This window comes from Achromobacter veterisilvae (genome assembly GCF_900496975.1).
In the GTDB taxonomy this organism is placed as follows: domain Bacteria; phylum Pseudomonadota; class Gammaproteobacteria; order Burkholderiales; family Burkholderiaceae_B; genus Achromobacter; species Achromobacter veterisilvae.
Genome location: NZ_UFQC01000042.1, coordinates 1 through 56,654 on the forward strand (window position 1 = coordinate 1; position 56,654 = coordinate 56,654).

At 68.7% G+C, this 56,654-nt stretch carries 50 protein-coding genes and 1 pseudogene; 33 read left to right on the forward strand and 18 right to left on the reverse strand.

Going from position 1 to position 56,654, the window contains the following annotated elements; genetic code table 11:
• The 6 genes from gspK to AVE30378_RS27055 all read right to left on the reverse strand — a co-directional run.
• On the reverse strand, window positions 1–498 hold a 498-nt coding region (gene gspK / locus AVE30378_RS27030; RefSeq protein ID WP_165360318.1), incomplete at its 3' end, for a type II secretion system minor pseudopilin GspK.
• Window positions 499–509: 11 nt separating this feature from the next.
• Entirely contained in the window at window positions 510–1,112 is a 603-nt protein-coding gene (locus tag AVE30378_RS27035; RefSeq protein WP_129245426.1) for a prepilin-type N-terminal cleavage/methylation domain-containing protein, read from the reverse strand.
• 2 nt (window positions 1,113–1,114) lie between these two features.
• Window positions 1,115–1,516: a type II secretion system minor pseudopilin GspI gene (gene gspI / locus AVE30378_RS27040; protein ID WP_129245428.1), complete on the reverse strand. Its 402-nt coding sequence runs from the start codon at window positions 1,514–1,516 to the stop codon at window positions 1,115–1,117.
• A complete protein-coding gene (gene gspH / locus AVE30378_RS27045) occupies window positions 1,503–1,991 on the reverse strand; it encodes a type II secretion system minor pseudopilin GspH (protein WP_129245430.1) in 489 nt (162 codons plus the stop codon). Before gspH ends, gspI begins: the two co-directional genes overlap by 14 nt.
• On the reverse strand, window positions 1,963–2,391 hold the full coding sequence (gspG, locus tag AVE30378_RS27050) for a type II secretion system major pseudopilin GspG (RefSeq protein ID WP_129245432.1): 429 nt from the start codon (window positions 2,389–2,391) through the stop codon (window positions 1,963–1,965). The genes gspH and gspG overlap by 29 nt, the downstream gene beginning before the upstream one ends.
• Before the next feature lie 84 nt (window positions 2,392–2,475).
• Complete coding sequence (locus tag AVE30378_RS27055) at window positions 2,476–2,913, reverse strand: type II secretion system protein N (protein WP_129245434.1); 438 nt, start codon at window positions 2,911–2,913, stop codon at window positions 2,476–2,478.
• A gap of 351 nt (window positions 2,914–3,264) precedes the next feature.
• Between AVE30378_RS27055 and AVE30378_RS27060 the strand changes: the two genes are divergently transcribed.
• From AVE30378_RS27060 to AVE30378_RS27065, 3 genes are read left to right on the forward strand one after another with little or no spacing between them, the layout of a single operon-like run.
• Window positions 3,265–5,250: an alkaline phosphatase family protein gene (locus AVE30378_RS27060; RefSeq protein WP_129245436.1), complete on the forward strand. Its 1,986-nt coding sequence runs from the start codon at window positions 3,265–3,267 to the stop codon at window positions 5,248–5,250.
• A 20-nt stretch (window positions 5,251–5,270) separates the two neighbouring features.
• On the forward strand, window positions 5,271–5,435 hold the full coding sequence (locus tag AVE30378_RS32655; protein WP_165360316.1) for a hypothetical protein: 165 nt from the start codon (window positions 5,271–5,273) through the stop codon (window positions 5,433–5,435).
• Between the two features lie 35 nt (window positions 5,436–5,470).
• A complete protein-coding gene (locus AVE30378_RS27065; RefSeq protein ID WP_129245438.1) occupies window positions 5,471–7,642 on the forward strand; it encodes a phosphocholine-specific phospholipase C in 2,172 nt (723 codons plus the stop codon).
• A gap of 6 nt (window positions 7,643–7,648) precedes the next feature.
• Here AVE30378_RS27065 and AVE30378_RS27070 read toward each other — a convergent pair whose 3' ends face one another.
• Window positions 7,649–8,551 carry a LysR family transcriptional regulator gene (locus AVE30378_RS27070; protein WP_129245441.1) on the reverse strand — a complete coding sequence of 301 codons (903 nt, stop codon included), beginning with the start codon at window positions 8,549–8,551 and terminating at the stop codon, window positions 7,649–7,651.
• A 105-nt stretch (window positions 8,552–8,656) separates the two neighbouring features.
• Between AVE30378_RS27070 and ggt the strand changes: the two genes are divergently transcribed.
• From ggt to AVE30378_RS27100, 6 genes are all read left to right on the forward strand, one after another.
• Window positions 8,657–10,285, forward strand: a complete 1,629-nt coding sequence (gene ggt, locus AVE30378_RS27075) for a gamma-glutamyltransferase (RefSeq protein ID WP_129245443.1) — start codon at window positions 8,657–8,659, stop codon at window positions 10,283–10,285.
• Window positions 10,286–10,319: 34 nt separating this feature from the next.
• A complete protein-coding gene (locus AVE30378_RS27080) occupies window positions 10,320–11,831 on the forward strand; it encodes an ABC transporter substrate-binding protein (protein WP_129245445.1) in 1,512 nt (503 codons plus the stop codon).
• Window positions 11,832–11,957: 126 nt separating this feature from the next.
• Entirely contained in the window at window positions 11,958–12,902 is a 945-nt protein-coding gene (locus tag AVE30378_RS27085) for an ABC transporter permease (protein ID WP_129245446.1), read from the forward strand.
• On the forward strand, window positions 12,899–13,777 hold the full coding sequence (gene nikC, locus AVE30378_RS27090; RefSeq protein ID WP_129245448.1) for a nickel transporter permease: 879 nt from the start codon (window positions 12,899–12,901) through the stop codon (window positions 13,775–13,777). Before AVE30378_RS27085 ends, nikC begins: the two co-directional genes overlap by 4 nt.
• Window positions 13,778–13,791: 14 nt before the next feature.
• A complete protein-coding gene (locus AVE30378_RS27095; RefSeq protein WP_129245450.1) occupies window positions 13,792–15,642 on the forward strand; it encodes a dipeptide ABC transporter ATP-binding protein in 1,851 nt (616 codons plus the stop codon).
• A 185-nt stretch (window positions 15,643–15,827) separates the two neighbouring features.
• The gene (locus AVE30378_RS27100) at window positions 15,828–16,232 is read left to right on the forward strand and encodes a VOC family protein (protein ID WP_129245452.1); all 405 of its coding nucleotides are present in this window, start codon (window positions 15,828–15,830) and stop codon (window positions 16,230–16,232) included.
• Window positions 16,233–16,426: 194 nt separating this feature from the next.
• Here AVE30378_RS27100 and AVE30378_RS27105 read toward each other — a convergent pair whose 3' ends face one another.
• Window positions 16,427–17,071 carry a LysE family translocator gene (locus AVE30378_RS27105; protein WP_129245454.1) on the reverse strand — a complete coding sequence of 215 codons (645 nt, stop codon included), beginning with the start codon at window positions 17,069–17,071 and terminating at the stop codon, window positions 16,427–16,429.
• A 131-nt stretch (window positions 17,072–17,202) separates the two neighbouring features.
• Here AVE30378_RS27105 and AVE30378_RS27110 point away from each other — a divergent pair, with 131 nt between their 5' ends.
• From AVE30378_RS27110 to AVE30378_RS27195, 18 genes and pseudogenes are all read left to right on the forward strand, one after another.
• On the forward strand, window positions 17,203–17,739 hold the full coding sequence (locus AVE30378_RS27110; protein ID WP_129245456.1) for a YaeQ family protein: 537 nt from the start codon (window positions 17,203–17,205) through the stop codon (window positions 17,737–17,739).
• Window positions 17,740–17,846: 107 nt separating this feature from the next.
• The gene (locus AVE30378_RS27115) at window positions 17,847–18,443 is read left to right on the forward strand and encodes a TetR/AcrR family transcriptional regulator (RefSeq protein ID WP_129245458.1); all 597 of its coding nucleotides are present in this window, start codon (window positions 17,847–17,849) and stop codon (window positions 18,441–18,443) included.
• 120 nt (window positions 18,444–18,563) lie between these two features.
• A complete protein-coding gene (locus AVE30378_RS27120) occupies window positions 18,564–19,262 on the forward strand; it encodes an SDR family oxidoreductase (protein ID WP_129245461.1) in 699 nt (232 codons plus the stop codon).
• Window positions 19,262–20,676, forward strand: a pseudogene (locus tag AVE30378_RS27125) (MFS transporter). Before AVE30378_RS27120 ends, AVE30378_RS27125 begins: the two are co-directional and overlap by 1 nt.
• A 173-nt stretch (window positions 20,677–20,849) precedes the next feature.
• Window positions 20,850–22,565: a sensor domain-containing diguanylate cyclase gene (locus AVE30378_RS27130; RefSeq protein ID WP_129245463.1), complete on the forward strand. Its 1,716-nt coding sequence runs from the start codon at window positions 20,850–20,852 to the stop codon at window positions 22,563–22,565.
• A 62-nt stretch (window positions 22,566–22,627) separates the two neighbouring features.
• The gene (locus AVE30378_RS27135; RefSeq protein ID WP_129245465.1) at window positions 22,628–23,425 is read left to right on the forward strand and encodes a GntR family transcriptional regulator; all 798 of its coding nucleotides are present in this window, start codon (window positions 22,628–22,630) and stop codon (window positions 23,423–23,425) included.
• A 29-nt stretch (window positions 23,426–23,454) separates the two neighbouring features.
• Complete coding sequence (locus tag AVE30378_RS27140; protein WP_129245467.1) at window positions 23,455–24,660, forward strand: ABC transporter substrate-binding protein; 1,206 nt, start codon at window positions 23,455–23,457, stop codon at window positions 24,658–24,660.
• 8 nt (window positions 24,661–24,668) lie between these two features.
• On the forward strand, window positions 24,669–25,541 hold the full coding sequence (locus AVE30378_RS27145) for a branched-chain amino acid ABC transporter permease (protein WP_129245469.1): 873 nt from the start codon (window positions 24,669–24,671) through the stop codon (window positions 25,539–25,541).
• 2 nt (window positions 25,542–25,543) lie between these two features.
• Complete coding sequence (locus tag AVE30378_RS27150; RefSeq protein ID WP_129245471.1) at window positions 25,544–26,515, forward strand: branched-chain amino acid ABC transporter permease; 972 nt, start codon at window positions 25,544–25,546, stop codon at window positions 26,513–26,515.
• A complete protein-coding gene (locus AVE30378_RS27155; protein ID WP_129245473.1) occupies window positions 26,508–27,263 on the forward strand; it encodes an ABC transporter ATP-binding protein in 756 nt (251 codons plus the stop codon). The genes AVE30378_RS27150 and AVE30378_RS27155 overlap by 8 nt, the downstream gene beginning before the upstream one ends.
• A complete protein-coding gene (locus AVE30378_RS27160; protein WP_129245475.1) occupies window positions 27,260–27,970 on the forward strand; it encodes an ABC transporter ATP-binding protein in 711 nt (236 codons plus the stop codon). The genes AVE30378_RS27155 and AVE30378_RS27160 overlap by 4 nt, the downstream gene beginning before the upstream one ends.
• A 2-nt stretch (window positions 27,971–27,972) precedes the next feature.
• Window positions 27,973–29,241: a 3-isopropylmalate dehydratase large subunit gene (locus AVE30378_RS27165; RefSeq protein ID WP_129245477.1), complete on the forward strand. Its 1,269-nt coding sequence runs from the start codon at window positions 27,973–27,975 to the stop codon at window positions 29,239–29,241.
• On the forward strand, window positions 29,238–29,735 hold the full coding sequence (locus tag AVE30378_RS27170; RefSeq protein WP_129245479.1) for a LeuD/DmdB family oxidoreductase small subunit: 498 nt from the start codon (window positions 29,238–29,240) through the stop codon (window positions 29,733–29,735). The genes AVE30378_RS27165 and AVE30378_RS27170 overlap by 4 nt, the downstream gene beginning before the upstream one ends.
• Before the next feature lie 10 nt (window positions 29,736–29,745).
• Window positions 29,746–31,416: a hydantoinase B/oxoprolinase family protein gene (locus AVE30378_RS27175; protein WP_129245481.1), complete on the forward strand. Its 1,671-nt coding sequence runs from the start codon at window positions 29,746–29,748 to the stop codon at window positions 31,414–31,416.
• Window positions 31,413–33,461, forward strand: coding sequence for a hydantoinase/oxoprolinase family protein (locus tag AVE30378_RS27180; protein WP_129245483.1), 2,049 nt, complete (start codon window positions 31,413–31,415; stop codon window positions 33,459–33,461). Before AVE30378_RS27175 ends, AVE30378_RS27180 begins: the two co-directional genes overlap by 4 nt.
• Before the next feature lie 9 nt (window positions 33,462–33,470).
• Entirely contained in the window at window positions 33,471–34,079 is a 609-nt protein-coding gene (locus AVE30378_RS27185; RefSeq protein WP_129245484.1) for a cysteine hydrolase family protein, read from the forward strand.
• 50 nt (window positions 34,080–34,129) lie between these two features.
• Window positions 34,130–35,479 carry an FAD-dependent oxidoreductase gene (locus tag AVE30378_RS27190; protein ID WP_129245514.1) on the forward strand — a complete coding sequence of 450 codons (1,350 nt, stop codon included), beginning with the start codon at window positions 34,130–34,132 and terminating at the stop codon, window positions 35,477–35,479.
• Between the two features lie 10 nt (window positions 35,480–35,489).
• Complete coding sequence (locus AVE30378_RS27195) at window positions 35,490–36,353, forward strand: isocitrate lyase/PEP mutase family protein (RefSeq protein WP_129245486.1); 864 nt, start codon at window positions 35,490–35,492, stop codon at window positions 36,351–36,353.
• A 46-nt stretch (window positions 36,354–36,399) separates the two neighbouring features.
• On the opposite strand, the gene AVE30378_RS27200 is transcribed toward AVE30378_RS27195, so the two are convergent.
• The 3 genes from AVE30378_RS27200 to AVE30378_RS27210 form a co-directional block, all read right to left on the reverse strand.
• A complete protein-coding gene (locus AVE30378_RS27200) occupies window positions 36,400–36,873 on the reverse strand; it encodes an SRPBCC family protein (RefSeq protein ID WP_129245488.1) in 474 nt (157 codons plus the stop codon).
• On the reverse strand, window positions 36,870–37,214 hold the full coding sequence (locus AVE30378_RS27205; protein ID WP_129245490.1) for an ArsR/SmtB family transcription factor: 345 nt from the start codon (window positions 37,212–37,214) through the stop codon (window positions 36,870–36,872). Before AVE30378_RS27205 ends, AVE30378_RS27200 begins: the two co-directional genes overlap by 4 nt.
• A gap of 75 nt (window positions 37,215–37,289) precedes the next feature.
• Window positions 37,290–37,916: a chorismate--pyruvate lyase family protein gene (locus AVE30378_RS27210; protein WP_129245492.1), complete on the reverse strand. Its 627-nt coding sequence runs from the start codon at window positions 37,914–37,916 to the stop codon at window positions 37,290–37,292.
• 155 nt (window positions 37,917–38,071) lie between these two features.
• Between AVE30378_RS27210 and AVE30378_RS27215 the strand changes: the two genes are divergently transcribed.
• On the forward strand, window positions 38,072–38,803 hold the full coding sequence (locus AVE30378_RS27215; RefSeq protein WP_129245494.1) for a pseudouridine synthase: 732 nt from the start codon (window positions 38,072–38,074) through the stop codon (window positions 38,801–38,803).
• Between the two features lie 86 nt (window positions 38,804–38,889).
• Here AVE30378_RS27215 and AVE30378_RS27220 read toward each other — a convergent pair whose 3' ends face one another.
• Window positions 38,890–39,795 (reverse strand): LysR family transcriptional regulator, encoded by a 906-nt coding sequence (locus AVE30378_RS27220; RefSeq protein WP_129245516.1) that lies wholly within the window; start codon window positions 39,793–39,795, stop codon window positions 38,890–38,892.
• Window positions 39,796–40,086: 291 nt separating this feature from the next.
• On the opposite strand from AVE30378_RS27220, the gene AVE30378_RS27225 reads away from it, so the two are divergent.
• From AVE30378_RS27225 to adeC, 3 genes are read left to right on the forward strand one after another with little or no spacing between them, the layout of a single operon-like run.
• Window positions 40,087–41,286 carry an efflux RND transporter periplasmic adaptor subunit gene (locus AVE30378_RS27225; RefSeq protein ID WP_422393663.1) on the forward strand — a complete coding sequence of 400 codons (1,200 nt, stop codon included), beginning with the start codon at window positions 40,087–40,089 and terminating at the stop codon, window positions 41,284–41,286.
• A 14-nt stretch (window positions 41,287–41,300) separates the two neighbouring features.
• Window positions 41,301–44,483, forward strand: coding sequence for an efflux RND transporter permease subunit (locus AVE30378_RS27230; RefSeq protein ID WP_129245496.1), 3,183 nt, complete (start codon window positions 41,301–41,303; stop codon window positions 44,481–44,483).
• The gene (gene adeC / locus AVE30378_RS27235) at window positions 44,480–45,943 is read left to right on the forward strand and encodes an AdeC/AdeK/OprM family multidrug efflux complex outer membrane factor (RefSeq protein WP_129245498.1); all 1,464 of its coding nucleotides are present in this window, start codon (window positions 44,480–44,482) and stop codon (window positions 45,941–45,943) included. Before AVE30378_RS27230 ends, adeC begins: the two co-directional genes overlap by 4 nt.
• 87 nt (window positions 45,944–46,030) lie before the next feature.
• Here adeC and AVE30378_RS27240 read toward each other — a convergent pair whose 3' ends face one another.
• The 6 genes from AVE30378_RS27240 to AVE30378_RS27265 all read right to left on the reverse strand — a co-directional run bounded on the left by AVE30378_RS27240 (window position 46,031) and on the right by AVE30378_RS27265 (window position 52,899).
• Entirely contained in the window at window positions 46,031–46,282 is a 252-nt protein-coding gene (locus AVE30378_RS27240; RefSeq protein WP_129245500.1) for a GlsB/YeaQ/YmgE family stress response membrane protein, read from the reverse strand.
• A gap of 101 nt (window positions 46,283–46,383) precedes the next feature.
• Entirely contained in the window at window positions 46,384–46,998 is a 615-nt protein-coding gene (locus tag AVE30378_RS27245; protein WP_129245502.1) for an SCO family protein, read from the reverse strand.
• 183 nt (window positions 46,999–47,181) lie between these two features.
• Window positions 47,182–49,248: a M3 family metallopeptidase gene (locus tag AVE30378_RS27250; RefSeq protein WP_129245504.1), complete on the reverse strand. Its 2,067-nt coding sequence runs from the start codon at window positions 49,246–49,248 to the stop codon at window positions 47,182–47,184.
• Between the two features lie 363 nt (window positions 49,249–49,611).
• Window positions 49,612–50,466, reverse strand: coding sequence for a bifunctional methylenetetrahydrofolate dehydrogenase/methenyltetrahydrofolate cyclohydrolase FolD (gene folD, locus AVE30378_RS27255; protein ID WP_129245506.1), 855 nt, complete (start codon window positions 50,464–50,466; stop codon window positions 49,612–49,614).
• A 55-nt stretch (window positions 50,467–50,521) separates the two neighbouring features.
• Window positions 50,522–51,148 (reverse strand): response regulator transcription factor, encoded by a 627-nt coding sequence (locus AVE30378_RS27260; RefSeq protein ID WP_129245508.1) that lies wholly within the window; start codon window positions 51,146–51,148, stop codon window positions 50,522–50,524.
• Window positions 51,145–52,899 (reverse strand): PAS domain-containing sensor histidine kinase, encoded by a 1,755-nt coding sequence (locus tag AVE30378_RS27265; RefSeq protein ID WP_129245510.1) that lies wholly within the window; start codon window positions 52,897–52,899, stop codon window positions 51,145–51,147. The genes AVE30378_RS27260 and AVE30378_RS27265 overlap by 4 nt, the downstream gene beginning before the upstream one ends.
• 349 nt (window positions 52,900–53,248) lie before the next feature.
• On the opposite strand from AVE30378_RS27265, the gene aceE reads away from it, so the two are divergent.
• Together aceE and AVE30378_RS27275 are read left to right on the forward strand one after the other, a co-directional pair.
• Window positions 53,249–55,957 (forward strand): pyruvate dehydrogenase (acetyl-transferring), homodimeric type, encoded by a 2,709-nt coding sequence (gene aceE / locus AVE30378_RS27270; RefSeq protein WP_129245512.1) that lies wholly within the window; start codon window positions 53,249–53,251, stop codon window positions 55,955–55,957.
• 12 nt (window positions 55,958–55,969) lie between these two features.
• The coding region (locus tag AVE30378_RS27275; RefSeq protein WP_341868048.1) for a biotin/lipoyl-containing protein at window positions 55,970–56,654 on the forward strand (685 nt) is incomplete at its 3' end.

Here is a 56,654-nt window from a genome sequence, read left to right on the forward strand (position 1 = left end):
GGCCTCGGGCCGGCCCCGCGGCGCGTCGGCCGGCGGCGCCGGCGGTTGCGCGGCCGCCATGATGTCGACCAGGCGCGCGGCCAGCGCGTCGGGCAGTTGCAGCGTGTTCAGCAAGCGGCGCAGCACCTGTTCCTGCCCGGGCTGCGGCACGCCGTTGGCGGCCAGGTTGTAGAGATTGTATTTGCCCTGTTCGTCCTGGATGCGACCGGAGAACACGGCGACGCGGTCGTCCCCGGGCCGTTCGATGCGCGTTTCCAGGACGGGGGTGGCCCAGACCTGGTCGCCGCGCGTGGTGGGCTCGCGCCGGGCGTGGTCCCGCAAGACCAGGCGGGCCCAGTCGATGCCGCCGGCCAGCATGGCGCGCGCCTGCGCGCGGGCCAGCTCGTTTTCCACGCGCCGGGTGCTGGCGGTCTGCCGCTGGAACAGGCTGGCGCTCAGCGCCGCCACGATGGCCACGATGATGAGGGCGCTGATGACAGCCGCGCCGCGTTCGCGCATGCCGGCCGCGTTCACGGCAGCTCCAGGATGCGGCTGAAGCGCTGCGGCAGGGCTCCGCCGCGTTCCACTGCGATCTCCAATCCGGTGGGCGAGTCCGCGAGGCCGGCGTCGGCGTCGACCCAGCCGGCGCCCGGCACCCAGGCGCGCAGTGCCAGGGACGTCACGCCGGGCAGGAGCAGCACGCCCCCATCCGGGGCGGGCAGGGGGCTGCGCGCCGCCGACGGCCCGCCGGCGCGCCAGAGGCCGTCCTTGCGCACCTGCCAGTGCACGCGCTGCCACAGTCCGTTGCCGTCCGGGTCCGTGCGCAGCACCTCGAGCGTCTGGCCGCCCGCGGCGCGGCGCAGCAGGCGCAGGCCGCCGGTGTAGGCCAGGACGTCCTGGCCGGCCGGCTCGAAGGCCGGCCCGGTGTAGGAAAGCTCCACGTCACGGGCGACCTGGCCCAGCGCGCGGACGATGGCGTCGGTGTCCTCGGCCTGTTCCTCGATCCGGTCGCGGGCATTGGACACGCTGGCCAGGCCGCGCCAGGCCATGAGGCTGACGAGCGCCATCAGCGCCAGGGCCACCAGCACCTCTATCAGCGTGAAGCCGGCTTGCGAGCGGACGGGGCGGCGCATGGCTATCGCACGCCCGACAGAAGGCCGTCGAGCTGCAGCAGGACGGCATCGGGACGCGGCGCGGACGCGTCGCGCACCCGCACCGAGACTTGGCGGAAGCTGCGGTTCATCGAATTCGTGAATTCCAGGTCGCATTGCAGCGCCCGGCCGCCTTGTCCGCAGGGCAGGGTCCGCGCGCCCGCGCGCGGCAGGACCTGTTCCAGGCGAAGCTGGGCCAGCGCGTTCTGCGCGGCCAGCAGCGCCAGCGTCTTGTCCTGGAGGCCGCGGCTGTTCGCCGCCATGAGGCCGGTCGCGCGCAGCGCCGCGCCCATCGCGACGGCGATGATGGCCAGGGCCACCAGCACTTCGATGAGCGTGAAGCCGCGCTCGCGGCCGGCGCGGCGGAGCGGTTCAGCGGATGCCATAGCGTCCCGCGGCGTCGCGTTGCAGGATCACGCGGGCGTCCCCGGCAAGCAGCGTGAGCGTGATGGGCGCGGCGACCCATTCCGTGTTGAAGACCAGCGGACGGTCGGGGTCGAGCCGCAGTGCCACCGGGCCCGCCGACCAGGCTTGCGGGCGCAGCACGCCGTCCCGTTCCATCGTGTCCACGGGCAGTGCCTCGTCCTCCTCGGCGCCGAGGTCCGGCAGGCGGCCCCGGCGTTCGAACGACCAGCCCTGTCCGCTGGGCAGCCAGCGGATCGGACGGCCGTCGCTGCGGGCCTCGCTCTGGGCCACGGTAAAGGCGTCGGCCAGGCGCTGGGCGTCTGCGCGCAGGCGGTTTTCGCCCCTGCCCACGGACAGGCTCACCATGCTGGCCGCGATGCCCACGATGACCAGAACGACCAGGACTTCGACCAGCGTGAAGCCGCGCTCAGAGTTCCCAGGAGCCGATGTCGGCATCGCCGTTCTCCCCGCCGGGCTTGTTGTCGGCGCCGAACGAGAACACATCGGTATCGCCTTTGACGCCGGGGCTGAGATATTGGTAGGGATGGCCCCAGGGATCGTTGGGCAGCTTGTCCAGATAGCCGCGCCAGTTGGAAGCGCCCTCGGGTTTTTCCACCAGCGCGCGCAGGCCCTGGGCGGTGGCGGGATAGCGGCCGTTGTCCAGGCGGTAGAGCTTGAGCGCCTGCATGATGCCGGCGATGTCCTGCCGCGCGGCGACCTGGCGCGCCTGGTCGGGACGATCCAGCACGCGGGGGACGATCAGCGCCGCAAGAATCCCCATGATCACGATCACCACCATGATCTCGATGAGGGTGAAACCTTGCTGGCGGGCAAGCCCGCGCGGTAACTGACGCACTTTGCGACTCCGGTCTTCAGTAGAAGCGGAGGATTGTGGTCATGAAATATGACAGCAATAGGGGCGCGGGGCGTTCATTGCGCTTCAGCCCGCGCGCGCGATGCCGGCGGGCGCGGGCGGCGGCGCGGGAGCGGGCAGGCGGCTGCCGCGGCCCGCCTGTTCGACGGTCACCGCGTCCGCGGCGATCTCGCGCAATACGATGCCCGGCGCCACCTCGTCGCCGACGCGCCAGGCCAGGGACGGGCCGCCGTCGACGCTGAGGACGGCCGCGCCGCCCGGGCCGGCGGCGATCACGCCCTGAACGGCGATCTGCGTGCGCATGGCTTCGTCCTTGCCGAACCAGACGGCCACGGGTCCGTTGTCGGCGGCGCGCGGCGCCGCCGCGCCGGACACCGCCGGAGGCAGGGGGCCGGGGCGCGGCGCAAGCAGAATGGACCCCCAGGCGCCCACGCCGGCGGCCAGGGCCAGGATGGCAAGAACACGCAGCGCGGCGGGCAGGGCGGAGGGTAATGAGAGCGGCATGGAGTGTGGTGCGGGGGGGGAAGCGGTGGACTATAGCGGGGGTTCATGACAGCACTGTGGTGTCTGACACCCTGGGAAGACCGTCGAGCAGGGACGGCCATCGCACAAGGGTGTCAGACACCTGCCCGGGAACGTGCCCATGCAGGTTATGCAGGTGCCTGACACCCCTACGAGCCGGCCGCGGGTTTGCTTCGGCGTTCCCGGGTGTCTGGCACCGGACCCACCCGCCCCACGCAAAAAAAATCCTGATCCGTCGATCAGCCTTTCTCTTTCTCGCTTCACGGGCCGTTCACTTTCGGCGGCCACCATGTGCTCCAACGCAAAACCTGTTCATGAAGCGAGAAGACAAGCATGCAAGTATCGGATTGGAGAAGATGGTGCGCCGCGCTGCTGGCGACCGGCGCGCTGGCGGGCTGTGGCGGGGATGACGGCGACAGCGCGCCGCCGGCCGCCGCGCCGGACCAGGCGCGCGCCGACAAGGTGCTGTTCATCGGCGTGGACGGCCTGACCTACGATGCGATGCGCCGCGGGGTGGCCGACAATTCCCTTCCCAACATCGGACAACTGACCGTCACGCGCGCCTGGACGGGCGGCGTGACGGGCGCCGCGACCCAGCAGCCCACGCTGCCCGCGCCCGGCTGGGCGACGCTGTTGACGGGCCAATGGGCCGACCGGCACGGCGTGCGCTTCACGGTACAAGGCGAGGCGCTGAAAACGCCCACGCTGTTCCAGCGCGTCAAGTCGGCGCGGCCCGAGGCGCGGACCGCGGCGGCCTTCAATTCGTCCGTGCTGGCCGGGCTGGTCGGCGGCGACCGCGACGCGGGCTATCTTCAGGCGCTGACCGATTGCGCGGGCGGCGACGATTGCGTGGCCGGGCAGGCGCGCGACCGCATCACGGAAGGCTATGACGTGGTGGTGGCGCAGTTCGGCGCGCCCGAGCGCATCGCGTCGGAGCAAGGCTTCGGCGGCGCCTACGACGAATCCATCCGCCGCGCGGACGCGGCCGTCGGCGCGCTGGCCCGGCAGATCGCCGACCGCAAGGCGGACCACCCGGGCGAGGACTGGCTGGTGGTCGTGGCGTCCAGTCATGGCCTGGGCCAGACCGGCGCCAGCGACGGCCGGCCGTTTTCGTCCAATAAGACGATCCTGCTGGCGGCGAACCAGCCGGCGCTCCTGGGCGGCAGCGCCGACGACGCGTCGTTCGACGGGCTGTGGGACAACAATTGGTACGCGCTGCCCAGCGCGGCCGACGTGACGCCGACCCTGCTGGCGCATCTGGGCGCGCTGCCGGCCGCGGCCGGCTACGACATGGCGGGCGCGTCGCTGGACGGATCGCTGGCCCTGCGCAATGTCTCGGCGCGCACGTCCACGGACAACAAGAGCGTGACGCTGCGCTGGGTGCGCGTGGGCGAACCCGCCGGCGATATCGCGATCAGCCGGGACGGCGCGGAGATCGCGCGCGTGCCGGGCACGGCCGCCGAGTACGTCGACGAAAACCTGTCGTTCGATACGGAAGGCGTGCATGCGCTGAACTACAGCATGTCCATGGGCAGTGCCGTCAGCGCCGTGCGCGCCACGGTGGCCTACACCAAGCCCCTGCCGCTGCTGGCCTCGCTGCGCACCGGCCTGACGATGCTGTTCCCGTTCGAAGGCAACGTCACGGACGTGGCCGCGGGCGGCGGCGCCATCGCGCCGTACGACGGGGTCCAGGCGCCGGCCTACGCCGACGCGGGCGTGTTCGGAAAGATGTTCAAGAACGACCGCGGGGCGGACCCGATGGGCGCCTTCAAGCTGGACTACCCGGCGGGCATGCTGGATGCGGCGCAGGCCTTCACCATCGCCTTCTGGTACCAGTCCGACGGCACGGCCAGCGACCGTTCCATCGTGGGCAACAAGGACTACAACTCCGGCGGCAACCCCGGCATCACCATCGCGCAGTGGGCGGGCCCGGTGCTGTATTTCAACCTGGCGGGCGGCGGAACGCGGGTCGACATCAATAACGTCAAGTTCACGCCGAACAAGCCGGTCTACATCGCGATGACGGTCGACAAGACGGCCAAGACCCTGACCGCCTCGGTCTACGACAGCGAGCTGGGCTATTCGAGCAGCACGATAGGCACGGGCGCGGTCGATCTCGGCAAGGTGGCCGGCAACTTCGGGCCGCACCTGGGCCTGAACGAAGACGGCCTGGGCACCTACGGCATCTGCTGCGCCGGCACCAAGGGCCCGTACACGATGTATTTCGACGACCTGGCCTTCTGGTCGCGCGCCCTGACGGACGATGAAGTGAAGTCGCTGGCCCTGTCCGGCAAGTCCGTTTCCGAATTGTTCCCCTGATGTCCCAAGGATAGAAAACGATGAGCATGTCCATGATCCTGCGCGGATTCCTGCGCCTGGGCGCGGTGCTGATGCTGAGCGCCACGCTGGCCGCCTGCGGCGGCGACGACGGCGACGGCGACGGCGGCCAGTCCGGCACGCCGCCGCCCGCGCCCGCCAAACCCGAACTGCGTTGCGCGCCGTGAGCCGCGCTTTCCCCGAATCCATAGGAATAGCATCCGTGAAGTCCGATAAAGACCAGGTCCACGCCGGCAAGCGCCGGTTCCTGCGCAACGCCGCCGCCTCGACCGCGGGGCTGACCGCGCTGTCGATGTTCCCGCCGGCCATCCGCCGCGCGCTGGCCATTCCCGCCAACAACCGCAGCGGCACCATCAACGACGTCGAGCACGTGGTCATCCTGATGCAGGAGAACCGCTCGTTCGATATGTACTTCGGCACGTTCAAGGGCGTGCGCGGCTTCGGCGACCGCATCACCATCCCGCTGCCCGACGGCCGCTCGGTCTGGGAGCAGAGCAACGGCACGCGCGTGGTGATGCCCTACCATCTGGACAGCACCCAGGGCAACGCGCAGCGCGTGGCCGGCACGCCGCACGACTACGTGGACGCGCAGATGGCGTGGGACGGCGGCCGCATGGAGCAATGGCCGCGCTACAAGCAGAACCAGTCCATGGGCTACTACCGCCAGAACGAGGTGGAATTCCAGTTCGCCCTGGCCGAAGCCTTCACGCTGTGCGACGCCTACCACTGTTCCACGCACGGCGGCACCAACACCAACCGCCTGTTCCACTGGACCGGCACCAACGATCCGCTGGCGCTGGGCAACGGCCCGTCCACCCGCAACCAGTGGGACAGCCTGGGCGCGTCGTCCACCGGCTGGACCTGGAAGACCTATCCCGAGCGCCTGCAGGAAGCGGGCGTCGCCTGGAAGGTCTACCAGAACCTGCCCGAGAACTTCGGCGACAATCCGCTGGCCGGATTCCGGCAGTACCGCCGCGCCAACGAACTGGCCGGCAACGGCGCCAACGGCTCGCCGTATCCGGCCTGGACGCCGGCCACGGACGCCGCCAACCCGCTCTACAAGGGCACGGCCAACACCATGCCCGACGGCGGCTTCCTGCAGGCGCTGCGCGACGACGTCGTCAACGGCGCCTTGCCGCAGGTGTCGTGGATCGTGGCGCCCGCCACCTATTCCGAGCACCCCGGCCCGTCCAGCCCCATCCAGGGCGCCTGGTACATTCAGGAAACGCTGGACGCCCTGACCGCCAACCCGGAGGTCTGGAGCAAGACCGTGCTGCTCATCAACTTCGACGAGAACGACGGCTATTTCGACCACGTTCCGCCGCCGGCCGCGCCGTCGCTGAATCCGGACGGGTCGATGGCCGGCGCGTCCACGGTGAACACCGACCTGGATCGCCACACGCGCGCCTCCGCCCAGGATGCCGCGGACAACCGCGTCTACGGCCCGGGCCCGCGCGTGCCCATGTATGTCGTGTCGCCGTGGAGCCGCGGCGGCTGGGTCAACTCCCAGGCTTTCGACCACACCTCGGTGCTGCGTTTCCTGGAAGCGCGCTTCGGCGTGGCCGAGGACAACATCAGTCCGTGGCGCCGCGCGGTGCTGGGCGACCTGACCTCGGCCTTCAACTTCGCCACGCCCAACGATGAACAGTTGCCGGACCTGAACCTGCTGACCCGCGCGGGCGCGGACCAGGTGCGCGCCGACCAGCAGGCGCTGACCGCCGTGCCGCTGCCGGACCCGTCCACCCAGGCCCGGCCGGTGCAGGAGAAGGGCGTGCGCTACTCCCGCGCCTTGCCCTACGAACTGCACACCAGCGGCCGCGCCCAGCCCGGCACGGGCGCCATGCGCCTGGTGTTCGCCAACACGGGCAAGCAGGCGGCGGTGTTCCACGTCTATGACCGCCTGCACCTGGACCGCCTGCCGCGCCGCTATACGGTGGAACCCGACAAGCAGCTCGAAGGCAGTTGGGACGCCGCGGCCGACGGCGGCAAGTACGACCTGTGGGTGCTGGGCCCCAACGGCTACCACCGGCACTTCGCGGGCGACCTGGCGCTGGCGCGCACGGCGGGGCTGGATGCGGAGATCCGCGTCTGCTACGACATCGCCAACGGCGACCTCTACGTCAGCTTCATCAATGGCGGCGACGCGCCTTGCACCTTCGCGGCCGCGCCCAACGCCTACTACGCCAACCATGAACGCTGGACGTTCACCGTGCCCGCGGGCGGGCAGGTCGAGCAGCACTGGGCCTTGTCGGGCAGCGGCGGCTGGTACGACTTCACGGTGAGCCTGCAGGAAGATCCCGCCTACGCGCGCCGCTACGCCGGCCGGGTGGAGACCGGCAAGGCCTCGGTGACGGATCCGGCGATGGCGCTGTAGCGCGCTTCAGGGGGCGGTCTGCGCGCCGCGCTCGCGGAACGCCGCGGCGCAGGCCGCGCAGATTGCCGCCGTAATGGCCTGGCGGGCGTGCTCGCGCCGCTCCAGCATGCCGATGGAGCGCGAGAGCGGCCCCAGGTCGCGCGGCAGGCAGAGGATCCGCAGTTCGGGGCTCTGCTGCCAGTTGGAGCCGTGGATCAGCGGCAGCAGGGTCACGCCCACCTCCTGGCGCACCAGTTCCACCAGCGTCTCGATGGCGTTGAGTTCCAGGAATTCGTTCAGCGGCACCGCCAGGCGCCGCAGCAGCCGGTCGATCTGCAGGCCGGTGCGCTGGGTGCGGTCGAAGCGCAGGAAGGGGTTGGATGCCAGCACCTGGCGCGCATTCTCGCCGGGCGCCGAGCGCGGCGCGATGACCGCCATCTCTTCTTCATATAGCGCGGTCCAGCGGGTGCTGGCCATTTTCCGGCCGGCCTCCACCAGAAAGGCCGCGTCCAGCTCGCCGTCCTCCACCTTGCCGGCCAACTCGCTGGCCTTGCCCGACAGGATGCGCACGTCCAGCTTGGGGTGCAGCTTCTTCATGCCCGACACGACCTTGGACAGGGTGCCCATGCACGACACGATGCCGCCCACCGACACCGAACCGGCCAGTTCGCCGGGGACGGTGCGCGGCAGCCGCATGCGGTCGTATAAATCCAGCAAATGCTTGATTTCCGGTAGCAATTCCCGGCCGGCTGCGTTAAGAATGGCAAGACGGCCGCTGCGGTCGAACAGTTCCCGGCCCAGCTCCGCCTCCAGCGCGCGCATCTGGAAGCTGACGGCCGCCTGGGTCAGGGCCACTTGCTCGGCGGCTTCGGAAAAGGAGCCGTGGTGCGCGACCGCCAGGAAAGTTCGCAGGAAGCGGATCGTACTCATAAAAAAATCTTTTATGACGGAACAAAAAATCAAATTGATTTAATTAGATCACAAGAGTACTTTCGCCTGGGTCTATGAACACCAACCCGTTATGAGACTAGCCACATGAAATCCTTCGACTGGGGCAACCCGTATCCTTCCGTCCGCATTCCGCTGTTCGCCCGCAACGTGGTCTCCACGTCGCACCCGCTCGCGGCCCAGGCGGGATTGCGCATGCTGCTCAAGGGCGGCAACGCCGTGGACGCCGCCATCGCCGCGGCCGCCACGATCGTCCTGGTCGAACCCGTGTCCTGCGGCCTGGGCGGCGACTGCTTCGCCATCGTCTGGGACGGCAAGGAACTGCACGGACTGAACTCTTCCGGCGTGGCGCCGGCCGCCTGGAACGTCGAATATTTCAAGCGCAAGTACGGCGTGGGCGACAACGGCCTGGCCGTCCAGCCCAAGCGCGGCTGGGACGCCGTGACGGTGCCGGGCGTGGTGGCCGGCTGGGCCGCGCTGCACGAAAAGCTGGGCAAGCTGCCCTTCGAACAGTTGTTCGAACCCGCCATCGAGATCGCCGAGCGCGGCTATGCCGTGCCGCCGGTGGTGGCGCACAAGTGGGCCGCCGCGGCCGAGGAACTGAAGTCGCAGCCGGGCTACGCCCAGGCCTTCCTGCCCGAGGGCCGCGCGCCCAAGGTCGGCGAACACTTCCGCTTCCCCGACGCCGCCAACACGCTGCGCCGCATCGCCGAATCCAAGGGCCGCGACTTCTATGAAGGCGAGCTGGCCGAGCGCATCGCCGCCTTCAGCAAGGAATGCGGCGGCGCGATGACGCTGGAAGACCTGCGCAACTACCGTCCGGACTGGGTCAAGCCCATTTCCAAGTCGTACCGCGGCTACGAGCTGCACGAGATCCCGCCGAACGGGCAGGGCATCGCCGCGCTGATCGCGCTGGGCATCGTCGAGCGCTTCGACATGGCCGACATCCCGGTGGATTCGGTGCAATCGCAGCATATCCAGATCGAAGCCATGAAGCTGGCCTTCGCCGACCTGTACAAGTACGTGGCCGACCCGCGCTCCATGCAGGTCACGCCCGAGCAGATGCTGTCGGACGCCTACCTGGACAGCCGCGCCAAGCTGATCCGCCTGGACCAGGCCACCCATTTCGAGGCCGGCCGCCCGCACGCCGGCGGCACCATCTACCTGACCGCCGCCGATGAAAACGGCATGATGATCTCGTTCATCCAGTCCAACTACATGGGCTTCGGCTCGGGCGTGGTCGTGCCGGGCACCGGCATCAGCATGCAGAACCGCGGCGTGGGCTTCTCGATGGACCCGAAGTCGGCCAACGTGGTCGAAGGCGGCAAGCGCCCGTTCCACACCATCATCCCCGGCTTCCTGACCCGGGGCGGCAAGCCGGTCATGAGCTTCGGCGTGATGGGCGGCGACATGCAGCCCCAGGGCCACATGCAGACCGTGATCCGCATGCTCGACTACCACCAGAACCCCCAGGCCGCCTGCTGCGCCCCGCGCTGGAAGGTCAATCGCGACTTTACGCTCGATATCGAGACCAATATGAAGGCTTCCACCGTTGCGGGCCTGAAAGACCTCGGGCATGCTTTGAAGTCCGTCGACGATCCCTACATGGATTTCGGGGCGGGCCAGTTCATCTGGCGCATGTCCGAGAGCGACAACGAACTTGGCTACGTCGCCGCCAGCGACAGCCGGCGCGACGGCCAGGCGGTCGGTTTCTAAACGCAAGCTCGCAAGCAACAAGGGGAACAACACAATGAAACGCTTGACCTTGACCTTCGGCGCCAGCCTGCTGGCGCTGACCGCAGGCGTCGCCAGCGCCCAGAACATCCGGATCGGCCTGCAGGAAGATCCGGACGTGCTGGATCCGCACCGGGCGCGCACCTACGTGGGCCGCATCGTGTTCACGTCGCTGTGCGACAAGCTGGTGGACATCGATCCCAAGCTGCACTTCGTGCCGCAGCTCGCCACCTCGTGGTCATTCAGCCCCGACAACAAGGTGCTGACCTTCAAGCTGCGCGAAGACGCGCTGTTCCATGACGGCGCCAAGTTCGACGCCGCGGCCGCCAAGGCCAACCTGGAACGCGCCATGACCCTGCCGGACAGCCTGCGCAAGGGCGAGCTGGCCTCGGTGGAGAAGGTTGATGCCCCGGACGCCGCGACGCTGGTGCTGACGCTGAAGAAACCGGACGCGACCCTGCTGGCGCAACTGTCCGACCGCGCGGGCATGATGCTGTCGCCCAAGACCTTCACCGACGACGTGGCCGCCGTGGGCCGCAAGCCCGTCTGCTCGGGCCCGTACAAGTTCGTCGAACGCATCCAGAACGACCGCATCGTGCTGGAAAAATTCGACCAATACTACGACGCCAAGGATTTCGCCTTCAAGCGCGTGACCTTCCTGCCGATCCCGGACACCACCGTGCGCCTGTCCAACCTGCGCGCGGGCGACCTGGACATGCTGGAACGCCTGAATCCCTCCGACGTGCCGCAGGTCAAGGGCGACGCCGGCCTGGCCTTCGCGCCGGTGGCGGGGCTGGGTTTCCAGCAGTTCATGTTCAACGTGGCCAACGGCAAGCGCGCCGAAGACAATCCGTTCAAGAACAAGCTGGTGCGCCAGGCGTTCCAGTACGCCATCGACCGCAACGCCATCAGCGACGTGGCGGGCGGCGGCATCTTCGAGCCGGCCCAGCAGCCGTTCCCGCCCGCCAGCCCCTACCACAGCGACAAGTTCCCGCCGACCAAGCGCGACGTCGCCAAGGCGAAGGCGCTGCTCAAGCAGGCGGGCTTCGACCGGGTGAAGGCCGAGGTCATGTTCGGCAACAACACCACGACCTCGTCGATCGCGGAAATCGTCCAGGCCATGGCCTCCGAGGCGGGCTTCGACTTGTCGCTGCGCCCTACGGAATACGCGGCGCTGCAGAAGGAATCGGCCGGCGGCAACTTCCAGGTCGTGATGCTGGGGTGGTCGGGCCGGGTCGATCCGGACGGCAACATCCACGCCTTCGTCACCTGCAAGGGCGCGCTGAACGACGGCCACTACTGCAACCCGGAAGTGGACAAGCTGCTGAACGAGGCGCGCACCGTGCCGGACGAAGCCAAGCGCAAGGCCATCTACGACCAGGCGCAGGCCATCATCCAGGACGAACTGCCCGGGGTGTATAACTATTACCAGCCCTGGCCCTTCGCGCTGGCCAAGAAGGTCAAGGGCTTCACGCCCTACCCGGACGGCATGATCCGCCTGAAGGGCGTGACGTACGCGCAGAAGTGACCACGGGGCGGCTGCTTCCGGCCGCCCCCGCCGGACGCGCTTTGCGCGTCCGGTTATTCTTTGCGGCGGCCGCGACGCGGCTAGTCCGGCCGATGCCTTCCGCCGCTCCTGTTTCACGGTTTCCATATGCTTAAACTCATCTTGCGCCGCGTGATCGTCGCGATACCGACATTGATACTGGTGTCGATGATCGTCTTCATGCTGCAAAAAATCCTGCCCGGCGATCCGGTGCTGACGCTGGCCGGCGAAGAGCGCGATCCGGCCGTCCTGGACTACCTGCGCGACAAATACCGGCTGAACGATCCGCTGCCCGTGCAGTACGCCGCGTGGGCCGGCCAGGTCCTGCAAGGCGACCTGGGCAAGTCGCTGCGCACCGACGTCCCCGTCACCACGCTGATCGGCCAGAAGCTGCCGGTCACGCTGCAACTGGCCGCCATGGCCATGTTCTTCGCGCTGCTGGTCGGCATCCCCATGGGCATATTGGCCGCCGTGCGCAAGGGCAAGCCGGTCGAGATGGGCGCGAACATCGCCGCGCTGTCCGGCATGTCCATACCGAACTTCTGGCTCGGCATCATCCTGATCATGGTGGTGTCGGTGCAGTGGAAGCTGCTGCCGGCGTCGGGCTATGTGTCGCCGTCCGAGGATTTCTGGCTGTCGATCAAGACCATGCTGATGCCCTCCCTGGTGCTGTCCACGGCGATCGCGGCCTACCTGATGCGCCACACCCGTTCGGCCATGCTGGAGGCCCTGTCGGCCGACTACGTGCGCACCGCGCGCGCCAAGGGCGTATCGCCGCGCCAGGTGGTGCTGCGCCACGCCTTGCGCAATGCGCTGATGCCCATCGTCACGCTGGTGACCCTGTTGTTCGGCGAACTCCTGGCGGGCGCCGTGCTGACCGAGCAGGTCTTCACAATCCCCGGGTTCGGCAAGCTGGTGGTGGACGCTGTCTTCACGCGCGACTACGCGGTGGTGCAGGGCGTGGTGCTGTGCGTCGCGGTGGGCTTCATCCTGATGAACCTGCTGGCCGACATCCTGTACATCCTGGTCAATCCCCGCCTGAGGCACTCATGAGCGCACTTCCTGCAACGGCCGCTGCCGTCACGCCGCCCCGCAGCCGCAATCGCGCCTGGGCCAAATTCAAACGCAACCGCATCGCCATGCTGGGCCTGGGGATCGTGCTGCTGTTCGTCCTGCTGGCCATCCTGGCGCCGCTGATCGCCAGCCACGATCCCTTCCAGACCAGCTTCACCACGATCCGCAAGGCGCCGTCGGCGTCCTACTGGCTGGGCACGGACGAACTGGGCCGCGACATCTTCAGCCGCATGGTCTACGGCGCCCGGGCTTCCCTGATGGCCGGCCTGGTGTCCGTCCTGATCGCCCTGGTGGTGGGCGTGCCCTTCGGACTGGCCGCCGGCTATTTCGGCGGCTGGACCGACAGCATCATTTCGCGCGCCACCGAGGCGCTGCTGGCCATTCCCTTCCTGATCCTGGCCATCGCGCTGGCCGCGTTCCTCGGCCCCAGCCTGACCAACGCCATGATCGCCATCGGCGTGTCCGCCGCGCCCAAGTTCATCCGCCTGACGCGGGGCCAGGTGCTGGCGGTCAAGAACGAGGACTACGTGCAGAGCGCAAGGGCGCTGGGCGCCTCCGACCTGCGCATCATCGGCCGGCACGTGTTTCCCAACGTCATGCCGCCGCTGATCGTGCAGGCCACCATCACCATCGCGACGGCCATCATCGCCGAGGCCAGCCTGTCCTTCCTGGGCCTGGGGCTGCAGCCGCCCAATCCGTCGTGGGGCTCGATGCTGAACACCGCCAAGAACTTCATGACCCAGGCGCCCTGGATGTCCATCTTCCCCGGATCGGCCATTTTCCTCGTGGTGCTGGGCTTCAATCTGCTGGGCGACGGGCTGCGCGACGCGCTCGATCCGCGTCAGGACAAATAATCGATATGGCAACAATGGATCCCAAACGCGTCGTCCAGGTCAACGACCTGACCGTGCGCTTCAAGACTCCCGAGCGCACGGTGGAAGCGGTGCGCAACGTCTCCTTCCACGTCGACCGCGGCGAAACCCTGGCCATCGTGGGCGAGTCCGGATCGGGCAAGTCCGTGACCTCGCTGGCGCTGATGCGCCTGGTGGAATACGGCGGCGGCAGGATCGTCAACGGCGGCATGCTGCTGCGCCGGCGCAACGGCGATGTCCTGGACCTGGGGAACGCCCCGGATTCCCTGCTGCAACGCGTGCGCGGCGCGGACGTGGCGATGATCTTCCAGGAGCCGATGACCTCGCTGAACCCCAGCTTCACGGCCGGCAACCAGATCGCCGAGGCCCTGCAACTGCACCAGGGGCTGGACGCCGCCGCCGCGCGCGCCGAGACGCTGCGCATGCTGGAACGCGTGCGCATCCCCGAGGCCCGGGCCATCCTGGACCGCTACCCGCACCAACTGTCGGGCGGCATGCGCCAGCGCGTCATGATCGCCATGGCGCTTTCCTGCAAACCGCAGTTGCTGATCGCCGACGAACCGACCACGGCCCTGGACGTCACCATCCAGGCCCAGATCCTGCAACTGATCCGCCAGTTGCAGGAAGAAATGGACATGGGCGTGATCTTCATCACGCACGACATGGGCGTGGTGGCTGAGGTCGCCGACCGCGTGCTGGTCATGTACCGGGGCGACAAGGTGGAAGAGGGCGGCTCGGACGAGATTTTCGCGCGTCCGCAGCATGCCTATACGCGCGCCCTGCTGTCGGCCGTGCCGCGGCTGGGCGCCATGCACGGCACCGACGAGCCCGCGCCGTTCCCGCTGCTGCGTGTCGACGAGGCCGCGGCGCAGCCGGCCGCTCCCCCGCCGGCCGCCTCCACCGTGCGCCGCGAGAACGGCCCGGTGCTGAAAGTGCGCGACCTGACCACCAGCTTCGACATCACCGGCGGCATCCTGGGCCGGGTGCAGAAGCGCGTGCACGCGGTCGAAAAGGTCAGCTTCGACCTCTATCCGGGCGAAACCCTGTCGCTGGTGGGCGAGTCGGGCTGCGGCAAGACCACCACCGGCCGTTCGCTGCTGCAACTGGTCAAGAGCCAGGGTGGCACGATCGAGTTCGACGGCAAGAACATCGGCGCCCTGCGCGGCAGCGCCATGCAGACGCTGCGCCGGCACATCCAGTTCATCTTCCAGGATCCGTTCGCCTCGCTGGATCCGCGCATGACGGTGGGCTATTCCATCATGGAACCCCTGCTGATCCACGGCGTGGCGCGCGGCAAGGCGGCGCAGGAGCGCGTGCGCTGGCTGATGGACAAGTGCGGGCTGCTGCCCGAAATGATCGACCGCTATCCGCACGAATTCTCCGGCGGCCAGCGCCAGCGCATCTGCATCGCGCGCGCCCTGGCGCTGAACCCCAAGGTGGTGATCGCCGACGAATCCGTGTCGGCCCTGGACGTGTCGATCCAGGCGCAGATCGTGAACCTGCTGCTGGACTTGCAGCGCGAGCTGGGCGTGTCGTTCCTGTTCATCTCGCACGACATGGCGGTGGTCGAGCGCGTGAGCCACCGGGTGGCGGTGATGTACCTGGGCCAGATCGTCGAGATCGGGCCGCGCCGGGCGATCTTCGAGAACCCGCAGCATCCCTACACGAAGAAGCTCATGGCGGCGGTGCCCATCGCCGATCCGCAGCGCCGCCATCGCGAGCGTTCGCTGCTGATCGACGAAATTCCCAGCCCGGTGCGCAAGGTCGGCGACGATCCCCTGGTCCAGCCCCTGGTCGCCGTGGGCGACGGCCACTTCGTGGCGCGGCATTCCATCGGCGTGTATTGAGCGGCGGTGTCGGATATCCAGCCTGGCCAGGCTAGGCCAGGCCAGGCCAGGCAGGTGTCTGACACCCGTACGAGATGGCGGTACGAATGGAAGAGGCCTTCCCGGGTGTCTGACACCCGAATCCCGACCCCGGCCGCGGCAAGAGGGACTCACCGGCACGGTCCCTCACCACCAGGAGCTGAATCGTGTTTTCCCACGTTTTCGTCAGCGTCACCGACTTCGAACGCGCGCTGGATTTCTACAGCGCGGTCATGGATTGCCTCAAGGTCGAACTGCGGTTCTGCGACCGGCAGCGGCCTTGGGCCGGCTGGCACAGCGGCGGCGGGCGGCGCCCTTACTTCGTGATCTGCCGGCCTTACGATGGCTTGCCGCAACATCCCGGCAACGGCCAGATGGTCGCCTTCATGGCCGAATCGAGAGAGGCCGTTCGCCGGACGTACCAGGCTGCGTTGGCCCGCGGCGGCCGCTGCGAGGGCCCCCCGGGGCTCAGGCCCGAGTACCACGCGAACTACTACGGCGCGTATTTCCGCGATCCCGACGGCAACAAGCTCTGCGTTGCCTGCCATGAGGCGCCTGGCGAGCAAGCCTGACCGGGGCGGTCTGTCTGTCCAGTGTCTGACCGCTGGGCGCCAGTCTCAGGCATCCGTCGCGAGTGCGCGGCCTGGTGCTGATTTCGCCGACAGTCGCTGGCGCGCCCGAAGCGGCGTACTCCCCGGATCTGATCGGACGTTGCGTGTAAGGCTCTGGCGGCCTTGCAAGGGCCGGCCGCAGCCGGTTCCCGGCCTCAGCGCCTCTCCAGCGCCAGCTTCAACCCGAACGCAATGAAGACGGCGCCCGTCATGCGGTCCAGGCCGCGCATGACGGCGGGCCGCGACAGCCAGCGCGCCAGCGGGCGCGTCGCGGCCACCAGCAGCGCGAACCACAGCACGCCCAGCAGGGCGTGGATCGCGGCCAGCAGCAGGCTGAAGCGCAGCACGTCCGCGCCAGCGGGAATGAACTGGGGCAGGAAGGTGATGTAGAAAATCCCGACCTTGGGATTGAGGACGTTGGTCAGGCAGCCGCGGACGAACCAGCCCGCGGCGTTGGCCGTGGCGGCGGGCGGCAGCGCCTGGACTGCACCGGCGGAAGACTTGCCGCGGCGCCTGCCGCCCCACAACAGTTTCACGCCCAGATAGAACAGGTAGAACGCCGCGCAGATGCGCAGGGCGTCGTAGGCGACCGTCGACACCAGCAGCAGCGACCCCAGCCCGAACGCGGCGACGGCGCCCCAGACCAGGCAGCCGGCGCAGATGCCCAGTCCCGCCATGAGGGCCCGGCGGCCGCCCTCGACGGCGGCGGTGCGCAGCACCAGGGCGCTGTCCATGCCTGGGGTGACGGTCAGGATGGCGGCGGCCAGGGTGAAGGCGAGCAGGGCGGCGGTGGGAGTCATGGGCGGGGCAGGATCCGGGCTGCCGGCCAGTGTAGCGCCGGCGCGCCCGGGCGCAAACCGGCCGGATCCGGGCCTGGCAGGCGGTATCATGGCGGCCTTCAGTCATTCGCTTTATTCAACGGATTCTCGCCATGGCCCTGCGCGCCACCATCTACAAGGCCGAACTCAACGTCGCCGACACCGACCGCCACTACTACGGCAGCCATTCGCTGACGGTGGCCCGCCACCCCTCGGAAACCGATGAACGCATGATGGTGCGGCTGGTGGCCTTCGCCCTGCATGCGCAGGAAGACCTGAGCTTCACCAAGGGGCTGAGCGACACCGACGAGCCGGACCTGTGGGCCAAGGACCTGACCGGCGCGGTCAAGCTGTGGATCGAAGTCGGCCAGCCGGAAGAACGCCGCATCCTGCGCGCCTGCGGCCGCGCCGACGAAGTCATCGTCTACTGTTACGGCGGCTCCGCCAGCAAGATCTGGTGGGACGGCGTGAAGAACAAGCTCGAGCGCACCCGCAACCTGAAGGTGGTCAACCTGCCGTCGGACCAGGCCAGAGCCCTGGCCGGCCTGGCCGAGCGAACCATGCAGCTCAACGCCAATATTTCGGACGGCGTGGTGTATTTCTCGGCGGACAAGGGCGAAGTCAGCATCGAGCCGGAAACCTGGCGCTAGGGCCTGCCCGCGCGGACGGATCCAGGCCGGCCGACACAAAAAAACGGTTGCGCAAAAAGATCCCAGGCCTTTAATATGACGATCATCATATTAAAGGTCCCGCGGCCATGAACCGTCCCGCCACCCGCAAGGAGCTTTCCCACGAACGCATCGTCGACGCGGCCTCGCGCGCGATCCGGCGCGAGGGGTACGCCGGCGTGGGAGTGGCGGAGGTCATGAAAGAGGCCGGGCTGACCCACGGCGGCTTCTATGCGCATTTTCCGTCTCGCGACGCGCTGCTCGCCGCCGCGATGGAGCGCGCCGGCCGCGATGGCGCGGCCCGGCTGGCGCAGGGCATGGCGCAGCGGCGCGCCGAAGGCGCGAGCCCGCTGCGCGCCTGGGTCGACACCTATCTCAGCGAGGCGCACCTGGGCGGCTGCGAACGGGGCTGCCCAGTATCGGCGCTCGCCTCCGAAATCCCGCGCCAGTCGTCCGACGTGCGCGAGGCCGCGGCCGTCCGGGTGCAGCGGCTGCTGGAGGGCATCCAGCAGGTGCTGCCGGCCGCGGCCGGCGAGCATGCGGCGGTGGCGGTGACCAGCACGCTGGTGGGCGCCTTGCAACTGGCCCGCGCACTGGGCGACAACGCCCAGGGGCGCGCGGTGCTGGCGGCGGCGCGCAAGGCCATCCTGGACCAGTACGACCACGAGGGCCCGCCCGCCCGCTGACTGTTTTTCCGGGCCGCATTGCGCGGCCTTTTTGTCCGCCTTGAATATGATGGCCATCATATTTAGGGCCTGAACCGATCCGCATCCGCCGCGGCATTGCCGCACTGAGGAAAACGCACCATGGAACTGAAGAACGCCGTCGTATTCATCACCGGGGCCAATCGCGGCCTGGGCCTCGCCTTCGCTCGCGAGGCGCTCGCGCGGGGCGCGCGCAAGGTCTACGCCGCCGCCCGCGACCCGTCGGCCGTGCGGCTTGCGGGCGTGGAAGCCGTCAAGCTCGACGTCACCCGTCCGGAGGAGGTGGCCGCCGCCGCGGCCCGCGCCCGGGACGCGACGCTGCTGATCAACAACGCGGGCATTGCCGCGACCGGCGGCTTCCTGGCGCCGGACAGCGCCGACTCCGCCCGCCTCCACCTGGAAACCAACCTGATCGGTCCGCTGCTGATGGCGCAGGCCTTCGCGCCGGCGTTGGCGGCCAATGGCGGGGGCGCGCTGCTGAACGTGCTGTCGATCGCCAGTTGGATCAACCGCCCGCTCCTGGGGGTCTACGGCATGAGCAAGTCGGCCGCCTGGGCGCTGACCAACGGGCTGCGCCATGAATTGCGGGGCCAGGGCACCCAGGTGCTGGGCCTGCACATGGGATTCGTGGATACGGACCTGACCCGGGGCATCGAGGCGCCCAAGACCGCCCCGGAAGCCATCGTGCGCCAGGCGCTGGACGCGCTGGAGGCCGGCGAAGAAGAAGTGCTGGCCGACGAGGCGACCCGCCAGGTTAAGCAAGGGCTGTCCGTCCATCCTTCCGTTTACCTGCAAGCCTGATGGGGGCCGACGCCATGCATGCCGCCGCCACCCCCGCCGCGCCGTCCGCCGCGCCCGCGGCTTCCCCCTGGCCCGTGTTCTGGGTCGCCAGCATCGCCGTGTTCCTGGTGTCGCTGGACAGCACCATGCTGTACGCCGCCTTCGGCGCCCTGCGCGAAGGCTTTCCCGAAGCCTCGGCCGCGGTATGTCCTGGGTGCTCAACGCCTATACGGTCGTGTTCGCCGCCATGCTGATTCCGTCGGGCGGACTGGCCGACACGCACGGCCGCAAGCGCATGTTCATGGGCGGGGTGGTGCTGTTCCTGGCGGCGTCGGCGGCCTGCGGCCTGGCCGGCACCGAAAGCTGGCTGATCGCCGCCCGCGTGCTGCAGGCCGTGGGCGCGGCGCTGCTGACGCCGGCCTCGCTGTCCATCGTCCTGGCCGCCTTCCCGGCGTCGCAGCGCGCGGTGGCCGTCAGCCTGTGGGGCGCCGTGGGCGGACTGGCCGCGGCCGTGGGGCCCAGCCTGGGCGCCTTCGTGGTGGACGTCGCGGGCTGGCCGTGGGCCTTCTACCTCAACCTGCCGCTGGGCGCGCTGTCGCTGTGGTTCGGCGCCGGCCTGCTCAAGGAGTCCGTGAAGCCGGACGCCCGGCGCCGGGTGGACGGCGTGGGCATGGCGCTGCTGATCGTCGGGGTGGGCGCGCTGGCGCTGGCCATCGTGCAGTCCGAATCGCCGGCATGGCGGCGCGGCGAGCTGATCGTGGCGGCCGCCGTCGGCGCGGCGTCGCTGGCCGCGTTCGTCCTCTGGGCGCGGGCGACGCCGCATCCGCTGGTGGACCTGGCGCTGTTCCGGCACCGGACCTACCGCTACGTGAACCTGGCTACGCTCAGCTTCGGCATCGCGTTCGCGATGATGTTCTTCGCGTTTTTCTTCTACATGACGGGCGTGTGGCACTACAGTCTGCCGCAGGCCGGGCTGGCGGTGACGCCCGGACCGCTGCTGGTCATGCCCACCGCCATCCTGACCGGGAGGCTGGCGGCGCGGATGGGCCACCGGCCTTTCCTGGTGGGCGGGTCGCTGGTGTACGCGGCCAGCGGGTTGTGGTTCATGCTGGTGCCCGGCGCGGAGCCGGCCTACCTGAGCCAGTGGCTGCCCGGACTGTTGCTCAGCGGCATCGGGGTGGGCATGGTGCTGCCGTCCTTGTCGGGCGCCGCCGTGAACCGCCTGCCGGCCCAGCACTACGCCGTGGGCAGCGCCGTCAACCAGGCCACGCGGCAGATCGGCGGCGTGCTGGGCGTGGCCGTCACCGTGCTGCTGCTGGGGCAGGGCGCGGCAAGCCACGACGCCTTTTCGCCGATCTACGCCGGGCACGTGGGCCTGGCCCTGTTGACGGCCGTGCTGTGCCTGGCCGTGGACACGCGGCCCCGGACCGCCTGAGCGGCCCGGCCGCGGGCGTCCGCGGCCGGGATGAGAGCGCGCAGATCGGGAGGTTCGCGGGCCGGCGGCCCTATCGTCAAAACGATGCCATTTTGGTGCGGGACGTGACAGAATGTCATCCGCGGCCGGTAGCCTGGGCCGCATCGATGAACCCCGTGCCGATCAGGTCCGAAATGCCCGCTACAGGTGATTTTCCTCCCGCACCTGCACCTGCGCCCGCCGAGGGCGCGGGCGAGGCTCAGGCCGAGCCGGACGGCCCCCTGGACAAGCTGGCGCGCCTGGCCAGGCGGCAGTTCGGCGTGGACATGGTGCTGGTGGCCTGCAGCGACGCCGACGGCGTGTGGCAGGCGCGCGCCGGAGCGCCGCCGGCCGCGGGCGCCGCGCCGGGATCGCTGCCTTTTTCCGCCGAATGCCCGCTGCGCGCCGGCGACGGCCGGCAACTGGGCACGTTCCGGCTGCTGCACGGGCAAGCGCGCGGCTTCAGCGACGACGACCGGCGCGCCCTGCAGGACTTCGCCGGACTGGCCGCCGCCGCGGTGGAAAAGCGGCGGGCGCTGGCGGCCGAACGGGCGGACGAAGATAGCTGGCGCGACGAGGCCCGCAACCTGTCGATGGCCATCGCCGGCTCCGGCACCGGCGTCTGGGACCGCAACATCGTCACCGGGGAAATCAGGTATTCGGCGGGCTGGAAGGCGCTGCTGGGCTACGGCGAATCCGATATCTCCAACCGCATCGAAGACGCGTACAGGCGCCTGCATCCCGACGACGTGGACTACGTGCGCGCGGCCATGCAGGCGCATTTCGACGGCAGGACCGACAGCTACGAGGTCGAGCACCGGATCCTCTGCAAGGACGGCAGCTACAAATGGATATGCAGCCGCGGCAAGGTCGTCGGCCGCGACGAGGCGGGCAGGGCGCTGCGCATGATGGGCACCACCACCGACATCAGCGCCATGCGCGCGATGGCGGAGCGGCTGCAGCGCACGGCGGACCTGCTGGTCAATCTCACGGACGCGGTTCCGGGCATGGTCTTCCAGTGCGGGCAGCGGCGCGAGGGCGGATCGCGGTTCCTCTACGTCAGCGCCGGCATCTGGGACATGTTCGAGCTGACGCCCCACGATGTCCGGGACAGCGCCGCGGCGATCGAACAGCGCGTCCATCCCGACGACCTGGCCAGCTACAACGCCTCGCTGCAGTCCGCCGCCGCCGCCCAGACGTCCTGGCACCTGGAGTTCAGGGTCCGCCTGCCGCGGCAAGGCCTGCGCTGGCGCCAGGGCGAGGCCAGCCCGCGCCTGGAGCCCGACGGTTCGGTCGTCTGGCACGGCTTCGTGACCGACATCACGGACCGCAAGCGCGCCGATTTCGAACTGCACGAACTGGCCGCCACCGACGCCCTGACCACGCTGCCCAACCGCCGCCATTTCATGTCGCGCATCGCGGCGGAGCTGGCCCGGATCAAGCGCCACGGCAGCGACTGCGCCGCGGTGCTGATGTGCGACCTGGACCATTTCAAGCACATCAACGACACCTGGGGGCATGCCATCGGCGACGGCGTGCTCCAGCATTTCGCCAACACGCTGCGCGCCCAGTTGCGCGCGGTCGACCTGGCGGGACGCATCGGCGGCGAAGAGTTCGCCGTCGTATTGCCGGATACCGACCTGGAACGCGCGCACGCCTTCGCGACGCGGGTGCAGCAGCGCATCGCCGATGCGCCGTTCTCCGCGGGCGGACGGCGCATCCCGCTGACGGTCAGCATCGGGATTTCCACCATGCACACCCTGGACGCGGACGCCGAACTGGCGCTCATCCGCAGCGACCGCGCCCTCTACAACGCCAAGCAACTGGGGCGCAACCGCATCGAATCCACGCCCTCAGTGTTTTCCCGATAGAACAACCTGCAAGGCCATTTGTTCCATTGACGGTACATTAGGACACCCCTAGAGTTCCCTGCATGGGAACCTCACTACCGCTTCCGAAGTACCACCAGATCTACCTCGTCCTGCGCGAGCAATTGCAGGAAGGGCGCTTCGATCAGGAGGGCGTCCCGGGAGAGCACGCGCTGGCCGGACAGTTCGACGTGGCCCGCATCACCATCCGCAAGGCGATGGAGATGCTCGTGGCCGACGGGCTGGTGTCGCGCCGGCCCGGCCTGGGCACCTGGCCCCTGCGCGCGCCCGCCGCGCCCGCCGGCCAGCCCGGCGCCAATCCGCAGCAGAATGCGCATCTGACCGGCCTGCTGGAGAACATCGTCAACATGGGCCTGCGCACCTCGGTGCGCGTGCTGGACAGCGCCCTGGTGTCGGCGCCGCCCGCCGTGGCCGAGCCGCTCGCCATCCCGCCGGGCGCGCCGGTGCACAAGAGCCTGCGCGTGCGCAGCACCGAGGCCGGGCCGCTGTCGCACATCACCACCTACGTGCCGCGGTCCGTCGCCGACTTCACGCGCGAGGACCTCGAACGCGAGCCCCTGCTGATGCTGCTGGAGGCGGCCGGGGTGGAATTCGGCGGCGCCACGCAGACCATCTCGGCGCGCCTGGCCGACGCGCAGGTGGCGCGCCACCTGGACGTGGCCGTGGGGTCGGCGCTGCTGGCCGTGACGCGGATCGTGCGCGACGTGAACGACCGGCCCGTGCAACTGCTGCAGGGCCTGTACCGGCCCGACCGCTATCAATACCAGTTGCAGTTGTCGCGCGTCGGCAGCATCGACGCCAAGGTCTGGGTCAGCGAAGAGCTCTCGGCCCAATTCCATTGACCCCTTCGGGAACCCTTCGGAGATCGCCCATGAATTCGCGCCGCACCTTCCTCTGTCAATCCGCCGCCGCGGCCGCCCTGGTGTCGGCCCCCTGGGTGGCCCGGGCCCAGGGCGCCAAGCCCGTGAAGATCGGGATCCTGCATCCGGTGACGGGCGCGCTGGCCTATTCGGGGCAGCAATGCCGCCTGGGCGCCTTGCTGGCGGTCGAGGACATCAACAAGGCCGGCGGCATCAAGTCGCTGGGTGGAGCGCCCTTGGAGGCCGTGCTGGGCGATGCGCAGTCGCGGCCCGAGGCGGGTTCGGCGGAAGTCGAGAAAATGAACGAGGCGGGCGTCTCGGCCATCGTCGGCGCCTATGCCTCGGCGATCTGCCTGGCCACGACGCAGACCGCGGCCAAGTACAACCTGCCGCACGTGGTGGACGTGGGCGTGGCAGACCAGATCGTCGAGCGCGGCCTGAAGAACACCTTCCGTTTCGGGCCGGGCTACCGCGCCTGTAGCGAACGGGCCATCGCCGACCTCGCGGCGCTGAACGACGCGGCCGGCAAGCCCGCCAAGACGGTGATGGTCGTGCACGAGGATTCGCTGTTCGGCACGGGCACCGCCGCGCTGCTGTCCAAATCGCTGCCGCAGCACGGCTTCGAAGTGAAGGACGTGGCCAAGCATCCGAACCCCACCCGCGATTTCAACAACATCGTGCTGCGCATGAAGTCCATCAACCCGGACATCGTGATCCCGGCCAACTACTACAACGAATACGCCTTGCTGCTGCGGGCCATGAAGCAGCAGAAGGTGCAGCCCAAGGCGATCTACTCGGTGCTGGGGGGCGCGGCCTCCAGCTACAAGTTCCTGAAGGAATTCCCCGACATCGCCAACGGCATCATCGACTGCAACCACTGGTTCAACCCCAAGGACGCGCGCGTGGCCCCGCTGAAGGCTCGCGTCGAAGAGAAGGGCGCCTATTTCAGCTACGAGGTGTTCATGACGTACACCTCGGTGCTGCTGCTGGCCGACGCGCTGGAACGCGCCCAGTCCGCCGAGCGCGCCGCCATCGTCGACGCGCTGGCGTCCAGCACGTTCTCGGACAACATCATGCCCTATGGGCCGACCCGGTTCGTGGACGGCCAGAACACCGGCGCGCGGCCCTTGCTGACGCAGGTGATCGGCGGCGACATCAAGGTGGTCATCCCCGCCGAGTACCGCCAGGCCGATCCCATCTTCCCGCTGAAGGCCTGAGTCCGGGCATGCTCGATCCCGCCATCCTCTTTTCCTCGGTGCTCAACGGCCTGACCACGGGCGCGGTGTACGCGTTGATCGCGCTGGGACTGACGCTGATCTACGGCGTGCTGCACATCATCAACTTCGCCCACGGGGCCGCGCTGATGGTGGCGCTGTACGCCGTGTACCTGCTGAAGGAGCGCCTGGGCATCGACCCCTACGCGGCCCTGCCGCTGGTGGTGGCCGGCATGTTCCTGCTGGGCTACGCCCTGCAGCGCTTCGTGATCAACCGCGCCAGCCACGGCAAGGACGAGAACATCCTGCTGGTGACGCTGGGGCTGGCCATCGTGCTGGAGAACCTGGCGCTGGTGTGGTTCAAGTCGGACACGCGCACCATCGACACCGCCTACACGCTGTCCACGGTGGAGATCGGGCCGGCCATGATCGCCTTGCCCAAGATCATCGCCTTCTGCGGCGCGCTGGCGGTGGCGGCGGTGCTGTTCTGGATCATCCGCTCGACCGACCTGGGGCGCGCCATCCGCGCGGTGGCCAAGGAAAAGCAGGGCGCCAGGCTGATGGGCATCGACGTCGAAAAGATCTATGCGCTGTCGTTCGGCATCGGCATGGCCTGCCTGGGCGCGGCGGCGTGTTTCCTGCTGCCGGCCTATTACGTCAATCCGCAGGTCGGCGGGGGCTTCGTGCTGGTGGCGTTCACCATCGTGGTGCTGGGCGGCATGGGCAGCTTCGCGGGGGCGCTGGCCGGCGGCCTGCTGATCGGCGTGGTGGAATCCATCGGGGGCCTGTTCCTGGGCGACTCGCTGGGCCAGATGGGGATTTTCGCGATCTTCATCGCGGTGCTGCTGTTTCGCCCGCAGGGGCTGTTCGGGGCGAGGAGCTGAGCATGGGCCGGGACCTTTTCGCAATCGCGCTGTTCGGCGCGGCGCTGGCGGCCGCGGCCGCGCTGATGCAGTCGGGCGTGGCGCTGACCTTCGTGATGATGTCGCTGTACGCCGCCTTGCTGTCGCAGGCGTGGAACATCCTGGGCGGCTACGGCGGGCAATTGTCGTTCGGCCACGCGCTGTTCTTCGGCGTCGGCGCCTATGCCCAGGCGCTGGGGCAGATGAACCTGGGCCTGAACCCGTGGCTGGTCCTGCCCCTGGCCATCGCGCTGGGCGCGCTGGTCGGCCTGGCTGTCGGCGGGCTGACGTTCCGCTACGGCCTGAAGGGCTCGTACTTCGCCCTGGTGACGCTGGCGTTCGCCGAGGTGTTCCGCATCCTGGCGCTGTCGGCGTCGTTCACCGGCGGCGGGGTCGGACTGATGGTGCCGCTGCAGGAAGGCGCGGCCAATATGCAGTTCGGCTCGCGCCGCGGCTACATCTACCTGCTGCTGGCTTTCGTGCTGCTGGCGCTGGCGGTCACGGCCTGGCTGCGCCATTCGCGGTTCGGCGCCTACCTGCAGGCGGTGCGCGACAACGAGGACGCGGCGCGCGCCATCGGCGTGGATCCGCTGCGCGTCAAGCTGGGCGGCATCGCGCTGTCGGCGGCGTTCATGAGCGCGGCGGGCGCCTTCTACGTGCAGGTGTTCCAGTACATCGATCCGGGCATCGCGTTCGGCCCGGCCGTGTCGGTGGAGGCCCTGGTGGGCGCCATCGTGGGCGGCCTGGGCACCTTGTGGGGGCCGGTGCTGGGCGCCGTGGTCCTGCATGGGCTCGGCGACGTCACGCGCAACCTGTTCGGCGAACTGCCGGGCATCAGCATGGTCATCTACGGCACGGTCCTCATCGTGATCGTCATGTTCATGCCCCGCGGCATCGCCGGCTGCGGCCAATCGCTGCGCCGCCTGGCCGGTTTCAAGGAGCGCGCCCGTGCCTGAGATCCTGCTGCAAGCGCGCAATCTTTCCATCACCTTCGGCGGCCTGAAGGCGGTCCAGGACGTCAGCCTGGACGTGCCCCAGGGCTCGCTTACCGCGCTGGTCGGCCCCAACGGCGCGGGCAAGACCACGCTGTTCGGGCTGTTGTCGGGCTTCCTGAAACCCGGGGCCGGCTCGGTGCATTTCGCCGGCCGCGACATCACCGGGCGTCCGCCGCACGAATCGGCCCGGCAGGGGCTGACCCGCACTTTCCAGATCGTGCAGCCCTTCGGCGCGCAGACGGTGCGGCAGAATATCGCCGTGGGCGCGCACCTGCGCCTGGGCAGCCGGCGCGAGGCGCTGGCCGCGGCCGAAGAGGTCGCGGCGCGGGTCAACCTGCAAGCTTCGCTGGACAGGCCGGCGGCCGACCTGACGGTGGCGGGGCGCAAGCGGCTGGAACTGGCGCGCGCGCTGGCCACGCAGCCGCGCCTTTTGCTGCTGGACGAGGTATTGGCGGGGCTGAACCCCAGCGAGATCGACGAGATGATCCCGGTGGTGAAGCGACTGGCGGACGACGGCGTCACGGTGCTGATGATCGAACACGTGATGCGCGCGGTGATGAGCCTGGCCGAGCATGTGTGGGTGCTGGCGCAGGGCCGGCTCATCGCGTCGGGCACGCCGGGCGAAGTCACGCGCGACCCGGCGGTGGTCGAGGCCTACCTGGGCCAGGGCGCGGCGGCCAGGCTGGCCGCGCAGGGAGGGCGAGCATGAGCGCATTGCTGGAGATCGAGGGCCTGCGGGCCGGCTACGGGCGCATGGAAGTGCTGCGCGGCGTGGACCTGCGGGTGGACGAAGGCGAGATCGTGGTGCTGCTGGGCAGCAACGGCGCCGGCAAGTCCACCTTGAACAATACGGTGTGCGGGCTGTGCCGGCCCTGGGGCGGCACGGTGCGCTTCGACGGGCGCGACCTGACCGGCCGCCATTACCGCGAGGTGGTCAAGGCCGGCCTGATCCAGGTGCCGGAGGGCCGCCGCGTGTTCCCCAACCTGAGCGTGCGCGAAAACCTGGAGCTGGGCTCCTTCACCCGGGCGCGCGAACACCGGGCCGCCAACCTGGAGAAGGTGCTGGCCATCTTCCCGCGCCTGCGGGAACGCCTGGCGCAATTGGCGGGCACCATGTCGGGCGGCGAGCAGCAGATGCTGGCCATCGGCCGCGGCCTGATGGCCGAGCCGCGCCTGCTGATCCTGGACGAGCCCTCGCTGGGCCTGTCGCCGCTGATGGTCGAAGAACTGTTCGGCCTGATCCAGCGGCTGCACGGCGACGGGCTGGCGATCCTGCTGGTCGAACAGAACGTGGGCCAGTCCCTGGAAACGGGGCAGCGGGCCTACGTGCTGGAAAACGGGGCGGTGCGCTACAGCGGCGCCTGCCCGGAACTGATGGCCAGCGACGACGTCCGCCGGGCCTATCTCGGGATGTAGCCATGGCCGAGCCTCAAACGCTGGCCCAGAAACTGATCGCGGCCGCCTGCGGCCGCGATGCGGTGGCCGAGGGCGAAATTGTCACCTGTGCGGTGGACCTGGCGATGTTCCACGATTCCAGCGGCCCGCGCCGCTTGCAGCCCATGTTGCAGGAACTGGGCGCCGCGCTGTGGGACCCGTCCAAGGTGGTGCTGGTCATCGACCACTACGTGCCCGAATCCGACGACGAGTCGCGCCGCATCGTGCGCATCGCGCGCGATTGGGCGGCTGAACAGCAACTGCCCAACGTCTACGACTCCCTGGGCATCTGCCACGTGGTCGTGCCGCAGCACGGGCACATCCGCCCGGGCATGTTCTGCGTGGGCGGGGACTCGCATTCGCCCACCGGCGGCGCGTTCGGCGCGTACATGTTCGGCATCGGCAGCACCGAGATGCTGGGCGTGGCCGTCACCGGGCGGATCTGGGTGAAAGTGCCGCAGTCGCTGATGATGCGCTGGAACGGCCGGCTGGCCGAAGGCGTGACCGCCAAGGACATGATGCTGCACATGATCGGCCGGTACGGCATGAACGGCGGCCGCTACCAGGCCGTGGAATTCTGCGGCGAAGCCGTGCGCGCGCTGTCCATGCAGGAGCGCATGACGCTATCGAACATGAGCGCCGAGCTGGGTTCGCAGGTGGGCCTGATCGCCCCGGACGAGACCACGGCGGCCTACCTGCGGGAGGCGGGCGTGGAGGCCGGGCTCGATCTGGCGCGCTGGCGCGGCGACGAAGGCGCCAAGGCGGAATGGCACGATTTCGACGCGGCCGCGCTGGCGCCCCAGGTGGCCGCGCCGCACAGCCCGGCCAATGCGCGCGACGTGGGCGAATACCGCGGCGTGCCGGTGCAGGTCGCGTACATCGGCGCATGCACCGGCGCCAAGCTGGAAGACCTGCGCGCCGCTGCCGGCGTGCTGCGCGGACGGCGGCTGGCCGCCGGCATGCGCCTGATGGTGGCGCCGGCCAGCCGGCAGGACCAGCAGCAGGCCGAGCGCGAAGGCGTCATGCAGGCGCTGCGCGAGGCGGGCGCCGAAGTGCTGCCCACGACTTGCGGCGCCTGTGCCGGCTACGGCGGGTCGATCCCGGACGGGGCCAGCGTCATTTCCACCACGGCGCGGAATTTCAAGGGGCGCATGGGGTCGGAGACCGCCCAGGTCTACCTGGCCTCGCCCTATACGGTGGCGGCGTCGGCCGCCGCCGGCCGCATCGCCGACCCCCGGGAGTTCATGGCATGACCGACCAGCCGACGGCGCATCGCGTCTGGCGAGTGGGCGCGGACATCGACACCGACGCGCTGGCGCCCGGCGCCTACATGAAGTTCGGCATCGACGAGATCGCGCGCCATTGCCTGCAGCGGGTGCGGCCCGAGTTCGCCGCCCAGGCGCGGCCGGGCGACGTGCTGGTGGCGGGGCCGAACTTCGGCATCGGTTCGTCCCGCGAGCAGGCCGCCGCCGCACTCGTGCGCCTGGGCATCGCCGCGGTGGTCGCGCCGTCCTTCAATGGCCTGTATTTCCGCAACGCCTTCAACGTGGGCCTGCTGCTGCTGACCTGCGCCCAGGCCGAGACCCTGGAGGAGGGCGAGCGCATCGCCCTCGACCCGGCGGCCGGACGCATCGTCCGCGCCGACGGCCATACCGCGCTGCATTGCGAGGCCGTGCCCGACTTTTTGCTGGACATGGTGCGGGCCGGCGGACTGCTGAATCTGCTGAAACAGCGCCAAACCTCTTAGGAAGAACATCATGCTGGATCCGGTCACACTCGCCGTCCTGAAGGGCCGCCTGGAACAGATTGCCGACGAAATGGACGCCACGCTGTACCGCAGCGCGTTCAATCCCATCATCGCCGAGGCCCACGACGCCTGCCACGGCATGTACGACGCGGCCACCGGCGCCACGCTGGTGCAGGGCAAGTCCGGCCTGCCGGTGTTCGTGGGCGCGATGGCCTTCGCGGTCAAGGCCGCGGCCAAGGCGGCGGCCGAGCGCGGCGGCATGGTCGACGGCGACGTCTGGCTCTTCAACGACCCCTACGAAGGCGGCACGCACGCCAACGACTTCAAGCTGGTCCGCCCGGTGTTCCGGGGCGGCGCGCTGTTCTGCTTCCTGGCGTCGGCCGCGCACTGGCACGACGTAGGCGGCGCGGTGCCCGGCAACTACAACCCCGCGGCCACCGAATGCTGGCAGGAGGCCGTGCAGATTCCGCCGGTGCGCATCGTGCGCGCCGGCGTGCTGGACCTGGACGTGCTGGCGATCCTGAAGGCCAACACCCGGCTGCCGGACAGCCTGTGGGGAGACCTAAACGGGCAACTGGCGGCGCTGGAACTGGGCGCGGGCCGGCTGGACGGCCTGCTGGACGAATACGGCGACGCCACGGTGCTGGAGTCGCTGGACACGCTGCGCGAACGGGCGCGCCGCCTGATGCGCGACCACATCGCGCGCCTGCCCGACGGCGATTACGCCTTCGAGGACATGCTGGACAACGACGGCGTGCGCGACGAACCGCTGCGCATCGCGCTCAAGCTCAGCATCGACGGCGAGCGGCTGGTGCTGGACTTCAACGGCACCTCGCCGGCCTGCGCCGGCCCGGTGAACATCTCCCGCGCGACGGCCATCGCCGCCTGCTACGTGGCGCTCAAGCACCTGTTCCCGGACGTGCCGGCCAACGCCGGCGTGCTGGACGCGGTGGAAGTGGTGCTGCCCGACGGCCTGGTGATCTCGGCGGACCGGCCGCGTCCGGTGGGCGGCTACACCGAGACCATCCTGCGCATGATCGACGTGATTTTCTGCGCCATGGCCCAGGCCGAGCCGGCGCGCGCGATGGCGCAGGCCTACGGCACCATCAACGCGCTGTCGATCGCCGGCTACCGCAGCGACGCCGCCCGGCGCGGCCAGCGCTGGGTCATGTTCAGCTTCTTCGGCGGCGGCCACGGCGGCCATTCGGACGGCGACGGCCTGAGCCACGGCAACGCGCCGATCTCCACCGCCACGATTCCGCCGCTGGAGATCCTGGAAGCGGCGTATCCGGTGCGCTTCACGCAATGGGCGCTGCGTCCGGACTCGGCCGGCGACGGCGAACACCGCGGCGGCCTGGGCGCCATCTATGAAATCGAATTGCTGGAAGACAGCGCCGAAGCGTTCATCTTCGGCGAACGCGGCCGCAGCGCGCCCAAGGGTATCGCGGGCGGCGGCGAAGCGGCGCTGAACGTGTTCCGCTACCGGCGGGACGGCGAATGGCTCGCTCCGCCGATGCGCTCGAAGATGCTGGGCATCCAGTTGCGGCGCGGCGACCGGGTGCGGCTGGAGACGCCGGGCGGAGGCGGCTACGGCGCGCCGGCCGCGCGGCCGGCGGCGGCGCGCGAGCACGACCGCAAGATGGGGTATGTCAGCGGAATTCTGAAGGAGCAGGCGGCATGAGCGCGGCACAAGGGTTGGTGGTAGGCGTGGACGTGGGCGGCACGTTCACGGACATTTTCGTGCTCGACGAGGCGGCGGGCACCGCCCGCGTGGTGAAAGTGCCTTCCACGCGCGGCGAGGAAGCGCGCGGCTTCATGAACGGCATCGCCCGCGTGGCCGACGGCGCCGGCGCCATCGCCACCATCGTGCACGGCACCACGGTCGGCACCAACGCGCTGCTGGAGCGCAAGGTGGCGCGCACCGGCATCATCACGACGGAAGGCTTTCGCGACGTGCTGGAAATGCGGCGGCGCGACCGGCCCCGGACCTGGGGCCTGCGCGGCAACTACGAGCCGGTGGTGCCGCGCGACCTGCGCCTGGAAATCAGCGAGCGGGTGCTGGCGGACGGCACGGTGCACACGCCGGTGGACCTGGACCAGGTCGAGGCGGCCGCGCGCGAACTCCTGGCGCGGGGCTGCGACGCCGTCTGCCTGTTCTTCGTCAACGCCTACGCCAATCCGGACAACGAGGCGCGGGCCGCGGCGCGCGTGCGCGCGGTCTGGCCCAACGGCAACGTCACGGCCGCGACCGAGGTGCTGCCGGAGATCCGCGAGTTCGAGCGCTGCTCCACGGCGGCGCTCAACGCGGCGCTCCAGCCCGTGGTCGGCAGTTACCTGACGCGGCTGGAATCGGACCTGAAATCGAACGGTTTCGACGGCGAACTGCTGGTGGTGCAGAGCAACGGCGGCGTGATGTCGCGCCAGACGGCCTGCGACGTGCCGGTGCGCACGGCGCTGTCGGGCCCCGCGGCCGGCGTGATCGCCTGCGCGGCCATCGCGCGCGCGGCGGGCTTTCCGGACGTGGTCAGCGGCGACATGGGCGGCACCTCGTTCGACGTGTCGCTGGTGGCGGGCGGCGAAGCCTCGCTGTCGGCGCAGACCTCCATCGATTTCGGCATGGTGGTGCGCGCGCCCATGATCCAGATCGAGACGATAGGCGCGGGCGGCGGCTCGATCGCCAGCGTGGACGCGGGCGGCCTGCTGCAAGTGGGGCCCGAGTCCGCCGGCAGCGTGCCGGGGCCGGCCTGCTACGGGCGGGGCAATACCCGGCCCACCGTCACCGACGCCAACGTGCTGCTGGGCCGCATCGCGGCCGAGCGCCCGCTGGGCGGCGGCCTGCTGGCCACGATGGACGTGGAACGGGCGCGCGCCGCGATCGAGGAACACGTCGCCAGGCCCCTGGGCCTGGACGTCCACGCCGCGGCGGAGGCGATACTGACCGTGGCCAACGCCAAGATGGCGGGGGCGATCCGCGTGGTGTCGATCGAGCGCGGCCACGATCCGCGCAAGTTCGCCTACATGCCGTTCGGCGGCGGCGGCGCGCTGCACGTCTGCGCCATGATGAACGAGGTGGACGCCGCCCGCGGCATCGTGCCGCGCTATCCGGGCGTGACCTCGGCGCTGGGCTGCGTCATGGCCGACATGCGCCACGACGGGGTGCAGACCTTGAACGTGGCGCTGAACGCCCTGGATTCCGCGGACCTGCTGGCCCGCATCGACGGGCTCGCCATGGCCTGCCAGGAACGGCTGGATTCCGCGGGGGTGGCCTTCGAGGGCATCCGCGAGAGCATCGAACTGGACATGCTGTACGTGGGCCAGAGCCACACGGTGCGGGTCGAGATCAGCCGCGCCGAACTGGACCGCGCCGGCATCGCCGCGGCGTTCGACCGGGCCTATCTCTCCGCCTTCGGCCGCAGCCTGGCCGGCATTCCCGTGCGGATCCTGAACCTGCGCTATGCGCGCATCGGCCAGCGGCCCAAGTTCGACCTGGCGCTGCTGGCGCCGACCGGCCAGGACATGCCGGCGGCGCTGGGCACGCAGCCGGTGTTCCACGCCGGCCAATGGCGCGACGCCGCGCGCTACGCGCGCCTGGACCTGCCGGTGGGCGCCGAGGTGGCCGGCCCGGCCATCCTGGAGCAGCCGGACACCACCATCTGGATCGAACCCGGCTTCACCGGCCGCGTCGATTTCCTGGGCAATCTGCTGATCGCCCGCGAAGCTTCCTAGGAGCGGACGATGTCTACCCTCGATCCCCGCAGCACCGCGCTGATCATCGTCGATCTGCAGAACGATTTCCTGTCGCCCGGCGGCGCCTATGACCGCGGCGGCGCGGTCAGCCCGCAGGCGCGCGCCCTGCCGGCGCGCGTGGCGCCCGTGGCGCGCGCGCTCAAGGCGCGCGGCGGCTTCGTCGCGGCCAGCCTGTTCACGCTGTGGCCGGACGCGCACGGCGAACCCATGGTTTCGCCGCACTTGAGGCAGTTGCGCCCGTTCCTGCGCAAGGGCGATTTCGCCGCGGGTTCGGCGGGGCAGGCCAACGTGGCCGAACTGGACGGGCTGGTGGACGTGTCCGTCTGGAAGGTCGCCTACTCGGCCTTCTTCAATACGCAGCTCGACTGGGTGCTGCGCCGCGCGGGCATCGCCAACGTGGCGATCGCGGGCATCGTTACCAATGGCGGCGTGGCCAGCACGGCGCGCGACGCGCATATGCGCGACTACCACGTATCGGTGCTGGCCGACGGCTGCGCCGCGCCCACGCCCGCCATGCACGAGGCCGCCCTGGCGGACCTGCGCACCGTGGCCGACGTGCTGACCTGCCAGGATTTCGCGGGCAGGCTGGGATCGTGAAAGCGAACGCGCCCGAGGTCCTGCGCGGCGCCGCGCCCGGCGCGGACGCCATGCGCGTGCCGGTGGCCATCATCGGCGCCGGGGCCTGCGGCCTGACCGCGGCGCTGCGCCTGGCCGACGCCGGCATCGAGACCGTGCTGATCGAGCGCGACGCCGCGCCCAGCGGCTCCACCGCCTTGTCGTCCGGCTTCATCCCGGCGGCGGGGTCGGCGGCGCAGCTTGCGGCGGGCATCGAGGACGACGCGCAGCGCTTCGCCGCCGACATCCAGGCCAAGGCCCATGGCGCGGCCGCGCCGCACCTGGTCGCCGCCTATACGGGCGCGGCGGCGGCGGCCGTGGACAATCTGGCGCGCCATGGCCTGGCCTTCGAAGTGCTGGACGGCTTCCTCTATCCCGGCCACGGCGCCCGCCGCATGCACACTTTGCCCGAGCGCACCGGCGCGGCGCTGGTCGCCGCGCTGGAGCGCGCCGCCACGGGCGCCGGCGCCTATCTGCTGACCCGCGCCCTGGCGCGGCGGCTCTGGGCGGACGAGGACGGCCGGGTCTCGGCCGTGGGCTGCGAGCGGCCGGACGGCTCGATGGACGTGATCGGCTGCGACGTGCTGATCCTGGCCTGCAACGGCTTCGGCGGCAATGCGGCGATGGTGGCCGAGCATCTCCCCGCCATGCGCGAGGCGGTCTATGGCGGCCACGCCGGCAACGACGGCAGCGCCATCGAATGGGGCGCGCAGTTGGGCGCGGGCCTGGCCGACCTGGGCGGCTACCAGGGCCATGGCTCGTGGGCCACGCCGCAGGGCGCGCTGATCTCCTGGGCCGTCATGATGGACGGCGGCATGCAGATCAACCGCGAAGGGCGCCGCTTCCACGACGAGACCTGCGGCTATTCCGAAGCCGCCGTCCACGTGCTGGCGCAGCCCGGCGGCGTGGCCTGGAACGTGTTCGACGGCCGCACGCTGGCGCTGGCGCGGGGGTTCCCCGACTTCGTCGCGGCCGAGGCCGGCCAGGCGCTGAAGACCTGCGCGGACGTGGCGGCGCTGGCCGCGCTGATCGGCTGCGACGCGGACACGCTGGGCCGGACCCTGGCGCACGCGCGTCCCGGCGCCGCGGACGCGCACGGCCGGCGCTTCGAGCGCGCGCTGGGGGCGCCCTACCACGCGGTCAAGGTGACGGGGGCGCTGTTCCACACCCAGGGCGGCCTGGACATCGACGCGCAATGCCGCGTGCTGGACCGGACCGGCCGGCCCCTGCCCAACCTGCTGGCGGCGGGCGGGGCGGCCCGCGGCGTTTCGGGCAATGATGTGTCGGGCTACCTGTCCGGCAACGGCCTGCTCAGCGCGGTGGCGGGCGGCCATATTGCCGCGGCGACCGCGGCGGCGCTGCTGAAGCGCGAACTTGCCTAGGGAATCGACGATGCGCAAGCAGAACCTGAAAACGCAACTGGAAGCCGGCGCCGTGCTGGCTCCCGGGGTGTACGACGCCTTGTCGGCCTTGCTCGCCGAGCAGGCCGGCTTTGGCGCGCTGTACCTGTCCGGGGCGTCGATCGCCTACACGCGGCTGGGCCGCTCCGACATCGGCCTGACCACCTATACCGAGGTCGAGGATGCGCTGGCCCGTATTACGGAGCGGGTGGCGGCGCCCGTCATCGTGGACGCCGACACCGGCTTCGGCAACGCGCTGAACACGCAGCGCACGGTGCGAGGCTTCGAGCGGGCGGGCGCGGCCATGATCCAGTTGGAGGACCAGACCTTTCCCAAGCGCTGCGGCCATCTGGACGGCAAGACAGTGATCCCGGCCGCCGAGATGTGCGGCAAGCTGCGCGCGGCGGTGGATGCGCGCCTCAGCGAATCGACGCTGATCCTGGCGCGCACGGACGCGCTCGCGGCCGAAGGGCTGGAAGCGGCGCTGGACCGCGCCGATGCCTATCTGGAGGCCGGCGCGGACGCGCTCTTCATCGAGGCGCTGCGCACGCCCGGGCAGATGGAGGCGGCCTGCAAGCGCTACGCGGGGCGCGTGCCGCTCCTGGCCAATATGGTGGAAGGGGGCAAGACGCCGGTGCAAGGCGCCGAGGCGCTGACCGCGCTGGGATTCCGCATCGTCATCTTCCCCGGCGGCACGGCGCGCGCCGTGGCGCACACCTTGCAGGGCTACTACGCCAGCCTGCGCCGCCACGGCACCACCGCGCCCTGGCGCGACGGGATGCTGGACTTCGACGGCCTGAACGCCGTCATCGGCACGCCGGAACTGCTGGAGCGGGGCAAGGCCTACGGCGGATGAGGTGGCGGGCGCCCGAGAGAGGGCGCCTTTGCCCGCGCCGCCGCCGTCAATGCAATTCGGCCACGCCCGCCCGGGCCAGCTCGGCCAGCCGGTCCAGGCCGGCTTCCGTGCCGATCCGCCGGCCTTGCGCGCCGCTGCCGTCGAGCAGGGCCGCCTGTTCGGTGAAGCGCATCAGTGTGCCCGCGCCGGCGGCCACGAACTCCACCGTGACCAGCGAAGCCGATATCCGCTGTCCCCCGAAGCCCATCTCGTAGGCGTAGATGATGCGCCGGCCCGGCACGACGTCCAGGTAGGCTGCGCGGTAGGTCTGTTCCGCGCCGTCGGGAGTGCGCCAGCGCTTGGACTCCGTTCCGTCGGCCCGGAAGTCGAAATGCTCTTCCAGCACGGTCCAGTCCGGGTGGCAGCCGGTCCAGCGCTGCTTCAGCCTGGGTTCGGACCAGAAGCGGAAGGCGTCTTGCGGACTGGCGGGCAGTTCGCGTTCGATGACGAAGGTGGCGTGTTCGATGGCAGGGGCGGTCATGGCGTGTCGTCCTCGGGGGGAATGTCGTGCATGGCCTGCACGAGGCGGTCGAAGGCCGCTTCCATCGCGGCCTCCCGTTGGCGCACCCATTCGTCGATCTGGCGGAAAGCGCCGGGCCGCATGCGGTAGGTCCGGCTGCGTCCGGCCTTTTCCGACATGACGATGCCTCCGTTTTCCAGCACCTGCAGGTGCTTGACCGCCGAAGGCAGTCTCAGCCTGGCCGGTTCGGCCAGTTGCTTGACGGTGGCGGGGCCGCGGCTGAGCTGTTCCACCATGGCGCGCCGGTTGGGGTCGGCCAGGGCGGTGAACAGCAGATCGAGCGGGCGGTGCGTGGGATCCATTGCCTTTCCAATAGTTTCCGTTAGAGGAAACTATACGCGCGCCGGCACACGCGGGCAAGCGCGCGGCAAAAAAAATTAACGCGCGCCCGGCGTCCGCTGGTGCGGCTGCAAGGGAGGCACCGCCCGGCCGGCGGTCAGGGTCCAGAACCCGGGCAGGAAGCATTCGGCCACGAGCAGCGGCTGGCCCATGCGCCAGAACACCGAACGGCGCGCCCAGACGCGGGCCGCCTCGGGATCCGGGCGCGCCGCGCCCAGCGCCCGCAGCGCCGTTGCGTGGAAAGGCACCGGCGACGCCAGCCGGCGGCAGGCGAAGGGCGAACGGATGACGGTGCGGTCGTGGTAGAGCATGTCCGCGAGCGGCCGCGTCGACAGGCGCCGCATGCCCTGCCACGCGCCGTGCGAGGCCGTCAGCGGCGTGAGGCTGCGGGCGGGCACGCTGTCCACGCCATCGACCGACATCAGGACCTCGCGCACCCAGACCGGGCTGCCGGGGGCGATGCGCATGGCTTGCGCCTCGTCCGGCGGGGCGCCGTCGGCGTATTCGGCCAGCACGCGCAGGCGGACGCCGCCCACCTGCCGCAGGCCGGCGGTCAGGGCGCCGGGGCGGAACAGCCAGTGCCGCATGGCGGGCAGCAGCAGGGGCGGGGCGGCCGGCAGCCAGCCCGGAGCGAGGGGAGGGGAAAGTACTGCTAGGCTAGTCATGGCTGCGTATTATGCCAAGAGCGGCGCGCGGCGAGCGGCGAGCGGCGCGCTGCGCCCGGCCTGCGGCGCGTTGCCGCAGCCGAGCCCGCCACGCGCTCCTGTTGCACGCGTCCGTTACACGCGTCCGTTACACGCGTCCGAATACAATACCGCCCATGGAAAAAGTACGTATCTCCAAGCTCATGTCCGAGCGCGGACTGTGTTCGCGCCGCGAGGCCGACACCTATATCGAACGCGGCTGGGTCCGGGTGGACGGCGTCGTGGTGTCCGAATTGGGCGCCCGGGCCTTTCCCGACCAGGCCATTACCCTGGAACGCGCCGCGCAGGCCCGCCAGACCTCGCGCGTCACCATCCTGATCAACAAGCCGGTGGGCTACGTGTCGGGCCAGGCCGAGAAAGGCTATACGCCCGCCGTCGCCCTGATCGACGCCCGGTCGCGCTACGCGGGCGACCGGGAACCGCGGCGTTTCGAGCGCGGGCACCTGGACGGGCTGGCGGTGGCCGGCCGGCTGGACATCGATTCGCAGGGCCTGCTGGTGCTGACGCAGGACGGCCGCGTCGCCAAGCACCTCATCGGCGAGGATTCCAGCGTGGACAAGGAGTACCTGGTGCGGGTGCAGGGCAGCCTGTCCGAGAGCGGGCTGGGCCTGCTGAACCACGGCCTGTCGCTGGACGGCAAGGCGCTCCGGCCGGCGCAGGTGCGCTGGCAGAACAGCGACCAGTTGCGCTTCGTGCTGCGCGAGGGCAAGAAGCGCCAGATCCGCCGCATGTGCGAACTGGTCGGCCTGAAAGTGGTGGGCCTGAAGCGGGTGCGCATCGGGCGCGTGTCCCTGGGCGACCTGCCGCTGGGGCAATGGCGCTATCTGCGCGAAGACGAGCGTTTCTGAAAAACCGCCGGGTGCCCGATTGATCGTCCCTGCCGACATCTGTTGTCGGCGTGCGCCAGATTTTTCAATCTGTTTCCGATTCGGGCCTATGTCATAAAAGCGGGAGTATCCTTCGCCTGCCCGCTGCTGCCCAGGCGCTCCATCAGGAATTCGATGAAAATCCGGGTCTTGGCGGGCAGAAGCCGCGTCTCCGTGACCGCGTAGACTGGGAAAGGACCGAGCTGCCAGTCCGGCAGCACCCGCTGCAACTGGCCCGATTGCTGTTCGGCCAGTTGGCCGCCCACGAGCACCGCGATGCCCGCGCCCAGCATGGCCAGGCGCCGGGCCATGGCGACGCCGTTGACGGAAAAGCGGTTCCCTGGCGTGAATTCGATGTGCTGGCTGCCGTTGGTCAACGGCCAGCGGGTCACGCGTCCCGCGCCTTCCGCGCGGAACTCTATGCATTCGTGCCGGGTCAGGTCGCTGGGGTGCTTCGGTTCGCCGTGCTTCGCCAGGTAATCGCGCGAGGCGTACATATGGGCGGGCAGCATGCCCAGCAGCCTTGCAATCTGTGTCGAGTCGGGCAGTTCGCCGATTTCGATGGAAATATCGCAGGTCTGGAACACGCGCGACGCGTGGTCCGGATTGGCCAGATCCAGGAAAAACGTGACGTCGGGGTAGCGGCGGGAAAACTCCATGAACGATTCAGCCAGGAAATCCGTGCCGAAGTCCGCGGGCATGTTCACCCGCAGCGGCCCGGCGGGCGTGTCCACCAGCTTCTGTAGTTCTTCATGGGCGATCTGCGCCTCGGCCACGATGTGCTGGCAGCGTTCGAAGTACAGGCGGCCCGCGTCCGTCAATTCGACCTTGCGCGTGGTGCGGCTGAGCAGCCGCAGGCCGATCGACCGCTCCAGTTCGGCCACCTGGCGGGACAGGGTCGACTTCGGGACGCCGAGCGCCGCCGCGGCGCGGCTGAAGCTGCGCGTTTTCGCGACTTCGACGAAAAGTTCCATGCCTTGCAAGCGTTTCATGACGGAATTCTGTCATATCAAAGGTTTGGAAATTGTCCCATAAATGGAATGATGTTTTCTCGGCGTGCCTCTTTGTTTCTGGGGCGGGATAACTCAGAATGCGAGTTCTGCAATGCAGCAATGCCACGACGCCCAGCCTGCGTGTTCAAGGCAAATCCACCCCGGCCGATCCACACGGACCGCATACGCGCCACGGTCCGGGGAGTTTTTTTTCGCGCACCCCGCGCAACGGGTGCGGCATGGGTACTTTTTTGGAAATCGGGAATGCAATCTATGAATAAGAAAAGCGCTATGTGGCGCGGCGCGGCGGTTGCCACGCTGACGGCATCGGCACTCACACTGGCCGCCTGCGGCAAGAAGCAAGAGGCGCCCCAGGCAGGCAAACCGCAGGTAACGGTGGTGACGCTGGCCGCGCAACCGGTTTCCCTGACCACCGAATTGCCGGGCCGCACCTCGCCCTTCCGCGTGGCCGAAGTGCGTCCCCAGGTCAACGGCATCGTCCAGAAGCGGCTCTTCACCGAAGGCGGCGAGGTCAAGGCGGGGCAGCAGCTCTACCAGATCGACCCCGCGCTCTACCAGGCCAGCTTCGACAGCCAGAAGGCCGCCCTGGCGCGCGCGCAGGCCCAGCAGAAAACGGCCGCGCTGCTGGCCGAGCGCTACAAGCCGCTCGTGGCCACCCGCGCCGTCAGCCAGCAGACCTACGACAACGCCGTCGCCTCGCGCGACCAGGCCGCAGCCGACGTGCTCTCGGCCAAGGCCGCGCTCGACACGGCGCGCATCAACCTCGTTTATACCAAGGTGCTCTCGCCCATCGACGGCATCATCGGCCGTTCCTCGGTGACCGAGGGCGCGCTGGTCACGGCCAACCAGACCTCGGCGCTGGCCTCGGTGCAGCAGATCGACCCGATCTACGTCGACGTCACCCAGTCCAGCGTCCAGTTGCTGCGCCTGCAGAACGCGCTGGCCAGCGGCCAGTTGAAGAAGGCCGACGGCGAACAGGCCGCGCTCGTGACGCTGACGCTGGAAGACGGCTCGCAGTACGCGCAGCAGGGCAAGCTCCAGTTTTCGGAAGTCACGGTCGACCAGGGCACGGGCTCGGTCACCCTGCGCGCGGTGTTCCCCAACCCGGAGCGCCGCCTGCTGCCGGGCATGTTCGTGCGCGCCCGCCTGGCCGACGGCGTGGCCGCCGACGGCCTGCTGGTGCCGCAGCGCGGCGTGACGCGCAACCAGCGCGGCATGCCGACGGCGCTGGTGGTCAACGCCAAGAACCAGGTCGAATTGCGCGAACTGAAGGCCGACCGCGCCGTCGGCGACAAGTGGCTGGTCACCGACGGCCTGTCCGCGGGCGACAAGGTCATCGTGGAAGGCGTGCAGATGGTGCGCCCCGGGGTTGAAGTGATCGCCACCGAAGCCAAGGCCAACGCGCCGCAAGCGCCGCAACCGCAAGCGGCCGCGGCGGCGAAGCAGCAGTAGTCAGGGAGCCACGCATGGCAAAGTTTTTCATCGATAGGCCGGTTTTCGCCTGGGTGATCGCAATCGTGCTGATGATGGCCGGTGCGCTGTCCATCCTGAAGCTGCCGGTCTCCCAATATCCCAACATCGCGCCGCCGGCCATCGGCATCGCGGTGACCTACCCGGGCGCGTCCGCGCAGACCGTGCAGGACACCGTGGTGCAGGTGATCGAGCAGCAGATGAACGGGCTGGACGGCCTGCAATACATCTCGTCGGAAAGCAACTCCGACGGCAGCATGTCCATCACCCTGACCTTCAAGCAGGGCACCAATCCCGACACCGCGCAGGTGCAGGTGCAGAACAAGCTGTCGCTGGCGCAGCCGCTCCTGCCGCAGGAAGTCCAGCAGCAGGGCATCCGGGTCACCAAGGCCACCAAGAACTTCCTGATCGTGGCGGGCTTCGTGTCCACCGACGGCACGATGACCAAGGACGACCTGGCCGACTACGTCGCGTCCTACGTCCAGGATCCCATCAGCCGCACGCAGGGCGTGGGCGACTTCCAGTTGTTCGGCTCGCAGTACGCGATGCGCATCTGGCTGGACCCGGCCAAGCTCGTCAACTACGGCCTGACCACGGTCGACGTGGTGGCGGCGATCAAAGAGCAGAACGTGCAGGTGTCGTCCGGGCAACTGGGCGGCCTGCCGTCCGTGCGCGGCCAGCAGTTGAACGCCACCATCATCGGGCCGTCGCGCCTGGAAAAGGCGGAAGACTTCGGCCGCATCCTGCTCAAGGTCAACACCGACGGTTCGCAGGTGCGGCTGGCCGACGTGGCGCGCATCGAGCTGGGCGGGCAGACCTACGCCATCGACAGCTTCTACAACGGCAAGCCCGCCTCGGGCCTGGCCATCAAGCTGGCGCCCGGCGCAAACGCCCTGGATACGGCGCAGGCGGTGCGCGACACCATCAACAACCTGAAGCCGTACTTCCCGCAGGGCATGGACGTCGTCTATCCGTACGACACGACGCCGTTCGTCAGCCTGTCGATCCACGAAGTGTTCAAGACGCTGGTGGAGGCCATCGTCCTGGTCTTCCTGGTGATGTACCTGTTCCTGCAGAACTTCCGCGCCACCATCATCCCGACGCTGGCCGTGCCGGTCGTGCTGCTGGGCACCTTCGGCGTGCTGGCGGCGTTCGGCTATTCCATCAACACCCTGACCATGTTCGGCATGGTGCTGGCCATCGGCCTGCTGGTGGACGACGCCATCGTGGTGGTGGAAAACGTGGAGCGGGTGATGGCCGAGGAGGGCCTGACGCCCAAGCAGGCCACGCGCAAGTCCATGTCGCAGATCACGGGCGCGCTGATCGGCATCGCCATGGTGCTGGCCGCCGTGTTCATCCCCATGGCGTTCTTCGGCGGCTCCACGGGCGTGATCTATCGCCAGTTCTCCATCACCATCGTGTCTTCCATGGTGCTGTCGGTGCTCGTGGCCATCGTGTTCACGCCGGCCCTGTGCGCGACCCTGCTCCAGCCCATCCCCAAGGGCCACCACGGGTCGAAGAAGGGCTTCTTCGGCTGGTTCAACCGCATGTTCGACCGCAGCAGCCATGGCTACGCCAACAGCGTCGCGCGCGGGCTGAACCGCACCAAGCGCCTGATGGTGATCTACCTGGCCCTGGTCATCGCCATGGGCTGGATGTTCACCCGCATCCCCACCGCGTTCCTGCCGGACGAGGACCAGGGCATCCTGTTCGCCCAGATCCAGACGCCGGCCGGCGCCACGGCGGAAAGCACCAAGGCCGTCATCGACGACGCCACGCAGTACCTGCTCACCGAAGAGAAGGACGCCGTCACCTCCGTGTTCGCGGTCAACGGCTTCAACTTCGGCGGCCGCGGCCAGAACGCGTCCATCCTGTTCATCAAGCTGCGCGACTGGGAAGAACGCGGCGACGCCCGCCTCAAGGCCGGCGCCGTGGCGGGGCGCGCCAACGCGCACTTCGCCAAGACCGAGCGCCGCGCCCAGTTGTTCGTGGTGCCGCCGCCCTCCGTGATGGAACTGGGCAACGTCACCGGCTTCGACTTCCAGTTGATGGACCGCGCCGGCGTGGGCCACGAGAAGCTGCTCGCCGCGCGCAACCAGTTGCTGGGCGAAGCGGCCCAGAGCCCGATCCTGCGGGGCGTGCGCCCCAACGGCATCGAGGACGCGCCGCAGTACCAGCTCGACATCGACCGCGAAAAGGCGCGCGCGCTGGGCGTGGCGGTGTCGGACATCAACAGCACGCTGGCCACCGCCTGGGGATCGTCGTACGTCAACGACTTCATCGACCGCGGCCGCGTGAAGAAGGTGTTCGCGCAGGGCGAGGCGTCCTCGCGCATGCTGCCCGAAGACCTGAACAAATGGTACGTGCGCAACAACGCGGGCGACATGGTGCCGTTCTCGGCCTTCGCCAAAGCCACCTGGAGCTTCGGTCCGCAAAAGCTGAATCGCTATAACGGCGTGCCGTCCTACAACATCCAGGGCCAGGAGGCGCCGGGCTACAGCTCGGGCGCGGCAATGGCGGAAATGGAACGGCTGGCTTCCAAGCTGCCGGTGGGCGTGGGCTTCGAATGGACGGGCCTGTCGTTCGAAGAACGCCTGTCGGGCGCCCAGGCGCCGGCCCTCTACGCCATTTCGCTGATCGTGGTGTTCCTGTGCCTGGCGGCGCTGTATGAAAGCTGGACCATCCCGTCCGCGGTGATGCTGGTGGTGCCCCTGGGCATCATCGGGGCGCTGCTCGCCACCTTGATGCGCGGCCTGTCCAACGACGTGTACTTCCAGGTGGGCCTGCTCACTACCATCGGGCTGGCGGCCAAGAACGCCATCCTGATCGTGGAATTCGCCAAGGAGCACTACGAGGCGGGCGCCAGCCTGACGGAATCGGCCATCCATGCCGCCCGCCAGCGCCTGCGTCCCATCCTGATGACGTCCCTGGCGTTCATCCTGGGCGTGACGCCGCTCGCGATCTCGTCCGGCGCCGGCTCGGGCAGCCAGAACGCCATCGGCACGGGCGTGATCGGCGGCATGCTGACCGGCACCTTCCTGGCCATCTTCTTCGTCCCGGCCTTCTTCGTGATCATGCTGCGCGTGTTCAAGGTCAAGCGCATGAGCGAAAACGTGGACAAGCACGACACCAGCGCCAACGGCTCGCAGGACGTGTCCGCGGAAGGACAATCGCAATGAAATTCCCGATGAGAACCTTGCTGTCTGTTTCCCTGGCGGCGGCCCTGGCGGGCTGCTCGCTGGCCCCCACGTACGAACGGCCGGACGCGCCGATCGATGCGGCTTATCCCACGGGTCCGTCCTATAAAGCGGCCCAGCCTGCCGACGCGGGCGGCCTGGCCACGGCCGATATCGGCTGGCGCGATTTCTTCGGCGATCCGCTGCTGCAACAACTGATCGAGCAGTCGCTGGCGAACAACCGCGACCTGCGCGTGGCGGCCCTGAACGTCGAGGCGGCGCGCGCGCAGTACCGTATTCAGCGCGCCGACCTGATGCCCAGCGTGGGCATCGCGGGCCAGGAGACGGCCCAGCGCTCGCCGGCGGACCTGTCGGCCAGCGGGCGCGCCACCACCAGCCACACCTACCAGGTCGGCGCCGCGATGTCCGCCTGGGAACTGGACCTGTTCGGCCGCATCCGCAGCCTGAGCGACCAGGCGCTGGAGACCTATCTGGCGCTGGACGAAACGCGCACGGCCACCCAGCTCACGCTGATCGCCGAGGTCGCCAACGCCTACCTGACGATGCGCGCCGACCAGGAACTCCTGGCGCTCACCCGCGACACCCTCAGGAGCCAGGAGGATTCCTTCAAGCTCACGCAGCAAAGCTACGACCAGGGCCTGTCCACGGCGCTGGACCTGAGCCAGGCGGAAGTGTCGCTGCGCACCGCGCAGCGCAACCTGTCGCAGTACACGCGGCAGGCCGCGCAGGACCGCAACGCCCTGGTGCTGCTGGTGGGCCAACCCTTGCCGCCCGAGATGACGGCGGCGCTGGACAGCGCGGTCAAGCTGGACGACGGCATGCTGCCGACCACGCTGCCGGCCGGGCTGCCCTCGGACCTGCTGGCGCGGCGCCCGGACATCCGCGCGGCCGAGCACCAGTTGAAGGGCGCCAACGCCAATATCGGCGCGGCGCGCGCCGCCTTCTTCCCGACCATCAGCCTGACCGGCTCGGCCGGCACCGCCAGCGCCAGCCTGGGCGGCCTGTTCGAAGGCGGCTCGGGCGCCTGGAGCTTCGTGCCCCAGATCACGGTGCCGATCTTCGCCGGCGGCTCGCTGCTGGCCGGCCTGGACCTCGCGAAGGTGCAGAAGAACATCCAGGTGGCGCAATACGAGAAATCCATCCAGACCGGCTTCCGCGAGGTGGCGGACGCCCTGGCCGGGCGCGGCACGCTGGACGAGCAGATCCAGGCGCAGCAGCTCCTGGTGGCGGCCAACCAGCGCGCCTACGACGCGTCGGAGCAGCGCTTCCGCCAGGGAATCGACGACTACCTGAGCGTGCTGGATTCGCAGCGTTCGCTCTATAGCGCGCAGCAGGCCCTGGTGGATACCCGCCTGGCCCGCCTGGCCAACCTGGTCACCCTGTACAAGGTGCTGGGCGGCGGCTGGACCGAACGCACCGCGACCGCCCAGGCCGGTTCGTGATGGGCGCCGCGCACCCCGCGCGGCGCCTGGAATGAAAACGGGCCGATCGGAAGATCGGCCCGTTTTCATTGCCTATGCAGCAAGGCGTCAGGCGCGCTTCTTGGCGATCAGGCCCACCACGAACAGCACGACGATCGCGCCGACGACCGAACCGATCCAGCCCGCGGGCTCGCCCGGCGCGTACCAGCCCAGGGACTGGCCCAGGAAACCGGCGACGACCGAACCGATGATACCCAGGATGGTGGTCATGATGATCCCCATGTTCTGGTCTCCGGGCATGATGGCGCGGGCGATCAGGCCCACGATGAACCCGACGATGATCATGATGATGATGCTCATGCGCGTACTCCTTGACTAGAGTAAAAGGGGGCAGTGTGCACAGATGATACCCAAGCCGCGCCCGCGCCGGCTGTAACAACTGGTATGCGAAGGGCGCGGGCTCAGGAGGTCAGGTCGATAAGCTGGCGCACGTCCTTGGTCAGCGCCTCGATGCTGTCCGTATCCGAGGCCAGCAGGCGCGCCTTGCCGTCCTTGTCGAAAATGTACACGCCGCGGCTGTGCGTGACCTCGTACATGTCCGCGTCGTCGCCGGGGCGGGGCTTCTCGATCTGGTAGGCCACGCGGTAGCGCCGCGCCAGGTCGGCGATCTGCTTTTCGTCGCCCGTCACGCCGATGGCGTTGTTGTTGAAGGCGTTGACGTAGGCCTGCAGGATATCGGGCGTGTCGCGGTGCGGGTCCACGCTGACGAACAGGATGCGCACGTCGCGGGCCTTGTCGCCCAGGTTCTGCAGCACGGCCGTCAACTGCGCCATGGTGGTGGGGCAGATGTCCGGGCAACTGGCGTAGCCGAAGAACAGCAGCACGGTCTTGCCCTTCAGGTCGTCGCTGCTGACCGTCTTGCCGCCCGCCCCGGGCAGCGAGAATTTGAGGTCGGGCAGGTGCCCCTTCACGTTGTAGAGCGTCCAATCGACGTTCCTGTCGCCGCAGGCGGCAAGGAACACGCACAGGGCCAGCAGCAGGCCGCGCCAGGCGCGGCCGGAAATGAGGTGTCGCATGAGTCCAGGGGCGGGTAAAGGGGTAAACCTTTCGATTCTACCCGCAAGCCGGGGACGTGGCCTCGGGGCGGCCGCCGGCGCGCGTGGCGATGTGGCGGCGGCTTGTCCTGGCGCAAGCGCGGCGCGGAAAGCGCGACGGCCCGCGCGAGGCGGGCCGTCGGAGAACGCGGGGGCGCCGGGCGATCAGGCGGGCGTCATGCCGCTGTGGCGCAGCAGGGCGTCGATGCGCGGGGCGCGGCCGCGGAAAGCGGCGAAGGAGTCGGCCGCCGGGCGCGAACCGCCCACCGCCAGCACCTCGCGGCGGAAGCGGGCGCCCGTCGCCGGGTCCAGCGTGCCCAGCGCATTGCCGGCCTGCAGGGCGGCGGCTTCCTCGAAGGCTTCATAGGCGTCGGCGGAGAGCACCTCCGCCCACTTGTAGCTGTAGTAGCCCGCGCCGTAGCCGCCCGCGAACAGGTGCGAGAACGCATGCGGCAGGCGGTGCCAGGCCGGTGGGAACAGCACGGCCACTTCCTTGCGCACTTCCTGCAGCAGGTCCAGCACTTCGCCGATGGAAGCGCCCTTGGCGCGGTCGTGCATCAGCATGTCGAACAGCGCGAACTCGATCTGGCGCACCGTCTGCATGCCGCTCTGGTAGTTGCGCGCGGCGAGCAGGCGGTCGTAGAGCGCGCGCGGCAGCGGTTCGCCCGTATCGACGTGGGCCGACAGCTTCTGCACCACCGCCCACTCCCAGCAGAAGTTCTCCATGAACTGCGAGGGCAGTTCGATGGCGTCCCATTCCACGCTGGCGAAGGCCGCCGCGCCCGGCTCGTCCACCTCGGACAGCAGGGCGTGCAGGGCATGGCCGGTTTCATGGAACAGCGTGATCACGTCGTCGTGGGTCAGGACGGCGGCGCGGTCGCCGTTGGGGCGCGAGAAATTGCAGGTGAGATAGGCGATGGGCGTCTGCACCTGGCCGCCTACGACGCGGCGCGTGCGTTCGCTGTCGACCCAGGCGCCGCTTTGCTTGCCGGAGCGGGCGTACAGGTCCAGGTAGAGGTGGCCGATGAGCTTGCCGTCGGGGCTTTCCACGCGCACGCCGCGCACGTCGCCGTGCCAGGACGAGACCGGCGTTTCCGCCAGGCGCACGTCGAACAGGGTTTCGATCACTTCGAACAGCCCGGCCAGCACGCGCGGCTCGGTGAAATACTGCTTCACCTCGTCCTCGGAATAGGCGTAGCGCGATTCGCGCAGGCGTTCCGAGGCATAGGGCACGTCCCAGGGCTGCAGCTCGTCCAGCCCGAGTTCGGCGGCGGCGTAGGCCTTCAGTTCGGCCAGGTCTCGCTGGGCGAACGGCTTGGCGCGCGCCGCCAGGTCGCGCAGGAAAACGGTGACTTCGCGGGCGTCGCGGGCCATGCGGGTCTGCAGGCGCAGCGCCGCGAAAGTACCCAGGCCCAGCAGGCCGGATTCTTCGGCGCGCAGGGCCAGCAGTTCTTCGATCAGGGGGGAATTGTCGAACTGGGCGTCGCCCTGTTCGGAGGCCACCGTGCCGTAGCCACGGTACAGCGCCTCGCGCAGCGCGCGGTCCTGAGCGTACTGCATGACGGGCAGGTAGCAGGGCATTTTCAGCGTGAGCTTCCAGCCCGGCTTGCCGTCTTCCTCGGCCGCGGCGCGGGCGGCGGCCCGCACGTCGGCGGGAATGCCGGCCAGGCGGGATTCGTCCTCGATCGCCAGCGACCAGGCGTCGATGGAATCCAGCACGTTTTCGGAGAATTTCTGCGAAGCCTGGGCCTCGCGGTCGGAAATGGCGGCGTAGCGTTCGCGGTCGGCGCCTTGCAGCTCGACGCCGCTCAGCCGGAAATCGCGCAGGGCCATTTCCACGATGCGCCGGCGCACCGGCGGCCAGGAGGCGAAATCGGGGGCGGCGGCCAGGCGCTGGTACTGCTTGTACAGGCCTTCGTGCAGGCCGACCCAGGTGGAGAATTCGGTCACCAGGGGCAGGGCGGCGTTGTACGCCTCGCGCAGCTCCGGCGTATTGACCACGGCGTTCAGGTGGCCCGCCACCGACCAGGCGCGCCACAGGCGTTCCGAGGCGGTATCCAGCGGCTCGACCACGGCTTCCCAGGTGGGCGCGAGCTTGGGGTCGGCCGCCGCGTCGACGGCCTGGCGGGCGATGCCCAGCAGCTCCTCGACGGCCGGCACGATATGCCCGGGCTTGACGGCCGCGTAATCGACCAGATCGGAAACAGGAGCGAGCAGGGGGTTTTGGGACATGGCGGTAGCGGCGTGAATGAAGGCGGGCGATGGATAAAGATCAGGTAGGGACGAAATACCCGAATGCAAGGTGCGCCGGCGAAGGCGGTGGGGCAGGCGGTGGAGCAGGCGGTGGAGCAGGTGTCTGACACCCCTACGGGATGACCGTCAAGCTGCCAGGATCGTTCCCGGGTGTCAGACACCCACGGAGAGGCAGGCTCGATACAAGTGTCTGACACCCCTACGAGATGACCGTCAGGCTGCCAGGATGGTTCCCGGGTGTCAGACACCCACGGAATACCCAGACAAAGCAACGATCGTCTCCTCGGGTGTCAGACACAAACGGACCTCTCTCCCCGAGGCGTCAGACACAGAGAGACAATCTCAGGAAGCCGCCGCCCGTTCGGCCGCTTCGACGGTATTGACCAGCAGCATGGCGATGGTCATGGGACCCACGCCGCCCGGAACGGGCGTGATGGCGCCGGCCACTTCCTTGGCCGAGGCGAAGTCCACGTCGCCGCAGAGCTTGCCGTCCGCGCCGCGGTTGATGCCCACGTCGATGACGACGGCGCCGGGCTTGATCATCGAGCCGTCGATCATGCCGGGCTTGCCGGTGGCGACCACCAGCACGTCGGCGCGGCGGGTCTGCGCGCCCAGGTCGCGCGTCTTGGAATTGCACAGGGTGATGGTGGCGCCCGCCTGCAACAGCAGCATCGCCATGGGCTTGCCGACGATATTGCTGGCGCCCACGATCACGGCCTCGGCGCCGCGCAGCGCCACGCCCTCGGATTCCAGCATCTTCATCACGCCGTAGGGCGTGCAGGGGCGGAACAGCGGCTGGCCGGTCATGAGCAGGCCGGCGTTGCTGATGTGGAAGCCGTCCACGTCCTTCTCGGCCGCGATGGCCTCGATGACCTTGTGGGAGTCCATGTGCTTGGGCAGGGGCAATTGCACCAGGATGCCGTGGATGGACTGATCCCGGTTCAGCTCGCCGATGCGGGCCAGCAATTCGGCCTCGGTCATGTCGGCGGGGTATTGCTCTTTCACGGAGTGCAGGCCGGCCTTTTCGCAGGCGGCGACCTTGTTGCGCACGTAAACCTGGGAGGCGGGGTCTTCGCCCACCAGCACCACGGCCAGGCCGGGGCGGGTTCCCTTGGCGGCCAGGGCGGAAACGCGCTGGGCCACTTCTTCGCGGATGCGCTGCGACAGGGCGGCGCCGTCAATAATCCTTGCGGTCATGCGTAAACCTCCGCGCTGCGCGCTTCGGTATTCGCCTTGGGGGCGGCCCGGCGGCTCATGCATGCGCCTCCGGTTTGGCCAAGGCGACCTTCATCAAGTCGGCTACGGTAGTCACTTCCAATTTCTCCATGATGTTGGCGCGGTGCGCCTCGACGGTCTTGATGCTGATGCCCAGGTCGTCGGCGATCTGCTTGTTCAAGCGGCCGGCGACGATGCGCTCCAGCACCTGCTGCTCGCGCGCGGTCAGGCGCGCCAGCATGGCTTCGTGGTCCTTCTGGGCCTGGTGCTTGCTGACGCGCTGCGTCGCCTGCTCCAGCATGCGCGCCACGATTTCCCGCAGGTCCGATTCATTGAACGGCTTTTCCAGGAAGTCGACCGCGCCCTTTTTCATCGTCGATACGGCCATCGGCACGTCGCCGTGGCCGGTGATGAACACGATGGGCAGCGGGGCATTGCGGGCGATCAGTTGTTCCTGCAGTTCCAGGCCGCTCATGCCGGGCATGCGCACGTCGGCGATCAGGACGCCGACCTGGCTGGCGTCGTAGTCTTCCAGGAAGGATTCGCCGCTGGCATAGGCGCGGACGCGATAGCCATTGGCCTCCAATAGCCAGCGCAGCGAATCGCGTACCGCTTCGTCGTCGTCAACAATGAATACCGTGGTCGACAGGTGGGGCGTGTTCATGCGTGCAACTCCTCGGACTGATCGTTCTGGGCCTGCGTCTGGGTCGCAGCGCAGGGCAGGGTAAAGCGGAAGATAGTACCGCCGGCGGGGTTGGGGTCTGCCCACAGGCGGCCGTGATGCGATTCAATAATGGTACGGCAGATATTCAGTCCCATGCCCAGGCCCTGGGTCTTGGTGCTGAAGAAAGGTTCGAACAGGCGCTCGGGCTCGGCCAGGCCGTGGCCGCGGTCGACCACCGCCACTTCGATGTGCTGTTCGTGCAGGATCACGGCGACCTTGAGCTCGTCGGATTCGCTTTTTTCCATGGCCTCCAGCCCGTTTTTCAGCAGGTTCAGCAGCACCTGCTCGATCAGGATGGGGTCGGCCAGCACGTCCGGCGCGTTCGACGGCACGAACCTGTCGATGCGGATGCGGCGCTTGCGCGCGTCGATGTCGGCGAAGCCGATGGCATTGTCGACAATGCGGCCGATGGCCACGCGCTGGCGGCGGGGTTCGCTGCGCTTCACGAATTCACGGATGCGGCTGATGATCTTGCCGGCGCGCTCGGCCTGGGAGGCGGCCTTTTCCAGGGCGGGCAGCAGCATGTTGGGGCTGGTGTGGCCAGCCTTGACCAGCGCCACCGCGCCCATGCTGTAGTTGGCGATGGCGGTCAGCGGCTGGTTCAGTTCGTGCGCCAGCGACGAGGCCATTTCGCCCATGGTGGTCAGGCGGCTGGTGAGCTGGATCTTTTCCTGCTGCACGCGGGACGCCTCTTCGTGGACGCGGCGCTCGGTGATGTCGCGCGCCACCTGCATGCGCACGCGGCGGCCGTCGGTCCAGGCCAGCATGCGGTGGTGCACTTCGAACCAGCGCTGCACGGAGGGCGCGAAGACCTCGACGGATTCATCGGTGAAGCGGCCGCGGCGGCCGGCCAGGAGTTCGTCGTGGCCGCCGGTCTGCGCGCCGAAGACGCGCCGGTAAGTGCGGTTGGCAAACAGCAGTTCCAGGCCGTCGTGGGTGTCGGCGGTGACCGAAATGGCGTCGTCCAGGCCTTCCAGCACCGTCATGAAGCGCTCGTGCGCGGCGGTCAGGGCCTCGCGGATGCGCTTGGGTTCGGTGATGTCGGTCATGGAGGTCATCCAGCCGATCTGGTTGCCGTTGGGATCCAGCAGGGGGGACACGTACATGCGCGCCGTGAAGCGGGAACCGTCGCGGCGCTGCGCCTCGACCTCCAGGCCGCTGCTGGGCGTCTTGCCGGACATCAGCACGTCCAGCGTGTGCTGGTGCTGTTCGTGGCGGCCCGGCACCCAATAGGGGAAGGGGGGGCTGCGGCCGATCAGGTCGGCCTCGTTCCAGCCGATCATGCGGCAGAACGCGGGGTTCACGTAGGCGATGCGGCCTTCCATGTCCAGCACGCGCATGCCGGTGGACATGGAATTCTCCATGGCGCGGCGAAAACCGGTCTCGGCGATCAGGGCGGCTTCGGCGGACGAGCGGAAGCGCGTGTACCGCCACAGCATCAGCAGGCTGATGACGATCACGCAGGACAGGGCCAGCACCACCCATATCAGGCGCTGCTGGCGCATTTCCTGGTCGATCGTGACAAACATGACGCTGTCGTCATGGATGCGCTGCAACCAGAAGAACACCGCCATCACACAGATATAGAGGATCAGCACCATCGCGGGCGTGACCCAGTACACCCCCCGCCGGCGGGTGCGGGCGTGATCGTGGAACGGCGTAGGAATATTGGACTTGGGCGCGCTGGACATGGAATTCGGGCCGGATAGACCGCGCATTTTAGTGCGTGTTGGCGGTGAATTGCCGGGAATCGACGCCTCCATTTGGAGGACATACTAAAAAGGATGAGGCGAAGTCGTTCAGCTTGGGGTCAATTTTCCGTATTATGAAATGCCGTACCGCAACATGAAATTTTCCTTGCGACCGGTTACTCTTCTTTCTTAGAATGCCGGCTGATAGGGAACCGACCCAAGCAGGTCTCTAGAACACCCCGACCCATGCATGGCATGGTAGCCCGGATGATCCCGGCTACCATGCAATGTCCGCGAGTAGATAAATAAGCGGGTGTGGTCACGAACGAACCCAAACAGGAGACACACGATGTCCTCTTTCGCCCAGGCTGGCGCCGTGCAGGCTGCCAACGACGAAGACACCCTTGAAACCCAGGAGTGGCTCGAAGCCCTGGCGGCAGTCCTTGATCGCGAAGGACCGCAGCGCGCCCACTATCTGCTCGAACGCCTGATCGACGAAGCCCGTCGTTCCGGCGCTCACATCCCATTTTCGCCGAATACCGCGTACGTCAACACGATCCCCCCCGGCCTGGAGCCGGCGCATCCGGGCAACCTGGAACTGGAAGCCCGCATCCGTTCGTACGTGCGCTGGAACGCCATGGCCATGGTGGTCAAGGCCAACAAGCACAACCCGCCGGACGGTGGCGACCTGGGCGGCCACATCGCGTCGTTCGCGTCGCTGGCCACCATGATCGGCTGCGGCCAGAACCACTTCTGGCACGCGGAAGACGAAAGCCACGGCGGCGACCTGGTCTATTTCCAGGGCCACACCTCGCCCGGCATGTACGGCCGCGCCTACCTCGAAGGCCGCCTGACCGAAGACCAGTTGAACCACTTCCGCCAGGAAGTGGACGGCAAGGGCCTGTCCTCGTACCCGCACCCGAAGCTGATGCCGGACTTCTGGCAGTTCCCGACGGTGTCGATGGGCCTGGGCCCGCTGATGGCGATCTACCAGGCGCGCTTCCTGAAGTACCTGCACGCGCGCGGCATCGCCGACACGAGCAAGCGCAAGGTCTGGGTATTCTGCGGCGACGGCGAGATGGACGAACCCGAATCGCTGGGCGCCATCGCGCTGGCTGCGCGCGAAAAGCTGGACAACCTGATTTTCGTGATCAACTGCAACCTGCAGCGCCTGGACGGTCCGGTGCGCGGCAACGGCAAGATCATCCAGGAACTGGAAGGCGACTTCCGCGGTTCGGGCTGGAACGTGATCAAGCTGATCTGGGGCGGCTACTGGGATCCGCTGCTGGCGCACGACAAGGAAGGCATCCTGCGCCAGATCATGGAAGAGACCGTGGACGGCGAGTACCAGGCGTACAAGGCCAACGACGGCAAGTTCGTGCGCGAGCATTTCTTCGGCAAGCATCCGAAGCTGCTGGAAGCGGTGTCGCGCATGAGCGACGAGGACATCTGGCGCCTGAACCGCGGCGGCCATGACCCGCACAAGGTGTTCGCCGCGTTCGACTCGGCCGCCAAGCACGAAGGCCAGCCCACCGTGATCCTGGCCAAGACGATCAAGGGCTACGGCATGGGCCACGTCGGCCAGGCCAAGAACCCGACCCACCAGCAGAAGAAGCTGGAGCTGGATTCCATCCGCGAATTCCGCGACCGCTTCGCGATCCCCATCCCGGACGACCAACTGGCCGATCTGCCGTACTTCAAGCCGGCCGACGACTCGCCCGAAATGAAGTACCTGCACGAGCGCCGCGCCGCGCTGGGCGGCTACCTGCCGCACCGCCGCCAGAAGGCCGACGAGCACCTCAAGGCCCCGGCGCTGGACGCCTTCAAGGCCGTGCTGGAGCCCACCGCGGAAGGCCGCGAGATCTCCACCACCCAGGCTTTCGTGCGCATCCTGAACCAGGTCCTGCGCGACAAGGAACTCGGTCCGCGCGTCGTGCCGATCCTGGCCGACGAATCGCGCACCTTCGGCATGGAAGGCCTGTTCCGCCAGATCGGCATCTATGCGCCGGAAGGCCAGAAGTACACCCCGGTCGACAAGGACCAGGTCATGTACTACAAGGAATCGGCCGACGGCCAGCTCCTGCAGGAAGGCATCAACGAAGCGGGCGCGATGAGCTCCTGGATTGCGGCGGCCACGTCGTACTCCTCGAACAACCGCATCATGATCCCGTTCTTCATCTATTACTCGATGTTCGGGTTCCAGCGCATCGGCGACCTGGCCTGGGCGGCCGGCGACATGCAGGCGCGCGGCTTCCTCCTGGGCGGCACCGCCGGGCGCACCACGCTCAACGGCGAAGGCCTGCAGCACGAAGACGGCCACAGCCACATCCTGGCGTCCACGATCCCGAACTGCGTCTCGTACGACCCGACGTTCGGCCACGAACTGGCCGTGATCGTCCAGCATGGCTTGAAGCGCATGGTGGAAGACCAGGAAAACGTCTACTACTACCTGACGGTGATGAACGAGAACTACCCGCAGCCCGGCCTGACCGCGGGCGACGAGGAAGGCATCATCAAGGGGATGTACAAGCTGCAGTCGCGCGGCAAGGGCAAGAACCGCGTCCAACTGATGGGTTCGGGCACGATCCTGCGCGAAGTCATGGCCGCGCAAGAGCTGCTGGAAGCCGATTGGGGCGTGGCCTCGGATCTGTGGAGCGTCACCAGCTTCACCGAACTGCGCCGCAACGGCCTGGACGCCGAACGCCACAACATGCTGCACCCCGAAGAAAAGAAGCCGCAGGTGGCTTACGTCACGGAGCAACTGGCCAAGACGGAAGGTCCGATCATCGCGTCGACCGACTACATGAAACTCTTTGCCGACCAGATCCGTCCGTTCGTGCCCAAGGGCCGCGAATACAAGGTGCTGGGCACCGATGGTTTCGGCCGCTCGGATTTCCGCTCGAAGCTGCGCGAGCACTTCGAAGTGGACCGCCACTTCGTCGTGGTCGCCGCGCTGCGCGCGCTGGCCGACGAGGGCAAGGTGCCGGTGGCCAAGGTGGCCGAAGCCATCAAGAAGTACGGCATCAATCCGAACAAAGCCAACCCGCAATACGCCTGAGGGTAAAGAGACATGAGCAACATCGTGCAAATCAAGGTTCCCGACATCGGCGACTTCAAGGAAGTGGAAGTCATCGAGGTTCTGGTGGCGGTGGGCGACACGATCAAGGCCGAACAAAGCCTGATCACCGTCGAATCCGACAAGGCCTCGATGGAAATCCCCGCGTCGCAGGGCGGTGTGGTGAAGTCCATCAACGTGAAGGTGGGCGACAAGGTCGCCGAAGGCACGGTCGTGCTGGAAGTGGAAGCCGCAGAAGCCCAGGTGTCAGACACCCAAGCGAAGACGGCGCCCCAAGCTGCCGGCAGCCAGGTGTCTGACACCCAAAAGAATGCCTCGGCCGCCCCGGTGTCTGACACCCCCAAGAACGCGCCGGCGCCCGCCGCCAGCACCGGCCCCATCGAGATCCAGGTCCCCGACATCGGCGACTTCAAGGAAGTCGAAGTCATCGAAATCATGGTCAACGTCGGCGACACCATCAAGGCCGAACAAAGCCTGATCACCGTCGAGTCCGACAAGGCCTCGATGGAAATCCCCGCTTCGCAGGGCGGCGTGGTCAAGGAAGTGAAGGTCAAGGTGGGCGACAAGGTCGCCAAGGGCTCGGTCGTGGTCGTAGTGGAGGGCGCCGCGCCCGCCGCCGGCGCCGCTGCCGCCCCGGCCGCCAAGGCCGAGGCCGCTCCCGCGCCCGCGGCCAGGACCG

Coding starts and splice junctions, on each gene's coding strand:
- AVE30378_RS27245 (WP_129245502.1), bottom strand. CDS start 46,998: ATGCGACACCTCATTTCCGGCCGCGCCTGGCGCGGCCTGCTGCTGGCC.
- AVE30378_RS27170 (WP_129245479.1), top strand. CDS start 29,238: ATGACCGACCAGCCGACGGCGCATCGCGTCTGGCGAGTGGGCGCGGAC.
- nikC (WP_129245448.1), top strand. CDS start 12,899: ATGAGCGCACTTCCTGCAACGGCCGCTGCCGTCACGCCGCCCCGCAGC.
- AVE30378_RS27225 (WP_422393663.1), top strand. CDS start 40,087: ATGAATAAGAAAAGCGCTATGTGGCGCGGCGCGGCGGTTGCCACGCTG.
- AVE30378_RS27055 (WP_129245434.1), bottom strand. CDS start 2,913: ATGCCGCTCTCATTACCCTCCGCCCTGCCCGCCGCGCTGCGTGTTCTT.
- AVE30378_RS27165 (WP_129245477.1), top strand. CDS start 27,973: ATGGCCGAGCCTCAAACGCTGGCCCAGAAACTGATCGCGGCCGCCTGC.
- AVE30378_RS27135 (WP_129245465.1), top strand. CDS start 22,628: ATGGGAACCTCACTACCGCTTCCGAAGTACCACCAGATCTACCTCGTC.
- AVE30378_RS27035 (WP_129245426.1), bottom strand. CDS start 1,112: ATGCGCCGCCCCGTCCGCTCGCAAGCCGGCTTCACGCTGATAGAGGTG.
- AVE30378_RS27180 (WP_129245483.1), top strand. CDS start 31,413: ATGAGCGCGGCACAAGGGTTGGTGGTAGGCGTGGACGTGGGCGGCACG.
- AVE30378_RS27085 (WP_129245446.1), top strand. CDS start 11,958: ATGCTTAAACTCATCTTGCGCCGCGTGATCGTCGCGATACCGACATTG.
- AVE30378_RS27220 (WP_129245516.1), bottom strand. CDS start 39,795: ATGGAACTTTTCGTCGAAGTCGCGAAAACGCGCAGCTTCAGCCGCGCC.
- AVE30378_RS27260 (WP_129245508.1), bottom strand. CDS start 51,148: ATGAACACGCCCCACCTGTCGACCACGGTATTCATTGTTGACGACGAC.
- ggt (WP_129245443.1), top strand. CDS start 8,657: ATGAAATCCTTCGACTGGGGCAACCCGTATCCTTCCGTCCGCATTCCG.
- gspH (WP_129245430.1), bottom strand. CDS start 1,991: ATGCCGACATCGGCTCCTGGGAACTCTGAGCGCGGCTTCACGCTGGTC.
- AVE30378_RS27080 (WP_129245445.1), top strand. CDS start 10,320: ATGAAACGCTTGACCTTGACCTTCGGCGCCAGCCTGCTGGCGCTGACC.
- AVE30378_RS27185 (WP_129245484.1), top strand. CDS start 33,471: ATGTCTACCCTCGATCCCCGCAGCACCGCGCTGATCATCGTCGATCTG.
- AVE30378_RS27215 (WP_129245494.1), top strand. CDS start 38,072: ATGGAAAAAGTACGTATCTCCAAGCTCATGTCCGAGCGCGGACTGTGT.
- AVE30378_RS27130 (WP_129245463.1), top strand. CDS start 20,850: ATGCCCGCTACAGGTGATTTTCCTCCCGCACCTGCACCTGCGCCCGCC.
- AVE30378_RS27160 (WP_129245475.1), top strand. CDS start 27,260: ATGAGCGCATTGCTGGAGATCGAGGGCCTGCGGGCCGGCTACGGGCGC.
- AVE30378_RS27250 (WP_129245504.1), bottom strand. CDS start 49,248: ATGTCCCAAAACCCCCTGCTCGCTCCTGTTTCCGATCTGGTCGATTAC.
- AVE30378_RS27200 (WP_129245488.1), bottom strand. CDS start 36,873: ATGACCGCCCCTGCCATCGAACACGCCACCTTCGTCATCGAACGCGAA.
- AVE30378_RS27145 (WP_129245469.1), top strand. CDS start 24,669: ATGCTCGATCCCGCCATCCTCTTTTCCTCGGTGCTCAACGGCCTGACC.
- AVE30378_RS27210 (WP_129245492.1), bottom strand. CDS start 37,916: ATGACTAGCCTAGCAGTACTTTCCCCTCCCCTCGCTCCGGGCTGGCTG.
- aceE (WP_129245512.1), top strand. CDS start 53,249: ATGTCCTCTTTCGCCCAGGCTGGCGCCGTGCAGGCTGCCAACGACGAA.
- AVE30378_RS27105 (WP_129245454.1), bottom strand. CDS start 17,071: ATGACTCCCACCGCCGCCCTGCTCGCCTTCACCCTGGCCGCCGCCATC.
- adeC (WP_129245498.1), top strand. CDS start 44,480: ATGAAATTCCCGATGAGAACCTTGCTGTCTGTTTCCCTGGCGGCGGCC.
- AVE30378_RS27175 (WP_129245481.1), top strand. CDS start 29,746: ATGCTGGATCCGGTCACACTCGCCGTCCTGAAGGGCCGCCTGGAACAG.
- AVE30378_RS27060 (WP_129245436.1), top strand. CDS start 3,265: ATGCAAGTATCGGATTGGAGAAGATGGTGCGCCGCGCTGCTGGCGACC.
- AVE30378_RS27195 (WP_129245486.1), top strand. CDS start 35,490: ATGCGCAAGCAGAACCTGAAAACGCAACTGGAAGCCGGCGCCGTGCTG.
- AVE30378_RS27150 (WP_129245471.1), top strand. CDS start 25,544: ATGGGCCGGGACCTTTTCGCAATCGCGCTGTTCGGCGCGGCGCTGGCG.
- AVE30378_RS27110 (WP_129245456.1), top strand. CDS start 17,203: ATGGCCCTGCGCGCCACCATCTACAAGGCCGAACTCAACGTCGCCGAC.
- AVE30378_RS27265 (WP_129245510.1), bottom strand. CDS start 52,899: ATGTCCAGCGCGCCCAAGTCCAATATTCCTACGCCGTTCCACGATCAC.
- AVE30378_RS27240 (WP_129245500.1), bottom strand. CDS start 46,282: ATGAGCATCATCATCATGATCATCGTCGGGTTCATCGTGGGCCTGATC.
- AVE30378_RS32655 (WP_165360316.1), top strand. CDS start 5,271: ATGAGCATGTCCATGATCCTGCGCGGATTCCTGCGCCTGGGCGCGGTG.
- AVE30378_RS27095 (WP_129245450.1), top strand. CDS start 13,792: ATGGATCCCAAACGCGTCGTCCAGGTCAACGACCTGACCGTGCGCTTC.
- gspI (WP_129245428.1), bottom strand. CDS start 1,516: ATGGCATCCGCTGAACCGCTCCGCCGCGCCGGCCGCGAGCGCGGCTTC.
- folD (WP_129245506.1), bottom strand. CDS start 50,466: ATGACCGCAAGGATTATTGACGGCGCCGCCCTGTCGCAGCGCATCCGC.
- AVE30378_RS27140 (WP_129245467.1), top strand. CDS start 23,455: ATGAATTCGCGCCGCACCTTCCTCTGTCAATCCGCCGCCGCGGCCGCC.
- AVE30378_RS27115 (WP_129245458.1), top strand. CDS start 17,847: ATGAACCGTCCCGCCACCCGCAAGGAGCTTTCCCACGAACGCATCGTC.
- AVE30378_RS27070 (WP_129245441.1), bottom strand. CDS start 8,551: ATGAGTACGATCCGCTTCCTGCGAACTTTCCTGGCGGTCGCGCACCAC.
- AVE30378_RS27230 (WP_129245496.1), top strand. CDS start 41,301: ATGGCAAAGTTTTTCATCGATAGGCCGGTTTTCGCCTGGGTGATCGCA.
- AVE30378_RS27205 (WP_129245490.1), bottom strand. CDS start 37,214: ATGGATCCCACGCACCGCCCGCTCGATCTGCTGTTCACCGCCCTGGCC.
- AVE30378_RS27120 (WP_129245461.1), top strand. CDS start 18,564: ATGGAACTGAAGAACGCCGTCGTATTCATCACCGGGGCCAATCGCGGC.
- AVE30378_RS27190 (WP_129245514.1), top strand. CDS start 34,130: ATGCGCGTGCCGGTGGCCATCATCGGCGCCGGGGCCTGCGGCCTGACC.